The following is a 57,671-nucleotide window of genomic DNA, read 5'->3' as shown; positions in this document are numbered from 1 at the left end:
ACTGATGTTCTCTGTCTTTACCGGATTGTGTGCAGTGGCGCAGGGTTACTGGGATCTGCTGGCGTACCGTACGCTGGCGGGCATGGGACTGGGCGGTGAGTTTGGCATCGGCATGGCGCTGATTGCAGAAGCCTGGCCGGCAGAAAAGCGCAACCGCGCCTCGGCCTGGGTCGGCATCGGCTGGCAACTCGGCGTACTGCTGGCGGCATTTATCACCCCGCCTTTACTGAGTGTGATTGGCTGGCGCGGCATGTTCCTGGTGGGATTACTGCCCGCGCTGGTGTCATTTGTTATTCGCCGCAGCATGGGCGAACCCGAGAGCTTCACCCGTCAAATTAAACATGTTCCCTCGCTGTCCTTTCCCGCCCGACTGAAACTGCTGTTTAAAGACCGCGCCACCAGCAAAGCCAGCCTGGGGATCTTTATTCTCTGTTCCGTTCAGAACTTCGGTTATTACGGCCTGATGATCTGGATGCCCAGCTACTTGTCCTCTAACTTCGGTTTCAGTCTGACCAAATCCGGCGTCTGGACGGCAGTAACCGTGGTGGGCATGACCTTTGGCATCTGGCTGTTTGGCGTGCTGGCCGATCGCTTTGCGCGCTGGAAAATTTTCCTGCTTTACCAGTTCGGTGCGGTCGTGATGGTTGTGGTTTATGCGCAACTGCGCGATCCGACCGTGATGTTGTTTACCGGTGCGCTGATGGGCCTGTTCGTCAACGGTATGATTGGCGGCTATGGCGCATTGATCTCAGATACCTTTCCGCCGCAGGTTCGTGCGACCGCGCAGAACGTATTGTTTAATCTGGGGCGCGGCGTCGGTGGATTGGGTCCGTTGGTAATCGGGCTGCTGGCGGGTAAATTCTCCTTCGTGGCTGCTATCACGCTACTGGCCCTGATCTACCTGCTGGATATTGCAGCAACGCTGTTCCTGCTGCCGAAAAAGCAAAGTCAGGACGATGCGCTGGGGGCGATTGGTTAAGTAACCCGGCTGATGTCACTTAACCGGCTTTATAATGAAGCCGGTTTAAGTTGGCTGGGGATGCCCGGATCGTTTGCTGAACTGAATTCGTCCATTGCGCATGGTTACACTGGCTGTTTGCGTATTCATTCCAGGCCGATGTTGGTGGAAAGACGCAATGCGGAACTTCGCCGCGCGAAAACAGGCAATGATTTCATCGTATTCATCAGGGTTCGCACCATGCTGGCCAGTTTACTCGATTACTACAAAAGTCTTCCTTTGACAGAAGAAGCCTTAAGGTTTCAGTTGGAAAAATGGCTTAGCATGCAACGCTCATGGTGTTGCGATATGTCATTTGCCACACAGTTTCCGTGGAAGGAAACGGGACTCCCTGCGCATTATTTTCTTCAGCGTCAGGTCGATGTGGATGGCGGGCATTACCTGACGGGCCCACGTTACATGGCAGGCGATCTGGCCCGTCCTTTTGTCGATATCGTGGCATTTGATGCCCCCATTACTTCGCATGTCATAACGAAAATTTGCAGGGAATGGTCAGAAATTAAGCCTCAGCGTGTTCGCATTCTCGTGCCTGGCGACATTCCTGTATGCGGAGAAACGGATCAACTCATCTATGCCTCAGCCCTCACCAGCAAGGGAAACGAGGCTGAAGAACATCATTTGACACTAATTCGCGCTGACGCAAGAAGTTTGAGCTGGTGCATGCAAGGGTTGACTGACGCTTATCAACGGGCATGGGAAGCCATGCCTGCTTTGAAAGAAAGTTTACTGCCGACGAATGAAAGGACACTGATGGAAAAAATTTCTGATGGCAGTGTTTTTATTCTTTATGAAGAAGCACAACGTGTCGGGTTTATTGTTTGTGAGGAAGGTACGGTAGGGTTTCTTCAGGCATTCCAGATAACTGAGGAAGTGATATTGCCTGAATATCAAGGGAGATCGCTGGCATCCCTTGCTCAGCAGGTTTTAAGAAAACAGCTGTGTCTTTCGGGTAAACGAAATTCCCTGTTAGCGGGCACGATTGTTCCGGGGAATCGTCCCTCAATCCGCGTAGCCGAAAAAGCAGGCCGTCGATGCGTGCTCAGATATGAATTTCTTCCAGCAGGACAGCCTTGATCGGCGACGATGAAAACCCTGCGCAGCCAGAGGGCAACACCGTTGCCCTCTGGCTGAATTACAGATTCATCAGCGGCAGCAACTGCTGATACAACCGACTGAACGTCTCACGTCTCGGCTGATAATGTGCATGACGAGCCGGATCTGTCTCATGGCGCTGCACCTGCTTCAGGGCCGGAATGGTCAGGTTGTTATCCATTGCCATCTGCGCCAGTCGGGCGGCACCCAGCGCCGGGCCGACATCGCCACCTTCGCAGTAGTCCAGTGTTTGTCCGCTGATATCTGCCAGCATCTGCCGCCAGTAGCGACTTCGTGCTCCACCGCCAATCAGCATGATGCTTTCGGGTGTTACGCCGCAGTCGTGAACCACATCCATGCCATCCGCCAGCGCAAAACCGACGCCTTCCAGCACGGCGCGCGCCAGCTCGGGTCGCCCATGCTGGTGGGTAAACCCAAAGAAGCTGCCGCAGGCATGCGGATTATTATGCGGTGTGCGTTCACCGGAAAGATAAGGCAAAAACCACAAGGGGGGCGCATCGTCTTTTGCACGTTCCGCTTCGGCTAACAGGTGCGGGACATCATCGCAGCCCGTCAGTGACGCTGCCCAGTCCAGGCAGGAAGCGGCGCTCAGCATTACCGACATCAGGTGCCAGCGCTGCGGCAGCGCATGACAAAAGCTGTGTACCGCCTGCTCGGGATTGCTGAGATAGCCTTCGCTGACCACGAAGTACACGCCGGAGGTACCGAGTGACAACATCCCTTGCCCCGGCGCGACCATGCCGACGCCGACCGCGCCTGCCGCGTTATCGCCGCCGCCCGCCACGATCGGCACCTGCGGCAGCGACCAGCGCTGCGCGATCGCGGTTGATAAAGTACCGGTAATCTGGTTTCCTTCGAACAGGGCTGGCATCTGGCTGTGATCCAGCCCGCAGGCCGCGAGCATCTCCTCACTCCAGTCACGCTTTTCCACATCCAGCCACATGGTTCCGGCTGCATCAGACATGTCGCTGGCAAACTCGCCGCTCAGGCGCCAGCGCAGGTAATCTTTAGGCAGCAGCACCCTGGCAATCCGGGCAAAAATGTCTGGTTCGTGCTGTTGCACCCATAATAGTTTGGGCGCGGTAAAGCCTGGCATCATCAGGTTACCGGTGATGCGCCGAGAGTCAGGTACCCGCTGCTCCAGTTCACGGCACTGATCGCCGCTGCGCCCGTCGTTCCAGAGAATGGCGGGACGCAGCACCCGATGCTGCGCGTCCAGCAAGGTCGCGCCGTGCATCTGTCCTGTCAGGCCCACAGCTTTCACCGTGCTCAGGTCGTGCCGTTGTGCCAGTGCCTGCATTGCCTTATCCGTGGCCTGCCACCAGCTTTCGGGATCTTGCTCGCTCCATAACGGATGCGGGCGGGAAACCGTTAGTGGGGCCGTTTCCACCGCCGCCACCTGCCCTTGCACATCCAGCAACACGACTTTTACGCCGGATGTGCCGATATCGATCCCGATTACCATGTCGCGCTCCTTACGGATTAGAAGTCATAGAGGTAATGATTCACCAGGTTTTCCAGTTGTTCCTGGCGACCGCTGCGATGTTGCGGATTGAACTGCTGCTGGTGCGCATGGGCCGCGAGTGTTTCCAGTGAAAACTCACCTTTCAAAATCTGCTGACCAAACTCCCCGTTCCAGCCGCTGTAGCGCTGTGCCACGCGCTGATCAAGCTCACCGTCAGACAGCATACGCGCCGCCACTTTCAACGCCAGCGCCATCGTGTCCATGGCACCGATGTGTCCATAGAACAGATCGTACTTGTCGGTGCTCTGCCGACGTACTTTGGCATCAAAGTTTAAGCCGCCTGTGGTAAAGCCGCCTGCTTTGATAATTTCATACATCACCAGCGCGTTCTCTTCCACGCTGACCGGGAACTGATCGGTGTCCCAGCCGCACTGGGCATCACCCCGGTTGGCATCGACCGAACCAAATACACCCAGCGCAATTGCCGTCGCTATTTCGTGATGGAATGAGTGACCCGCCAGCGTGGCATGGTTGGCTTCCACGTTTACCTTAATCTCTTTTTCCAGGCCAAACTGCTTCAGGAAGCCATAAACCGTCGCGACGTCATAATCGTACTGATGTTTGGTCGGCTCTTGCGGTTTGGGTTCAATCAGGAGCGTGCCCTGGAAGCCGATTTTGTGCTTATGTTCAACGACCATCTGCATAAAGCGGCCAATCTGCTCGCGCTCCTGGCGCAGGTCGGTATTTAACAGCGTTTCATAGCCTTCGCGTCCGCCCCACAGTACGTAGTTTTCGCCCCCCAGCGTTTGGGTCGCTTTCATTGCACTGCACACCTGACTGGCGGCCCAGGAGAATACTTCCGGATCCGGATTGGTGGCGGCACCCGCACCGTAGCGCGGATGTGTAAAGCAGTTAGCGGTGCCCCAGAGTAGTTTTAAGCCCGTTTCCTGCTGTTTCGCCTGCAACGTATCGGTCATTACCGCCAGGTTTTCGCGATAGCTTTTTAAGGAGTCACCTTCAGGTGAGACGTCCACATCGTGGAAGCAGTAGTAAGGCACGTTCAGCTTGTGGAAAAACTCAAAGGCAACGTCCGCTTTCAGTTTGGCCAGCGCCAGCGCATCGCCCGCTTTTTGCCATGGACGATCAAAAGCGCCGACACCAAACATGTCCGCGCCATTCCAGCAGAAGGTGTGCCAGTAACAGGCGGCGAAGCGCAGATGCTCAGCCATGGTTTTCCCCAGGATGACTTCGTCAGGGTTGTAGTGGCGGAAGGCCAGAGGATTACTGGTTTTTGCGCCTTCGTAGCGAACGCGATCAAGCTGGTCAAAATAAGCGTGCATGGTTTGCTCCTTAACAGTGGTCCCGAATGGGTTACCCAGAAGCCATATTGTGCGTATCCGCTTTCTGACCACTCAATTACGATATTTCACACAGGCAGTAAGAGAATTATTTATTGTGCGCTTGCTCTCAAAAAAATATGACAATGAGATGACCTCATGCTGTGCAGTTTGCGGTAACGGCGAGTCTGAAAATGTTAAAATTTGGATCGCGCTCAAAAATTCAGAAATAAACCAAAAAACGTAATAGCCGGATAAAAATCAGTAATTGCTGGCAGGTAAAAATAAGGTGAACAATTCATCCGCCTGGTTCATAGCCTTACAACGACAATAACCGTTCCCTACAGGATGACCATGATGAAAATGAAACCCGTATTACTCGCTGCGCTTGCGGCGCTTACGCTGTTCAGTCAGGCCAGTCTGGCAAAAGAAGTCAAAATCGGCATGGCCATTGACGATTTACGTCTGGAACGCTGGCAAAAAGACCGCGATATCTTCGTTAAACAGGCGGAAGCAAAGGGCGCGAAAGTCTTCGTGCAGTCTGCCAATGGCAACGAAGAAACGCAAATGTCGCAAATCGAAAATATGATCAACCGCGGCGTGGATGTGCTGGTTATTATTCCCTACAACGGTCAGGTATTAAGTAACGTCGTGGCAGAAGCGAAACGCGAAGGCATTAAAGTTCTGGCCTATGATCGCATGATTAATAATGCCGATATCGATTTCTATATTTCGTTTGATAATGAAAAAGTCGGCGAAATGCAGGCCGAAAGCCTGGTGAAAAAAGTACCCAAAGGCAATTACTTCCTGATGGGCGGATCGCCTGTCGATAATAACGCCCGCCTGTTCCGCGAAGGGCAGATGAAGGTGTTAAAACCCTCTATTGATAATGGCAGCATAAAAGTTGTCGGTGACCAGTGGGTTGATGCCTGGCTGCCGGAAAATGCACTGAAAATCATGGAAAACGCCCTGACCGCCAATAAAAACCACATCGATGCCGTTGTGGCCTCAAACGATGCTACCGCGGGGGGAGCGATCCAGGCGCTCAGCGCGCAGGGGCTGGCCGGTAAGGTCGCCATCTCCGGGCAGGATGCCGATCTGGCCGCCATCAAACGCATCATGAATGGCACGCAAACCATGACGGTGTACAAACCGATCAAAGAACTGGCGACTGAAGCAGCTAATGTCGCCGTCGAGCTGGGCAACGGTCAGACGCCTGCCAGCAATGCCAAACTCAACAACGGCCTGAAAGATGTGCCGTCGCGCCTGCTGACGCCCATCGAGGTCAACAAAGACAATATCGACAGTACCGTGGTGAAAGACGGTTTCCACAAGAAGAGTGAACTCTGATCGCCATCCTGCGAAGGAGAAGACCGATGTTGCTGGAAATGAAAAATATCACCAAGCGTTTCGGCGCGGTGAAGGCGCTGGACAACGTCAGCCTGCAACTGGATGCCGGTGAAGTGCTGTCGTTGTGTGGTGAAAACGGCTCTGGCAAATCGACCCTGATGAAAATCCTGTGCGGACTGTATCCGCACGGGGAGTTTGAGGGGCAGATTCAGTTTTCCGGGGACCCGATCCAGGCACAGACTATTCGCGATACCGAACGCAAAGGGATTGTCATTATCCATCAGGAGCTGGCGCTGGTACGGCAACTGACCGTGATGGAGAACATCTTCCTGGGCGCAGAGCTGGGGCGCTTTGGCATGGTGGACGATGAAACCATGACGCTGCGCTGCCAGCAGTTGCTGGAACGGGTCAAACTTAACGTCTCGCCCGACACACGCGTGGGTGAGCTGGGCCTGGGGCAGCAGCAGCTGGTGGAGATTGCGCGGGCGCTCAACAAACAGGTGCGACTGCTTATCCTCGATGAGCCGACGTCCTCGCTGACCGAGCAGGAAACCACGGTACTGCTCAGTATCATCCACAACCTGCGCGAGCACGGTATCGCCTGTATTTATATCTCGCACAAACTGAACGAGGTGCGGGCGATTTCGGACACCATCTGCGTGATTCGCGATGGTCAGCATATTGCCACTCGTCCGGCGGCGGGCCTGAGTGAGGACGATATCATCACCATGATGGTCGGACGTGAACTTACGGCGCTCTATCCACATTCACCTCACGAGATTGGCGACACGGTGCTGCAGGTCAGCAACCTGACGGCCTGGCATCCGGTCAACCGCCACATCAAGCGCGTGAATAACCTGTCCTTTACCCTGCGTAAGGGAGAGATCCTTGGTATCGCCGGATTAGTCGGTGCTGGCCGAACGGAAACCGTTCAGTGTCTGTTTGGCGTCTGGCCTGGTCGCTGGCAGGGTGAGATCCGGATTAACGGCAACAAAGTGACTATCCGCGACTGTCAGGAGGCAATCGCGCACGGCATTGCCATGGTGCCGGAGGATCGTAAAAAAGACGGCATTGTGCCGCTGATGGGCGTGGGCAAAAACATCACTCTGGCGGCGCTGGATCAGTTCAGCCAGCGCCTGTCCACAATTGACGAAGCCAGCGAGCTGCACGCCATTAATGCCGCTATCGCCCGCTTGCGGGTCAAAACCTCGTCACCTGAACTGCCGATTGGCCGCCTCAGCGGCGGCAACCAGCAAAAAGCGATTCTGGCGAAATGCCTGCTGCTCAATCCAAAAATTCTGATTCTGGATGAGCCCACGCGCGGTATTGATGTGGGTGCGCGGCAGGAAATTTATGTGCTAATCAATGCGCTGGTACAGCAGGGCATCTCCGTCATTGTGATCTCGTCTGAGTTGCCCGAAGTGCTGGGCCTCAGCGACCGCATTCTGGTGATGCATGAAGGGCAAATCAAAGCCGATCTGATTAACGACAATCTGACTCAGGAGCAGGTGATGGAAGCCGCTCTGCGGAGTGAACATTATGCTTAACAGCGAAACCAAGCCCGCCGTATCGACGCCGGCCAACAAGCCCGTCTCCAGCAAACTCGGCCTGCGTAATTTGCAGGTGCTGGTCATGCTGGGGGCGATCGTGTTGATTGCCCTGTTTTTTACCTGGACTACTGACGGTGCCTGGCTCAGCCCGCGCAACGTCTCTAACCTGCTGCGCCAGACGGCGATAACCGGCATCCTGGCGGTGGGCATGGTGTTTGTCATTATCTCTGCTGAGATCGACCTCTCAGTTGGCTCTATGATGGGGCTGCTGGGCGGCGCGGCGGCGATCTTTGACGTCTGGCTGGGCTGGCCGCTGCCTCTGACCATTGTGGTCACGCTGGTGCTTGGCCTGCTGCTGGGCACCTGGAATGGCTGGTGGGTGGCCTACCGCAAGGTGCCTTCGTTTATCGTAACGCTGGCCGGTATGCTGGCGTTTCGCGGTATCCTGGTCGGTATCACCGACGGAACTACCGTTGCCCCGACCAGTCCGGCGATGTCCCAGATTGGGCAAAGCTATTTGCCAGGCGGCTTCGGTTTTGGTTTTGGCTTTATCGGCCTGGCACTGTTTATTCTGTGGCAGTGGCGCTTACGGCTGCGTCGTCAGCAGTTGGGGCTGGCTCAACCGGCGGCAACCGGCACCGTGGCACGCCAGGCGATCACCGCCGTGCTGGTGCTGGGGGCGATCTGGCTGCTGAATGATTACCGTGGCGTACCTACTCCGGTACTGCTGCTGGCATTGCTGCTGCTGGCGGGAATGTTTATGGCCACCCGCACGGCTTTTGGCCGCCGCATTTACGCCATCGGCGGCAATATTGATGCCGCCCGGCTTTCCGGTATCAATGTGGCGCGCACCAAGCTGGCGGTGTTTGCCATCAATGGCCTGATGGTGGCGATCGCGGGGCTGATCCTCAGCTCACGTCTGGGCGCGGGATCGCCTTCTGCCGGGAACATCGCCGAACTGGATGCGATTGCAGCCTGTGTTATCGGCGGCACCAGCCTGGCTGGCGGCGTCGGATCCGTCGCCGGGGCGGTGATGGGCGCGTTTATCATGGCCTCGCTGGATAACGGCATGAGCATGATGGATGTGCCGACCTTCTGGCAATATATCGTTAAAGGGGCGATTTTGCTGCTGGCGGTCTGGATGGACACCGCAACGCGCCGCCGTATGTAATCGTGTGAACGATCACACTGTGGCGCAAACCATTTCTGTGATGCATCCAGCTGTGCTATGCAATTCGCTGGGAGTTAACGGGACGCTGCCACTATGCATGAGAAACGATACCGCATTACCCTGCTGTTTAACGCCAACAAGGTTTACGATCGTCAGGTGGTTGAAGGCGTTGGCGAGTATTTACAGGCTTCACAGACAAACTGGGATATTTTCATTGAGGAGGATTTCCGCTGCCGCATTGATAATATCCATGAGTGGCTGGGCGACGGCGTGATTGCGGATTATGACGACAGCGCCATTCAGCGTTCGCTGGCAGACGTGGCGGTGCCGGTCGTCGGTGTGGGTGGCTCCTATCATCGTGAAGAGGATTACCCGCCGGTACACTACATTGCCACCGACAACAGCGCGCTGGTGGAAAGTGCCTTCCTGCACCTGAAAGCGCGCGGTATCAACCGTTTTGCATTTTACGGTTTGCCGGCTTCCAGTGGTAAACGCTGGGCGCAGGAGCGCGAACTGGCGTTTCGCCAACGCGTCATGCGTGAGCGCTATATGGGCGTGGTTTATCAGGGCATGGAAACCGCCTCTGAGAACTGGCAGCACGCGCAAAACCGCCTGGCCGACTGGCTGCAAACCCTTCCTCCGCATACCGGCATTATTGCTGTCACTGATGCATGTGCGCGTCATCTGCTGCAGGCCTGCGAGCACCTGAAGATTCCGGTGCCTGAGAAGCTGTGCGTAATTGGCATCGACAACGAAGAACTGACCCGTTATCTCTCTCGCGTCGCGCTTTCCTCGGTAGTTCAGGGTTCACGACAAATGGGTTATCAGGCCGCTAAGCTGTTACACCGCCTGCTGGATAAGCAGGTTCTGCCGCTCCAGCGCATTCTGGTACCGCCAGTGAAAGTGATTGCCCGCCGCTCAACCGATTTCCGCTCGCTGCACGATCCTGCAGTGATTCAGGCGATGCATTTTATCCGTTTTAACGCCTGTAAGGGCATTAAGGTGGAGCAGGTACTGGATGCCATTGGCCTGTCGCGTTCTAACCTGGAGAAGCGTTTCCGTGACGAAACCGGCGATACGATTCACGCCATGATCCATCGCGAAAAGCTGGAAAAGGCAAAGGAACTGCTGGCGGGCTCGTCACTCAGTATCAATGAGATCTCGCAGATGTGTGGTTATCCCTCATTGCAGTATTTCTATTCGGTGTTCAAGAAGAGCTATGCGACGACACCGAAAGAGTACAGGCAGGAAAATGGAGAAGTGGCGTAAGAAGGCGACGTTGGCATTTCTGTGAGTGCATGAATGAACCGATGACCTGTCGCCATCATCTATAAGGAAGCCGGTCCGAATGTCCTGGGCTGGCTTTCCACTTATATTTTCTCTGAAAGACAAGACGAGAATGTCAGAATGAATATATTCAACTGAGTAACACCGTAAGGCATATTAAGTAGATGTAAAAGAGTTAATTTGTTGATTTATATAATTAATTACTCAAAATTTTCTGAGGTTATGTTCTGTTAAACAGTGTGGCAGAGCTTGCTGTCACTCTGTTTAACAATCACCATGATCCATGGGCACCCTTTTATTGAGGAACTATGTAGTTCAGTGCTTTTCTGACAGACTGTCGAAAATATACTTCTTTATATTATGGTTTTCTTTGAGAAAGGGCTGGGCCGCTGCCTCGCTTAAGTAGGAATCGCAAAATTCCACAGCCATTCGTAATACCCTGGTTGAATGCGCCTGCGCTGTCATCGTTATTATGGTCATCAGCCACGATTTTACAGACTCCATCGCATTAAGATAGCTTCTGAGGGAGACAGCTGCTTTACTGATTGAGCAGGCTCCAACAAGCCGTCAGTCGCTGTTTTCGTATCCGCGATGTGTAGCGTCGTCATGGCATTACAGCGGCGAGTTATCTGGCCCATTGACTAAAAGGAACGTCAATGCTTAACGTTCGTAATGCCCTGCCGGATGATTACGCAGCCTGGCTGGGGCTCTGGAAAGATTACCTGCTGTTTTATGGTCATCACCTGGATGAGAGCGTCACGCTATCTACCTGGCAGAGAATCCATTCACCTGACTCCGCGCTCATATGTCGACTCGCCGAACACAACGGCAGCGTGATCGGTTTCGCGATATGCGTGATACACGAAGGGACCTGGGTCATCCAGCCCGTATGCTATCTGGAAGATCTTTTTGTTAAGGAAAACAAGCGCGGCGTAGGTGCGGGAAAAGCCCTAATCGTAGCAGTCTGCGATGAAGCCCGTGAACTGGGTTGGGCGAAAGTATATTGGGTGACAAATGAAAACAATCCTGCCCGCAGATTGTACGATAAGCTGGCACAGGTGGATGATATTGTCCGTTATAACATCAGGCTCTGAGCATCAATCCGCTGGGCTACAGGCCTGAAATCACGATGGGCACTGTCTCCAGAATCACCTTCAGCCTTTAAAAGGATGCAAGATGGCTAATCGGGAACATCATTACCATATTCACATTCGCTGGACCGGTAACCGTGGCAGCGGTACAGATTCCTACACCGCGTACGATCGCAATGGTGAGCTTGCCGCTGAGGGGAAAGCGACCATCGCACTGAGTGCCGATCCGGCCTTTCGGGGCGATGCCACGCGCTGGAATCCCGAAGAACTGTTGCTGGCCTCGGCGTCCGCCTGCCATAAATTATGGTATCTGCATCTGTGCGCTGATGCCGGTATCATCGTCGAGGCTTATGAGGATGCGGCGGAGGGCACAATGGTCGAGGGTGAGCGGGGGCATTTCACGCAAATCACGCTGAAGCCGTTGGTCACATTGCGCGATCCGGCGGACGCTGCGCGCGCAGAAGCGCTGCACCACGATGCTCACGATGCGTGTTTTATCGCCAATTCGCTGAATTTTCCGGTGAGTTTTGTGCCGCGGTTTGTTTGAAACTGCAATCATATATAGCAGTTGTTATTACCAAATCAGAATAACTTTCTGGGAATATTTAAATTTAAAGGCGAAACTATGTTTCGCCTTAATTATTAACGTCTAATTAGAAGCGATATTGCAATCCTGCTGTAACCGTATAATTGTGGTTTGCTATGCCTGCTGCGTCACCATCAATATTCCCGGACTGGCCACTTACGTTATCAAAAATTTGTGTGCCACCTTTACCTTCTTCGTATTTACTGTAAGTAAATTCAGCGAAGACTTTTGCGTTAGGTGTAACGTAATAACCGGCATCAACAGATGCACCGTAGTAGCGTGAACTGGATGTTTTTTCGCGAAAGGTTAACTGGCGCACATAGTGCTCGTCATTATCGTGAGCATTCACCCAGTCGCTGAATTTAAGTAAAGCACCAAATTCGAAATCATTGATGCGATAGCGTCCTGTCAATCCTACATATGGCATTGAAAAACGCTGACTGTAACCGATACCTGTTTGATCTCTGGGGAAATCTCCTACCAGCGTACCATTGTCGTAATTGAAAGAACCGCCAATTGCAGTCCAGCTGAATCGGGTTTCCTGATAGCCTGCTACAGCGCCTACTCGGTAGTTATCTCCCTGCAGGAACCAGCCTTTCAGATTGAGATCGTATTCATTTGCGTAGTTCATACGCGTATAAGGATGCGAGGAATGATCGGTCCAGTTACCTTGATTGCTATCCTGCCAGTCATAATCATCCAGATGGCCGGAACCACTGGCCAGAGAAGTCCACCCACGCGCGTTAAGCGTCAGAAATGGGTAGGCATCCCATGAAATGTCACCTTTCAGAATGGCAACGTTTTTTATCTTCCAGTCAAGCTGACTGATTTTCCGTCCAGTATCAGGGTCGTAAACAAGTTCTCCTGATTTACCGCCCAGCATACCTGTTGAAGCAGATACACTGAAACTATCAGCTGATAAATCGGGTGTATAAGATGTTTTCTCAGCATGAACACTTGCTGAAGCCCCTGCCATCATCATCATTACAAAAATGCTTTTTTTCATTTTTATCATCCTGTTTTTTGTTAAGGAACTCCTAAGAGCAGGGCCAGAATAAAATAGAGTGGCGTTGTTAAACAAGTTAAACAATTATGAAATTTAAAAATCCTAAAAAAATTGTAAGTATTACCCTGGAGGCTGGAGTATGTTGTTACGAATAAGTCGTGTATCGTGTGATTCTTCTGGATTAATAAATTTTTCCAATATTTAACTGGCACTAAAGTTTTAATACTCAGAGCCGATACTTTATGCGCCACTGGCGAAATCCGTCGCCAGTATTATGTGACCCCCGTTTGGGGCTCAGTCAACATAAGGAGCAACTGCATGGATATTCAGCAACTCACAACGCTGTCTGCAGGGTTAGATCAATGGCAGGCACGTGGTGAAGCCAATGCGACGCTGTTAAAGAAAACCCTGAACCAACAGGCAGATACCATCACTACACTGGTGGAAGGCGTTACTGCCCTTCCCGCGAACCCGGCTGTAGGGCGGAATATTAATACCACCGCCTGATTATTCTGCTCCAGGTTCCCCGGGCGGATCATGTCGTACCGCCCGCTTTATTCCCTTTCCCCGTCGGCTGACTTTCCCTTCATCCCTTCGCTGCAATTTTTTCCAATACCTGAGCTGAGTAAAAGAATGAAATAAGGTATCACTCACGTTCAGGCAGGGAACTCAATGATGCCGCTTCAGTTTACGCTTCGCTCTCCGGAATGGGCTCTTTTTACAGAATTTACAGGCACATATCAGGTGGCGCAGCGCGAGGTTCTTTCGTGCAGGAGTGCAATGCGATGATGTCCTTTTCAACGGGGTTTTTCTTAAGTCTGTCACTGTGTCTGGATATCGGCATTGCCAACATCGCTATGATTACGCTGGCAATGCAGCGGGGGTATTTTCAGGGATTTTCGCTGGGCATCGGCACCTGTATAGGCGATCTTTTTTATGCCGTGCTGGCGCTGGCGGGCATGGCGGTGTTACTGCAATTCGAGATAGTGCGATGGATAATCTGGGCGGGTGGAGGGCTTCTGCTGACAGGGTTCACCGTTAAAATGCTGATGGCTGCCTTCAGTACAGTTAACGATATCGACACATCACAGGTGACTGTCAGGCTGTCGCTGTTCCGTGAGTTCCGTCGCGGAATTGTACTGGCCCTGTCCTCACCCACCGCCATTCTGTGGTTTGCGACGGTGGGTGGCGCGCTCATTTCCCGTTTCGGGGAGCAAAACCTTACCGGAACCACGCTATTTCTGAGCGGTTTTTTTCTGGCCGGGGTGATATGGACGGGTGTGCTCTGTCTGGTTGGCAGCGTGGGCGGCAGGCTATTAGGACAAAAGTTGTTGAGATATTCCTACATGCTTTCTGCCCTTATCTTTGCCTGTTTTGCTTTTTACGTCATCGTTTCAGGTTATAAAGAATTTTTGCTTTCCTGAACCTACTTGTGAAGCATAGTGTTTGGGCGTGGTGCCCATTACTTTGCGAAACGCATTGATAAAATGGCTTTGATCGTAAAATCCCAGGCGATGCGCGGCGTCCAGAGGATGCTGATTCTGTCGCAGAAGCGCCCGCGCTGCACACAGGCGAAGCTGCATGTGATACTGCAAAGGTGGAAGCCCGGTATAAGCAGTAAAACGCCTCACCAGCGCGTATTTGCTTATTCCCGCTACCTGCACCAATGCATTCAGCGTAAGCTTCATGTTCACATGCTGGCGCATAAAAGCAATGATGCGGTCCAGGTCTTTATCGACCACGGCATCTCGCGTGACTTTCTCAGAGAACAGTTCTGCGCACAACAGCAAAAGTGCCTGCTCTTCCTCTTCGCTGTCATGGTGTTGTGTCAGTTGGGCATAGCGACATATAGCGTTAAATAACCCCTGATGCGTGAAAACGCCTTCAGCTAAAACGGGTGCCTCACGGTGACTGCTGAGATTTTGGCTGAGATTGAATGTTTTTAATAGCGTCTGCGGAATATGGATGCTGAGGAATTCAGCGCCGTGCTGATCGAAACGTGAAGACTGGATGCTGGCCGGATTATACAGAGTGATCTGGCCCGCATTGACCTGCAGTGTCTGGCCATTAAGTGTTATTTCCTCAATGCCCGACAGGTTGGCGCTAAGCACATATTCATCGTGCGTGTGTTTTGGAAAGGTTGCGTTATGCGCTTTAACGCGCGAGCACTCCATACCATTGCGACTAAACCAGTCCAGAGCGTACAGCGCCATTAAAGCTCTCCTCCACAAAATATCAGCGCGCAGATGGCGCTGATAAAGCCTCTCAGCAGACTATATCACCCCGATGAAAAGACGCACATAAACGCGTAATATTCCAGTCGCTTTTGCCACAGGAAAAAACAGGTAGTTAAAGAAAAGAGCGGAGGAGGGCGAAAAGGCATGATTTTTTAGGATTACTGGCAAATTTTAGTGCGCTTTGTTTACCTGGAAAGCCGAAAGCCGAAAGCCGAAAGCCGAAAGCCGAAAGCCGAAAGCCGAAAGCCGAAAGCCGAAAGCCGAAAGCCGAAAGCCGAAAGCCGAAAGCCGAAAGCCGAAAGCCGAAAGCCGAAAGCCGTGACAAACAAACCCATCCGCTCTCTGGAATCTAAGCCATGGGTCAACACGTAAGAAACCAACAGGGGAAAAGGGCGCGCTACGTACTAACGTGCGCAAGCAGCAATAAAGCATTATCCTGTTTGTCGTCTGGCAGCAGTCATCCAGATGTGTGTGCTTAAAAGCGCACAAGCTTCGCAGTTAACCACTCTTAGTGCGCAGATAAGATCTGCCAGACAGGTGAGATATCCTTAATCCCTGGCATAGCAAAACGTGAAATATAGCTGCAGATCGCGCTGATCCTCTGCTTTTCCTGCCTCAGTCACCCTTACCAAAAACGTTATATGTCAATTCCGCAACGTCGGCATGAGGTTTTAGCTATCAGCGTGATAGATAGCATGATCACAATTGCGGCACTTATTGTTAACTTTGTATTAATAACTATGGTTATCATTACTCCCATCGAAAGCACACTGTTTTCCCGCTTACATGATAAGGAACCGGATTATGAAAACCATGAAAACACTTTCCCTTGCTGCCGTTGCTGCGCTTTCACTGATGTCAGCCTCTGCTTTTGCGCAAACTGTCACCGCAACTGGTTCAACCCTTGATGGTACCGAAGCGAAAATTGCAGCCCAGGCTGAACAGCAGGGTGCGCAGTACAGAATCATCGAAGCCAACACGAACGACCGTGTCCACATGACCGCCGAGCTGTATAAATAACCGCGTCGTGTTGAAAGATGCGCAAAGAGCTGCCTGATGGCAGCTTTTTTTTAGTCGCTGCAGAGCGTGAAAAGGACGGTTTATGTCGACAGTGACGTAAACCTGGTGTGCAAATAATTTTCCACTTAATGTCAGGCATTACGTTTTAACGCGGCCAAAAATAAAGGGCGCTGTATTCATCCTTTAATTAACGTTATTAGCCCGGTCACAATCTGTTGCCTGTTTATTCTCCATTGTCTCAAGCCTGCTCTTTCTCCTGCCGATAAACTCTCCAGACCACTCAACATGGCAGTATAAAAATGACAATTCTAAAAAAATTATTTTCCCTTTTCTCAAAACACCAGCATAAACACGCCGCCGATTCGCTCAAAGCACTGAATGATGCCATTCCGATCATCGAGTTTACGCCAGAAGGCACGATTCTTCGGGCAAATGATCTTTTTCTCAACAAGATGGGCTATGAGATAAAAGAAATCGTGGGTCGTCATCACAGCATGTTTTGCTCGCCCTCGCTGGTCAACTCAGCCGAGTATCGCCAGTTCTGGCTACGGCTGGCCAGCGGCAAGAGCTTCAGCGGTAAATACCTGCGTTTAGGCAAAGATAATCATCCCGTCTGGCTGGAAGCCAGCTATGTGCCAGTAAAAGATCGGCAGGGTCGGGTCATTAAGGTCATCAAGCTGGCGGCTGATATTTCCGAGCGTATCAGCGAAGCGCAGCAGCAGGATGCCATGGTACAGGCGATCAGCCGCTCAATGGCCGTCATTGCATTTAATAAGGCCGGGGAAGTACTGGAGGTGAATGAAAACTTCCTGAAAGCGACCGGCTACAAAGCCGATGAGATCCTCGGGCGGCATCACCGTATGTTTTGCTCTGAGGAACTGCGTAACAGCCAGGAATATCAGCAGTTCTGGCAACGCCTGAACCAGGGCGAATTTTTTTCCGGCCAGTATCCGCGCCTTAACCGCCAGGGTAAAACCATCTGGCTGCGTGCAACCTATAACCCGGTTTTTGATACCGAAGGCCGGTTATATAAGATCGTGAAATTCGCGACGGATGTGACGGAGCAGGTGTTGCAAAACCAGCAGGAAAACGAAGCCGCTCAGCACGCATGGAAGATGGCGCAACAGACACGTGAAAGCTCGGTAACGGGTGCCGATGTCATCGAAGACAGCGTCAGAACGATGGCGGAAATCGCCAATGAGATGAACAGCGTTTCGGCGGATGTCTTTGGCCTGAACGGCCAGTCTGACCGGATTGCCGATATGGTGCATTCCATTCGCAATATCGCCGAGCAGACGCGCTTTATTGCGCTGAATGCAGCCATTGAGGCTGCCCGCGCCGGCACGTCGGGGCGCAGTTTTGCCATCGTAGCCGCCGAAGTACGCACGCTGGCGGCACGTATTAACGAAGCGACAGAAGAAATAGGACGTGTGGTGTCCAGTAATAATCAGCTGGCGAAAAAGGTGCTGGAAGACATCGAAAATAACCTGAAAAACACGGCGCGTGGAGTCAATCTGATGCGTCAGGCGGGTGAGGTAATCGCCAGTATTCAGAGCAATTCTGAGCGCGTCGAGGAAGCGGTCAGAAACGTTTCCCGTTCATCCACGCCACATCCTGTCTGAGTATTTTTTCCGGTCGCCTGCCTTTACGGGTGACCGGTTTCCCCGCTTAACACCCGCCGTTTCGCGCATATTTCACTTTGTTTGCTGTGAATCGATAAGGCACTATGGTTCCAGCCTTTTCAACATCACGGGAACGTCTGTCGCCATGCCGGTTAATTTCGATCTTAACGATCTGTACGCGTTTCGCGCCCTGGTCGAATATGGCAATTTCCGCATTGCAGCGGAGTCCATTTGCCTGTCCCAGTCGGCCCTGAGCCGCAGGATTGAAAAGCTGGAAACGGCACTGGGGATTAAGCTGTTCGACAGAACCACGCGCCGGGTTACGCTTACGCTTTATGGTCAGACATTTGCCGCACGTTCGGAGCAGCTGCTCGCTAATTTTGAAGAGGTTATGGCCGATATCAGTAAAGTCAGCCAGGATCGGACCGGACTGGTGACGGTGGCGACGGTGCCCTCTGCGGCCTACTATTTTATGCCGGATGTCATTCGCCGCTTTCAGGCCCGCTATCCTCGCGTACGCGTCAAAATCATTGATAGCAGCGCAGGCAACGTGATCGAGGCGGTAACCAGTGGTCAGGCAGATTTTGGCATTTGCTTCTCCGGCAATCCACCGCCTGGCACCGAATTTTTACCCCTGGTTGAGGATGTTTATGTTGTCGCCTGCCGACACGACCATCCGCTTGCCAGCCGTAAAGGGCTGACATGGCAGGAATTTTATCAGCAGGATTATGTGGGGCTGGATAAGACGTCGGGTAATCGCAACCTGCTGGACTCTGCCCTGGGTCATGTTGTTCCGGCGCGTCCCAGTATCTGTGAAACCCGACATGTGACCACGATGCTCGGTATGGTTGAAGCGGGAATCGGCATTGCTGCCGTGCCCGCCATGTCGATGCCGTCATCCGGTCATTCGGTGCTGGTGCAGTTACCCCTCACCGATCCAGTGGTGAAACGTACTGTAGGGCTGCTCAGACGCAGCGGACGTATTCAGTCGTATATTGCAGCAGAACTGGAAAAGCTCATTACTGAACAGTATCACGCTGCGTAACAGGCTGCTGCGTTTTCACCGAGTGCAAACCGGTTGCGTGAACGACCGCCTGCGCCTGAGCTGAGGCCAGGAAATCAAGTAGCGCTTTACCTGCTTCCGGATGCGCGGCTTTCGCCGGGACAGCGCCCGCGAAGCGGGTAATGTACTGGACATCGTCAGGCAACTCGCCAACAAAAGTCACGCCCTTGACGGGCAGCAGTTCGCTGACCTGCTGCAGTCCCAGTGCATAGTGGCCTTTTGCCACTTCCGAGGCGACAGGAATACGTTCGACCTGATGTGCTTTGTCTTTGACTTTGTCTTCAATGCCTAACTTCTTAAACAACTCGCTGCTGACATACTGACCGCTGGCGCTATCGGAATACGCAATAGACTTCGCGCTCAGTAAGGTTTGACGTAATTCGTCATCCGTCTTAATTGCGGGCTTAGCGTCGCCTTGCTTCACGACAATACCAATCGGCGAGTCAGCCAGCTCCACGCGTGAGCCGGGTTTTATCCACTTGTCTTTTTCCAGCTGAGTCAGCGCATTGCCTACCATAATGACCGCATCGGCCTTTTCACCACGTGCCAGGCGGTTAGGGATTGCCTGCGGGGTTTTACCCATTGAAGGGCCGGATACCAGGATAATTTTGTCACCGCTTTGAGCTTCAAACTGAGGCGTGAGTTTCTCCAGGGCGGCTTTAAAGCCACCAGAGATCATCACGGTCACGTCCTTTGCCAGTACCGTCGTGCTGACGGTTAAAAGCACGAGGGTGGCAAGGAGTGATCGGTAAAGTCGTTTCATAATGGAGTCCCTGACTTAATGTTTAACGGCGGGTTGTAAATTGACAGCGCTGCGGCGGTAAAGATACAGCGTCGCCAGTAGGGCACAGACGGCAGCAAAGCTCATCCAGTAACCGGGTGACGCTTTATCGCCGGTGTACTCTATCAATGCGGTTGAAATCACCGGGGTAAATCCGCCAAAGACAGCCGTTGCGAGGCTGTAAGCGAGTGAAAAGCCCGCCACCCGAACTTCGGTTGGCATAATCTCGGTCAGGGCAGGAATCATCGCACCGTTATACAGGCCGTAGATAAATGACAGCCACAGCAGTACGGTCAGCATCATCGTAAAACTCGGTGCTTCGGCCAGCAGCGTCAGGGCCGGATAAGCCGTTGCCAGGGCCAGCAACGTCATGGCAATCAGAACCGGCTTACGTCCAAAGCGGTCCGACAGGGCACCCCCGACCGGCAGCCAGAGGAAATTGGAAATGGCCACCAGCAGCGTAACCAGCAGGCTGTCAGACGCACTGAGCATCAGCACCTTCTTGCCGAAGGTGGGGGCATAAACGGTAATCAGATAGAACGCTGTTGTGGTCATCGCCACCATCAACATGCCCGCAACCACTACCTGCCAGTTAGCTAACAGGGTTTTAAAGACCTCGCGCATCGCCAGATGCTTACGGCGAGCATTAAATTCCTGCGTTTCTTCCAGCTTACGACGCAGAAAGAAAATGAAAGGCACAATCAGGCAGCCAAACAGGAACGGAATACGCCAGCCCCATTCACGAATCGCGCTCTCTTCCAGGGCGGCATTCAGGGCAAAGCCCATGGCAGCGGCAACCATAATGGCGACCTGCTGGCTGCCCGACTGCCAACTGGTATAGAAGCCTTTACGGCCTGGCGTAGCGATTTCGGCCAGGTAAACCGACACGCCGCCCAGTTCGGCACCGGCAGAGAAGCCCTGCAACAGGCGACCGATAAGCACCAGCATCGGGGCCCAAAGGCCAATGCTCTGATAAGACGGGATTAATACGATCAGAAAGGTGCCCGTAGCCATAATGGACAGGGTTACGATCAATCCTTTGCGTCTGCCGACTTTATCAATATAAGCGCCCAGCACCACGGCGCCGATCGGGCGCATCAGGAAACCTGCGCCGAAGACGGCAAAGGTCATCATCAGTGAGGCGAACTCACTGCTCGCCGGAAAGAAAGTATGCGCGATGTAGGTGGCATAAAAACCAAACAGAAAGAAGTCAAACTGTTCCAGAAAGTTGCCCGAGGTAACGCGCAAGATGGCGCCGATTCTGGCGCGAGTGGTCATAGGTGAAGTCGAGGAATGCATCGGTATCTCCAGTTTATCATTGACGCTTTTTGCTGCGCCTGTTGCTGAAGACTGGATCAGGAAAATAAAGTAAATAAGCGCAATAAACTCATCGACTGATGCGCTATGCGCATTAATGGCCGTTAACAATTACATTGGGCTATGTGCAACAAGGCTTTAACAAGTTTGCCGGGCGGGTAGACGTTTAACCAGCCCGAAAAACCGAATGCGCGTTTTGTGACAGGGTTCATATGGGTATTTAAAGGAAAAGGGGTAGCGTAAAGCCTTTGTCAGGTTCTATCAGGCGACGCGCGCGTTCGCCCCGTCGCGAGTGAAATCATTCCAGACAGGAGGCGGGTTAGCGGCCGGGCTGAAAAAGCTCGACGAGCATCTTCTCGTTATCATGAATGAAAGCGAAACGATCGCCATCGCCGTTGGGTACGGCACGGGGCGGGGAAACGAGCTCGACACCTTTTGCCTGCAGTTCCGCAACCGCCTCATCGAGATCGTCGACCTGAAGCGCGAAATGGTTGATACCGCCGATTTTCAGATTGGTTTCTGCGCGTTGCCGCTGTGGATCCATCGGGGTAGCCTGCGCATGTTGAAACAGCTCCAGTTTTACATTGCCCCGCGCAATAAAAACAACCTGTACGCCCGGCCAGCCATAATCATACAGACGCGTAAATCCCAGCATTTGGCTATACCAGGCTTCACTGGCTTCAATATCCTGAACCACAATACCGATGTGATGAAATGTATTACCGATTGCCGACATGGTGCTTTTCCTTATCAGGTCGCTGAGGTGAATGTCGCGTTGACACGGCAAGGCGGTGTAGCGCGCCCTTCGTACAGCTTACCACCCAATCGGGCATACGGCAGAAATGCCCGAGGGGCGAGGGTTGCTTATCGTTGCAGGTAAATCCGTACACCGCCTCACACTGGCCGTAGACGACCCGTGTTTCGTCTTAAAACCAGGCTTCCCACATCGCACCCAGATTGAAGTCGTCCAGAATATCGTTTTCCCGGCCATTTACGCGTGCGGTGCGCGCATCATCGACCTTGCCGCCCGTCACATAGAAGCGCAGCATGGGACGGAACTCCGGGCCCATCGCGATAGCGATATTTTGCGACAGCGTCAGCTTCCAGCCGTTGTTGCTACCGCCTTCATCATAGTTGACCCGTTGATAACCGGCTTCGAGCCAGGTGGAGTGCACGTCATTCCAGAAATACATCGGGCGCACAATGGCAGCGTAGTTTTTCCGGTTGTCGCTTTTCAGTCGACTGTTGTCATAATCGTGATAGGCCAGCAGATACTCCACCTGCGCCTGCTGAGTAAACAGGTGCTTACCTTCAAAGCTGGTGTAAAGCGTGCTGAGGCCATGGGTTTTGCTGTAAACGCTGTTATCCGCATTGTCTGAGTAGCGTGCAATCACTTTATTGACGCCATGATCGGTGGTGTGGCTTACGACAAACGCACCCTGCCAGGCGTTGAGGCGATCCTCGCTTTCCACGGCCTTAGAGTCGAAACCGTAATTGGCATACATCTCCAGATCCAGCGGCCCCAGTTTCATGCCGTGGATTTTAGATGTGGCGGCATAGTTTCCTTTATCGCCGGTGCCCGATCCGCCCGTACAGGTAATGCGTGACGGATTGGATTCATCGCTAAGCACTTCAGGATTACAGGATTCCACCGCCGCGACGGCAGCAAGGTCAAATTTTATCCCGCCTACGTCAAAGTCTTTTACGCCCGCGCCCTGACCATCGTGGTTCATCCAGAAATAGTCATTGATGTTCTGTTGCGGGCGCTGATGAAAGTCCCGTCCGGCCCAAAGATAGGCATTGGGATTCGAGGCCAGCACGTTGGTCACGCCAGCGTAAGCTTTTTTCAGGTTCACTTCATCGCCCCAGTGATCGATCATCACGTTCACGTCCCAGATGGCACCGTTCGTGCTTTTAAACGCTTTAGAGAGCTGGAATTCGCCGCCGTTACCTTCGTTCCCCAGGCGACCAATACCGGAGGCGCCGTTGTAAGAGCCATCAACATTGACATACTTTTGGTCACCACTTTGGTAATGCGCGCCATAACGGGCGTAGCCGCTAAACTTCACGCCAAAAGGAATGGCCATATCCGGTGACTGTGCAGGACTCTGCGGTTCTGTTATCACATCCGTTTTTTTCGCGACGGCGGCATCCATCTTAGCCTGACGCTCTGCTAAAGCTTTATCGACGGCTTTGGCGACGATAGCGTCGATTTGTTCCTGCGTGAATTCCTGTGCGAGGCCGGCAATCGGACACAGCGCGGCGCTCACCGCCAGAGGAAGTGAAAATGTTTTTATCATGTTCATGGTTATCTCGTTTACACCTCATCCTTCGGGTTAACACGAATTAACCCGAAAGACGCGTGCTGTTGTTTTCAGATAATAACCCGCCCGTTTCGGCTTATTGACTGTCACCAAAACAAGTTGATTTGTAGAGTATGTTTTCTTTCCAGAGGGATGTTTTTTGTCAGGCATTCTCCTGTATTAAGCGATCAAATTACCGTTGATAGAGATGAATTATTTCTTCTGATAATTCACGGGCTAATAGCGACGTCATTAAATGATCCTGAGCATGGACCATAATTAACGTCATCGGCTGTCGGGCCTCGCCAGCATCCTGTTCAATTAACCGGGTTTGCATCTGATGGGCCTTGCGGGAATAGTCGTCGGCCTCTTTGAGGCGCGCATGGGCCTCCTCAAACTCGCCTTGCCGCGCCGCCTGCAGGGCTTCAAAGCACAGGCTGCGGGCGTGTCCTGAATTGACGATAATCGTCATTACAGCGTCTTCAAGTTCAATCATTATTATCGCTCTCAGTCAAAACCGTTATTTTCGGCAACGTTAGCAAACCAATTCCCGCTCTTTTTTATCGTACGTTGTTGTGTTTCCAGATCGAGCTGCACTAAGCCATAGCGATTTTTATAGCCATTCAGCCAGGACCAGTTGTCGATAAAGGTCCACATATGATAACCCAGACAATGACAGCCCTCGCGAATGCCTTTATGCAGCCATTTAAGATGTTCGGAAACAAATTCGATACGGTAATCATCCTGAACTTTACCGTCTTGAATAAAACGCTGTTCATTTTCGACGCCCATTCCATTTTCAGAAATAAAGCAGCGAGGGTTGCCGTAATTATCGCGCAGGTTGATCAGAATATCGTAAATACCCGGCGCATAGATTTCCCATCCGCGGTATGGGTTCATTTGTCGGCCAGGCATGTCGTAATGATCGAATAATGCCTCCGGCATAAACGGTGCGTCAGGGTTGACGGCGCTGTCCCGGCACTTCACCCGGCGCGGTTGATAATAATTGACACCCAGCAGGTCGATGATGCCGTCGGCAAGCAAGGCGCTGTCGCCAGGCAGGCAGTGTGGCAACTGGTCATGCTGTTTTAATAAGCCCAGCAGCGCAGACGGATATTCGCCCTTGAGAACCGGATCGAGAAAGCTGCGGTTAAACAGCAGATCGGCATGCTGTGCTGCGTTGACATCTGCCGGATTCGTTGAGCGCGGATAGGACGGTGTGAGATTCAGTACCACGCCTATTTCGCCATCATAGCCGCCGTTACGCCAGGCACGTACCGCCAGGGAATGTGCCAGTACGGTATGAAAGGCCACGGTAGCGGCGCGTTTAAAATCCACCACGTTGGGATAATGAAAATCATACAGATAGCCGCCTTCAACCGGCACAATGGGCTCATTAAAAGTAAACCAGTGCTTCACTTTGTGACCGAACAGCGTGAAACAGCGCTGCGCGTAGCGGCCAAACGCCTGCACCACTTCGCGGTTTTCCCAGCCCCCTTTCTCCTGCAGGGCCAGCGGCATATCGAAATGAAACAGCGTGATAAACGGCGTAATCCCCTGCGCCAGTAATTCATCAATGACCCGGTGATAGAAATCGACGGCCTCGGGATTGATCTCATCCGCTCCGTCCGGCATGAGCCGCGCCCAGCTCAGCGAGGTGCGAAAGCTGTTGTGCTTTAACGCTTTTAGCAGCGTGATATCCTGCCGCCAGTGTTGATAAAAGCCGGAGGTATCGGCCGGGCCAATACCGTGATGGAAACGATGCGGCTGGTGTGCGAACCAGTGATCCCAGGTGGTGGCGCTTTTACCGCCCTGAAGGCTACAGCCTTCGGTTTGCAACGCCGAACTGGCGCTGCCCCACCAGAAATTGTCAGGAAAACGGTAGTGCATGTGACTGACTCCTTAAGCCTGGGGATGACCGTGCACGGTATTGCCTGCGGGCACGGTATCCTGAATTTTTTTCTCTTCTGCTTTGATCAGGCTGCGTTCGTAAGCGCGCAGAAAAGGTAAGTACATCAGTGCCGACATCACCATGCAGATCAGGCACATGACCAGTGGACTAAGCGCCCAGTTGGCCGCCCAGGAAGCACCAATCGGCGCGGGCGTCGTCCAGGGCGTCAGCGAAACGACCTGCGCAACCCAGCCCAGTTTTGTGGCGGTATAGGCCAGAACGGCATTAATCATCGGGACGCAGACGAAGGGAATAAACAGCAGGGGATTCATGATGATGGGCGCACCAAATAAGATCGGCTCATTGATATTAAAGAAGCTGGGAACCACGCCCATTTTGCCGATGGTACGCAGATGCAGCACCCGGCTGCGCAGCAGTAAAAAGGCCAGCGGCAAAGTGGAACCGACGCCGCCGATAAGCAGATAGTGATCCCAAAAGCCCTGCAGATAGACATGGGGCAGCGCCGCACCGGCTGCCAGAGCGGCCTGATTGGCGGAGAGATTAGCCATCCAGAAGGGATTCATGATGCCAGTGACGATGAGTGCGCCATGAATACCGGCGAACCAAAAAATCTGGCACAGCAGCACCGACAGCAAGATGGCTGGCAGGGAATCCGAGGCGGATACCAGCGGTTCCAGCAGATGCATAATCGCCTGAGGAATAATCATGCCCGTTTTGGCTTCAATAAACAGATTAAGCGGATGCAGGGTGCCAATGATCACCAATACCGGAATTAAAATCTCAAAAGAACGGGCGACGCCAGTGGGGACTTCTTTGGGCAGGCGAATCGTGACGTTATGCTGTTTGAGCCAGGCATAAACACGGGTGGCATAAATCGCGGTAATCAGGGCCGTAAAAATTCCCTGACCGGACAGGTACTGCGTAGAGATCTTTTCATCAGCATAGGGCGCTGCCACCAGTAAAAAGGCCATAAAAGCCAGTAAACCTGACATGATGGGATCAAGGTTGAACTGTCGGCCCAGACTGGCACCGATGCCGACTGAGATAAAGAAGGTCATGACGCCCATGCTGAGATTAAACGGCAGCATCAGTTGCTGGCGATAAGTGACCGAAAAGTCGAGCCAGGCCCGGGCAAAGCTGTTGGTGGTATCCGCTGAAAAGGGCGGGAAAATAAACACCAGCATGAACGAGCCAATAATCATAAACGGCAGGGCCGCCGTAAAACCATCACGAATAGCGATAACGTACTTTTGCTGACCCAATTTTCCGGCGAGGGGCGTAATAGCCTGTTCAATCACCGTCACCATTGACTGATATAACGAACCCATAAATGACACCTTTTAGTGTGTCGCTTCAATAAGCGACAGAGCGTAATCCAGCACGTTGTCACCGCGTTGCATACCGTAGTCCGTCATATCAATAGCCCGGACAGGAATACCGTGGGTGGCAGCTTTTTCTGAAAGCGTGTTTAACATGTACTTTACTTGCGGGCCGAGCAGCACAACCTGATACGTTGGAAACTGCGTATCAAACTCGGCAATGCCCCAGGCATCAATCTGCACAGCGAGGCCGCGTTGATCCGCCACCTCTACCATTTTGCGCACCAGCATGCTGGTGGACATACCTGCCGAACAGCACAACATAATCCTGATCATGAGAACGCTCCTTTACGTGTAAAACTTGTTACGGAGATGATTTGATACGATATGGAAACCGGTTTCCATTTGTCGCAAAAGGAAGTGTGACAGGCATCATGCTCTGGCTGATAACGGGTGTTTAATTACGATTCAGATCACTAAATTAAGCGGTAAAAATCATTATTGAGTAGAAACGGAAAATCGGTTTCCATGAAAAAACGAAAACGCTATACTGCCTGTGGCGAAAAATTAAGCCACCGTTTCGGTCAGTTTTCAGGGAGCCGTTTGGTTCTGTTAGGGGAAAATGATGTCTACTATCAACGATGTATCGCGACTGGCTGGCGTGTCTAAAGCCACCGTATCGCGCGTGTTGAGTGGGTCACGTGGGGTGAAAGAGGCCAGTCGGGCTGCGGTGTTAAAAGCGGTGGATGAACTGAATTATCGTCCAAATGTCATCGCCCAGTCACTACTGAGTCAGTCTACGGGCTGTATCGGTGTTATTTGTGCGCAGGAAAATATCAATCAGACGACGGGTTACCTTTATGCGCTGGAGAAACATTTCAGTCAGCATCAAAAACACCTGTTACTTCGTTTCGCCAACACGAAAGCGGACGTGATGACCTGCCTCAGTGAGTTGACCTGTGGGTTATGTGATGACGTCTTAATTATCGGCGCGCGCTTTCCGTTAAACCTGCGTCAGCCAAACGTGATGCTGGTGGATTGTCTGGAATCCGGCGAAGAAGTGAACAGTATCCAGCGTGATCATGCTTTTGCAGCGGAAACGGCCTGTAACTATCTTATCAGTCAAAATCGTCGTCAAATTGCTCTGATTCATCCCGAGGGCATGGGCTTTGCCGATCAGGTTCTGCTGGGCTATAAACATGCCCTGGAAAAAAATTTCCTGCCTTTTAACCGTAATCTGGTCTTTATGGACACGCCATCTTCTTCAGTGGCGTTGCAGGAACTTCTGAACAATGCCTCCACGCTCAATTTCAATGCATTGCTGGTGGCCGATGAACAGCAGGCACAAAAAGTGATACCTCAGTTGCAGGCGTTCAATAAGCAGGTGCCAAAAGACATTATGGTCTTTAGTCTGGCCGGCACGCTGGATCTGCCCGGTATCCCGACGATTCCGGCTATCTCATATTCAATGGATGCCATGGCCGCGCGTATTGTGAAGGCACTGAATCAACAGACGCAGAGCGTGTTACATTCCTCAGTAATGCGTGGCGATCTGGTTATTCCCGATTTTCGCCAGCGCTAAGCCACCGGGCCACGCTCAGTGGCCTGTTACTCGAGGCGCTGCTCCATCTGTTCGATAATGGCCAGCGCCAGCCCGGTTGCCGGGGCCAGATGCGATTGCAGAAAATGTACCTGCGTATGGGCCGCAATAAACGCCAGTTTGTTGGCCTGCGTCTGATTGAGCACGGCCTGGCAAAAGGTCGGGCTGATGCTCCAGGGACAGTCAATGATGATCGTGGCAGGATTCAGTAATAACATGATTTGGCTGAGCGCGATGCCCAGATAGTTGCCTGCCAGCTGCATCACTTCATTTACGACATTCGGTGCGCTGTCACGACTGTGCCAGGTTAATCCCGGCTGACGCTGGGCAAGCTGTTGGTTAATGGCAGGTTTGCTGATCATCGCCTCCAGACAACCCTGCCGATTACAGCTACAGCGAGGGCCATTTGGCTGGACGGTAAGATGTCCTGCTTCACCAGCGGTCCAGCTGTTACCGGTGAAAACCACGCCATGCTGCACCAGCGCGCCGCCAATGCCTTCCGCAATGCGCAAATAAAAATGCCCGCTTTCGGCGGGCAGATTGAGCTGTTGCACAGACAGCAGCGCAGCGGCCCTGACGTTATTCATAATCCGAATCGGCAAGGCGATCTGTTTGCGCAGATCGCTGGCCAGGTCAACATTCTGCCAGCCCAGGTGGGTCGATAAATGCATCCAGCCTCGCCGTGAATCGACGACACCGGGAAACCCCAGCCCAATTCCCAGCAGCCCTGGCCAGGCTTCCATCAGTTTTTCGCACAGGGCGCCGATTTCAGCCAGTATCGGGCCAGGTTTACTGGTGTCCGTCCGTATTGTCTGTTCGGCAAGCGGTTGTGAAAAGTAATCGCAGATCTGCCAGTGAATCAGGTTTTTTTCCACCATGATACCGGCACTGACCAGCTTTTCCGGGCGCAGGGTAATGTGAATTTTAGGACGGCCAGCCGAAGAAACGCTGGCTTTACCTAGTTCCTGAACCCAACCGTTTTCCAGCAAATCATCAATAATTTGCGAAACGGTGTTTTTGCTGAGTGCCAGTACCTGCGCCAGATCCTGGCGCGATGTGATGCGCAGCTGACGCAGTTGAGCCATTACGCGCTTTTGATTATTCAGCCGCATCAATGCAGGCCCTTTGCCAGTTGCTTTCATGACGGCTTACCCCAGAGGTGCACAGCGGCGAGGGAGCGCCCACCGCCAACGAAGTCTTATTAGTTTGATGTCTAATGAAAACTTAGCATTGGGCAGAGAGGGCTGCCAAATAGCAATGTCCTCTGAATAAGGGGATTACGTCAGAAATGGGGGCCAGGCCACACGATCATGCAACTGGGAAGTAACCCTACCGCCCGCTTCAGCGGGCAGCAACATCAGTATTCGTCACCCCGGACGCGGCTGCGATAGCTTTCCCAGTCGAAGCGCACCCACAGGCTGTTACCTAAACGCATACGATCCATCACGCGTTCACCTAACAGGGCGTTCATGCCGGTGGGATCGAGATTGGTGAGCATACCCGTCGGACGTTTAGATGACGAGCGGCGGTCAACAATCTGGTTAATAATCACTTTTTCGTAGCGCGATTCACTCTGCATACCAATCTCATCAATGACCAGCAAATCCACGCTGCTCAGATCCTGAATCAGTCGCTCTTCGGTGATATCACTGCTGCCGCTGAACGTTCCTTTCATGCTGGACATCAGATCCGCGACAGTCACGATAAGCACGCTCTTGCCACGCAAAATCAGATCGTTACCGATGGCGGCAGCCAGATGATTTTTCCCTGTGCCCGGCCGACCTGCAAAGACAAAACTGGCGATGTTTCCTTCAAAATTAGCAGCATACTGGCGCGCCTGCTCCAGGGCTTTGCGCTGACCTTCATTCTCGACACGGTAGTTGTCGAATGAGCAGTTAATATGCAGATCACGAATCCCAGAACGCCCCATGATACGCTGCATTTTCATCGCGCGGTTTTCTCGCACAATCGCTTCTGAACGCAACCGCCCCTGTTCCTGGTTCCAGGCCAGCAACTCTTCACCATTGGTGAATTTGGGACGGGTTCCTGCTGGCATCATTCTTTTCAGACGGTTAAACAGATCGTTGGGCGTTTTCATTACTCACCTCGGAAACCATCGGGAATATCGTAGTCAGTACTGCTGATCTGCGTAATATCGCGACGCGGCTGTCCGCCATTGGCGGCGCGGTTCATCTGCAGGCTACGCGCCAGCTTCTGTTGCCACTGTACATGATGAAAAAGGCGGCCTTCGGCCTGCCAGTAAGCCACAAAGGCGGCCAGCTCTGCCGCCGTCACCGGCTCGCTGAGCGCGACGCCCCAGATTGCTGCCTGGCGGGTAAAGTCGGCGTCAGGCTGCCAGCCGTCATACATGGCAAACTTGCCGACGGGTTTATGCAGCGTAGCAGAAACATCGTCATACAGACTGTCATCCAGCGCCACATCACTGGGTTGCTGAGCGGCGGCTTCAAGGGCTAATAACTGTGCAAGACGCGCGGGAGTGAGGGCATACATCACCGGCGTGTAATTATCCAGCACCGCCAGCATGCCGTCTTCAGCCTGCTGTAAGGCGCTCTGCGGGTCCTGACGGAAAGCCTCCAGACCGATTAGCGTTGACGTTAAGATTTTGACTGACATGAAAAGACCTGCGGTTAACTTACACCCAACACCGGATCACCTGTCGCGGTGCAGAAGGGCATATTGTACCTTTTTTAAGGCGCGGGATCGCTGAAAAAGCGTTGCCGGCGATCTCCCCGGCGAGCGCCTGTTATGCAACTGTGGGGCGGACAGAGACTTGCGCGTTCACGGCCGGGTTTGCCACAGATAGCGCAGACCGGCCAGCCAACACAGGCTGTATCCCAGCAGCTCTATCCCTTCTTCGGCCATGTTTTTTACCCCGCGGTTGTAATGATCGGGCATCAGGTGTTGCCAGAGGGTGTTCATGCCAAACAGACGTGAGAAAACCAGCACAATCATCAGTCCGGTCGCCATCACGGGCCAACGGTTATGGTGCAGCAGGTTCGTCAGCGTACGGAGCGTCTGCCGGGGAGTACGTATGGCGACGGCGAAACTCGCCAGTGCGGTCGCCAGTGCAAACCACACCCAACTGCCGTGACGAACAAGATCGAAGAAGAAATCCAGCTCGCGGATAAGCATACAGCTGTAAAAACCGGCTATTAGGGTTAATCCACCGCACTGGTCGGGACGGTGTCGTGCGGCAATATAAAATGCGCCGGCGAGACTGACTAACAACAGTTCCTGTGTGGTTTCAGTAAAAGAGGCTTCGTGCAGCGCGTTATCCATCCACACCACATCCATATAGAGGGGGACAAGCATGAAGGTGATAAACAGGGAGGCAAAAAGGAATACCGTGATTTCACGGCCGATAAGAATGACTTCGTTACGCATGGAATGACCTGAAAATGACTATCGTGATCATTGTATTCGCCTGGCGTGGGGCTGCCTTCGCTTTCAATGCTTTACGGATGTGGTGGTGACTATGGAAGCCGCCTCGCATTTTGTCATGTGGCGGGTTCAAATGGTGGCAGTTTCCCTCTACCATCGGTCAACAAACTGGCGCTTTATAAAGGAATACCATGATGCAACGATGCGGCTGGGTTACGCAGGATCCCCTCTATCTGGCTTACCATGACAATGAGTGGGGCCGTGCGCAGAGAGATAAACTGGCGCTGTTTGAAATGCTGTGTCTGGAAGGTCAACAGGCCGGGTTATCCTGGATTACGGTGCTGAAAAAACGCGAGAATTACCGCGCGGCCTTTCACCAGTTTGATCCGCAGGCGGTGGCATTGATGAACGATCAGGACGTTGTCCAACTTATGCAAAACAGCGGCATCATTCGTCACCCGGGTAAAATTGCGGCGATTATTGCCAACGCCAGAGCGATGCTGGCGATGGAGGCGGAAGGGGAAGATTTTGCCCATTTCGTCTGGCAGTTCGTCGATAACCGGCCAATTGTTCACCACTATGCGGATTACAAACAGAGCCCGACCACCTCTTCGCAGGCTATAGCACTCTCTAAAGCATTAAAGACGCGTGGTTTTAAATTCATCGGTCCGACAATTTGCTACTCCTTTATGCAAGCCTGCGGCCTGATTAACGATCACCAAACCAACTGCTTTTGCCATCCTGATAACATTTAACACCGCTCCTTTACAAAATAAGACATTGTCTCAGGATTTCCCTCACTTTTACGCGGCATAATCAGGGCCAGTAAGGGGCCGGGGCGCCCCGATTAGAGAAACCCAAGGGACACATAATGCAGAAAAAATTGATTGCCATCTCGTTATTAATCAGCGGTAGCCTGGTGATATCCGGTTGTACCACGAATCCCTATACCGGCGAGTCGCAGGCCGGAAAATCCGGCGTGGGGGCGGGTCTTGGTGCATTAGTCGGCGCCGGTGTGGGCGTGCTTTCATCCTCGAAGAAAGATCGGGGTAAAGGGGCACTCATCGGTGCCGCCAGCGGCGCAGCCTTAGGCGGCGGTGTGGGGTATTACATGGATGTTCAGGAAGCAAAACTGCGCGATAAAATGAAGGGTACGGGCGTCAGTGTGACGCGCCAGGGCGACAATATTGTGTTGAATATGCCAAACAATGTGACCTTCGATTCCAGCAGCAGCAGTCTGAAGCCAGCCGGTGCCAATACCCTGACCGGCGTCGCAATGGTACTAAAAGAGTATCCGAAAACGGCCGTAAACGTGGTGGGGCATACGGATAGTACGGGGTCGCGCGCATTGAATATGCGCCTGTCACAACAGCGCGCAGAAAGCGTGGCCAGCGCCTTGATCGTACAGGGCGTGGCGGCTGACCGTCTGCATACGCAGGGTGTCGGCCCCGACAGCCCCATTGCGACCAACAGCACTGAAGCAGGCAAAGCCCAAAACCGCCGGGTTGAAATTACGCTGAGCCCGTTAAATTGATCATTTCGCCCCCTGTCACTGGGGGCGAAAGACATGCTACTGTCAGTTATTCGACAATTTTTAGACAATAAACTCGGTAAGGTTTCCAGTTGGTGCCTGTACACAGTGCCAGTTAACGCTTTATGCCAGCATGGTTCAAATTGAACAATGGATAACGCATCATGTCACTTAAAGCCATTGCGTCAGTCCTGGGGCTCTCCGTAACCACCGTGAGTCGCGCCCTGAATGGGTATGAGGATGTAGCAAAACACACGCGTCAGCGCGTGGAAGAAGAAGCCCAGCGACGTGGCTACCGTCCTAATGTAGCTGCCCGGCGTTTAAAAACCGGACGCGCTAACGCGGTCGGCGTCGTCTACCCGATGAGCGCCCCGCCCCTCAGCGATATCCATTTCAATAAGATATTACTGGCGCTGGACCAGCGTCTTTCCCACTATGATATCGACCTGCTGTTGCTGACGGACAAACCCTGTGACGGACAGCGTTCACTGATGCGTATGCTACGCAGTCGCGTGGTCGATGCGCTAATCATCACGCACACCTTGCCGCAGGACGAACGCCTGCGCTGCTTACAGCAGAAGGGCTTTAATTTTCTCTCGCTGGGGCGCACTGATGCACAGCAAAATCATGCCTGGTTTGATGTCGATAACGCCGCAGGTTCCGCGCTGGCGGTAAAACACTGCCTGACCCAGGGCATGCAGCGCATCGCCTTTCTCGGGGGAAACGAACGCTGTACGTTTGTTCGCGATCGCCGTCAGGGCTACCTGAACGCCCTGGATTCCGTACCACCTTATGCCACTGCGGCGGTTGCTCCCTCGCGCCGCGCAGGGTATCAACAAGTCTCCGCCTGGCTGGCTGAAGGGCTACAACCTCAGGCCATTATTACCGATAGCAGTACGCTGGCCGAAGGCGCGTTAATGGCGCTTCAGCAGGCAGGACGACTGCAGGGTGAGGATGCCGTCACTTTGATAGCCTGGGATGGACTCCCGGTTGACGCCATCATTGATTTTCCGGTTATTGCGATTCGTCAGGCCAGTGAGCAGGAGAGAGGCGAACAGCTTGCGACCATGGTGATGCAGTTACTGGACGGCGCACCGCTGGCCCGGCTACAGGTCTTGTGGCAACCCAGTCTGCAACTGCCCGCACAGCGCTAACGTGTTTGTCATGCCGGACGCCTGTGGTAGTCTCGCGGCATGCGTAATTTGCGGAATATTCTATGAAAATCAGGCCTTCTCGCGCCACTATTAGCGATGTTGCCCGCGCGGCAAAAACCGGGAAAACCAGCGTCTCGCGTTATCTTAACGGCGAACAGCATCTGCTTTCTCCCGACTTAAAAGCGCGCATTGAACAGGCAATTAGCGATCTTAACTATCGGCCAAGCCAGATGGCGCGCGGGCTTAAACGGGGGCGAACCCGGCTAATCGGGTTAATCATTGCCGATATCACCAATCCCTATTCCGTGGACGTTATGTGCGGCATTGAAGCGGCCTGTCGTGCCTGCGGCTTTACATTGCTTATGTGTAACACCAACAATGAAGTCGATCTTGAACAGCATTATTTGCAGTTGCTGAGTAGCTATCAGGTTGAAGGCATTGTCGTTAACGCGGTAGGTATGCATGAAAAGGTACTGAGCCGGCTGCAGCAATCTTTGCTGCCGATGGTGCTGATTGACCGAAAAATCCCCGATTTTCCCTGTGATGTGGTGGGCCTGAATAATGCTGAAGCGGCAGAAACGGCCACCGATCACTTAATTGATAACGGTTATGAGGCGCTGCTGTTTTTGAGTGAACCCTTAGGCAGCGTGAATACCCGTCGTGAGCGCCTGCAGGCGTTTCGCCAGCGTCTGGCTGCGCATCCGGCCATCCTCCATGAAAATGCAGAAGTCTCGCTGCATCAGCCCGATGTGATGGATACCGTCTTGCATGACTTCTGTCAGCGTCATGCAGACAGGCGTTGCGCAGTTATGGTGGCAAACGGTGCGCTGACCTTACAGGTGGCCCGTTCCCTTCAGCGTCTAAATTTGCACTGGGGAAGCGACATGGGTTTATTGGGGTTTGATGAGCTGGAGTGGGCGGCGCTGGCAGGTGTCGGGATTACCACGCTTAAACAGCCCACCTGGCAGATTGGCTACCATGCGCTGGAGCGCCTGATTTCGCGTATCGAAGGCCACGATCATCCTCCCTGTGAGCAGGTTTTCTCGGGTGAGCTGATTGTCCGGGGATCAAGCCAGCGTCTCCGCTAATTTTCAGATTGTTCCCTTCACTTACGTGCTCGCTTCGTGAGCACGATCATAATTCCGCATTTTGCTACTTTGCTTTGGAACCGGTTCCATTTAACGTTTTTATAACGTTAATACCGATTTTCCCCTCAGGAGTCCGCAATGGAGCCCGAAATTATCGTCGTCACGGCGGCTTATGGACATCAACAGATTGCTGCGCTGGGCGGACAAAGGGCGCTCTTACCGATCATTCAGCAGGCTGGTGCGGACGGTGTGGAAATCCGTCGCGAATTGTTCGATGACACGACTTTCGATGACCTGCCCGCGCTGGCGCTGGCCATTGATCAGCACCGGCTGCGCGCCAGCTATTCTGTACCCGATACCTTGTTCAGTGAGGACGGTAAGCTGAACCCTTTGCTGACGCGTTATTTTACCGAAGCTCGTCAACTAAACGCGCAGAGACTAAAGGTGGCGCTGGGCAATTTTACGGGGGCTCTGTACAGCGAAACACTGCGCATGCTGATTGCGGAATATGGCGTGCCGCTGACCGTGGAAAATGACCAGACAGTGCACGGCAAACTGCAACCGATGCTGCGCTTTTTTAACGCTGCCCGTGAGGCGGCATTGCCGATTGGCATGACTTTCGATATGGGGAACTGGCACTGGACAGGCGAAAACCCGGAGCAGGCTGCAGTCCTGTTGACCGACCAGGTGGGTTACGTGCACGTCAAAGCAGCGGTGCCGCAGGGGAAAAGCTATCGCGCTATTGCGCTCGACGATGCCGGACCGGGCTGGCAAGACCTGTTGCATCGGCTACCGGCGAGAGCCCCTCGCGGTATTGAATTTCCGCTGAAAGGCGACAATCTGATTGCGGTTACGCGCCATTATGTGACGCTGCTGCGTAATGTCTGAGGAGTAAAAATGACGACTCATCCTAACGGTACGCTTGATGTCATCACGATCGGCGAAGCCATGGCCATGTTTGTCGCCCGCGAAACGGGTGATTTGGCTGCAGTAGAAACATTTATCAAACGCGCCGCAGGTGCAGAACTGAATGTCGCCATCGGTCTGGCACGCCTCGGGCTGAAAGTGGGCTGGGTGAGTCGTATTGGACAGGACGCGTTTGGTCGTTTTATTTGTCAGGTGCTGGATAAAGAAAATATCGACCATCGTCAGGTGACCGTCGATCCACGCTATCCCACGGGCTTTCAGCTTAAATCTAAAGTGGATGATGGTTCCGATCCGCTCGTGGAATATTTCCGCAAAGGCTCCGCTGCCAGTCATCTGTCACCCGAGGATTTTGACCACGATTATTTTGGCTCTGCACGCCATTTGCATCTGAGCGGCGTGGCGGCAGCAATATCAGACAGTTCGCTTGAGCTGACCAGGCATGCTGCGAAAGAGATGCGGGCACGGGGTAAAACAATTTCCTTTGATCCTAATCTGCGTCCGGTGCTGTGGCGCAGCGAAGAGGAAATGCGTAAGCAGCTCAATCTGTTAGCGGAATACGCAGACTGGGTACTGCCCGGTGAAAAAGAGGGTTACATCTTAACCGGCTATCGCCAACCGCAGGATATTGCCGATTTTTATCTCGATAAAGGGGTAAAAGCGGTGGTGATTAAAACCGGCGGCGAGGGCGCCTGGTATAAGACAGCCGGGGGTGAGCAGGGCCAGGTGGCGGCAATCAAAGTTGATCAGGTTGTGGACACGGTCGGGGCCGGAGATGGGTTTGCCGTGGGAGTCATAAGTGCATTGCTGGAAGGGAAACCACTGATAGAGGCGATTCGCCGGGGGAACAAAATTGGTTCACTGGCGATTCAGGTGAGTGGTGACAGCGAAGGTTTGCCGACGCGTCAGCAGTTAGGTGATGTGTAGCCCGGCCCGCAAACAGAAACAGAGGAGTTCCCGATGAAAACGCAGATTATCGCGCCTAAACGCTGGTGGTTCATTATGCCCATCGTGTTTATCACCTACAGTCTTGCCTATCTGGATCGGGCAAATTTTAGCTTCGCATCCGCCGCTGGCATCAATGACGATCTGGGCATTACCAAAGGAATGTCTTCCCTGCTGGGTGCGTTGTTCTTTCTGGGGTATTTCTTTTTTCAAATCCCTGGGGCGATCTATGCGGAGCGCCGCAGTGTAAAAAAACTGATCTTCTGGTGCCTGCTGTTGTGGGGCGGCTGTGCTTCACTCACCGGCGTTGTCAGCAACATCCCTGTGCTGGCGGCGATTCGCTTTGTGCTGGGGGTTGTCGAGGCTGCGGTAATGCCTGCTATGCTGATTTACATCAGTAACTGGTTTACAAAATCTGAGCGCTCGCGGGCAAACACCTTTTTAATTCTCGGTAATCCCGTCACGGTCCTGTGGATGTCCGTGGTTTCAGGGTATCTGATAGAAGCGTTTGGCTGGCGGGAAATGTTTATCTTCGAAGGCATTCCTGCGGTGATCTGGGCCATTGCCTGGTGGTTTATGGTACAGGATAAGCCTGCGCAAGCGCGCTGGATGAGCGATGCAGAAAAAGCCGCGCTACAGGCCGCGCTGCAAAAAGAGCAAGAAAGCATCAAAGCGGTGCGCAACTACGGCGAAGCCTTTCGCAATCGTAACGTGATCATTCTCTGTATGCAGTACTTTGCCTGGAGTATTGGCGTTTACGGTTTTGTCCTGTGGCTGCCTTCAATTTTGCGCAACGGTACACAAATGGGCATGGTGGAAGCGGGCTGGTTATCGGCTGTGCCTTATCTGGCAGCCACGATTGCGATGGTGGTGGTGTCCTGGGCATCGGACAAAACGCAAAACCGTAAACTGTTTGTCTGGCCACTGTTGCTGGTGGGTGCCTTCGCCTTCCTCGGTTCGTACATGGTAGGTTCGGGCAATTTTTGGCTGTCTTATACATTGTTAGTCGTCGCCGGTGCCGCGATGTACGCGCCTTATGGCCCGTTCTTTGCCATTATTCCGGAAATGCTGCCCCGCAATGTTTCCGGCGGCGCAATGGCGCTTATCAACAGTATGGGGGCGTTGGGCTCGTTTATCGGCTCCTGGATTGTGGGTTATCTGAACGGGGCAACCGGCAGTCCTTCGGCCTCCTATATTTTTATGGGTGGCGCACTACTGCTGTCCGTGGTCCTGACGCTTATCGTCAAACCCGCACAAAATAAGGCGCCTCCGCTACAAGGCGCGAAACCGGCCTGAAAGCGTAAGCGTTAGCATTTTCTCCGGGCGACCTTTGTGTTGCCCGTCATTTATTTACAGGAAGCTATCTGATGAAACCCGCCGTCATTCTTTATAAAAAATTGCCTGACGATCTCCGTGCGCGTCTCGCAGACTATGCCACGATCACCGAAATCAACGATTTATCACCCGAAAGCCAGCAGCAACATGCGCAGGCACTGCAACAGGCCGAAGGAATGCTGGGATCGGGCGGAAAAGTCAACGGCGAGTTGCTGGCCAAAATGCCCGCACTGCGCGCCTGTTCCAGCGTTTCTGTCGGCTATGACAACTTTGATGTGGATGCCCTGAATCAGCGAGGGGTCGTGCTGATGCACACGCCAACGGTACTGACGGAAACGGTGGCCGACACCATCATGGCGCTGGTTCTCAGTACGGCAAGACGTATACCGGAGCTGGATGCCTGGGTGAAAGCTGGCAACTGGCAAAAAAGTATTGGTCCGGACCGGTTTGGCATGGATGTGCACCATAAGACGATGGGAATTCTTGGTATGGGACGCATCGGTATGGCGCTGGCCCAGCGTGCGCACTTCGGATTCGGCATGAGCATTCTCTACAATGCGCGCCGTCAGCACGACCAGGCCGAATCGCAGTTTGCAGCCCGCCGGTGTGAGCTGGAAACGCTGCTCAAAGAAAGCGATTTCGTTTGCATCAGCCTGCCGCTTACCGAAGAAACGCATCATTTAATTGGCGCAGAACAGCTGGCGATGATGAAGCCCAGTGCGGTGCTGATCAACGCGGGCCGTGGGCCAGTGGTAGATGAAAATGCCCTGATTACCGCGCTACAAGAGGGCACGATCCACGCCGCCGGGCTGGATGTTTTCGAAAAAGAGCCGCTGCCGACTGACTCGCCGCTGCTGTCGTTACCGAATGTTGTTACGTTGCCGCACATTGGCTCTGCAACCCACGAAACCCGCTATGGGATGATGCAGGACGCGGTAGAAAATCTTATTGCCGCCCTGAGCGGCAAGGTTGAAAAGAACTGCGTGAATCCTCAGGTGCTGAAGTAATCCTGCGGCTGCCCATTGCGCCCGCCGGGAGCGGGCGTTATGGTGGTTATCCCATTCTTTATTACAAATTTTTAACCGCTATGGCTTTTTCTCAGTTCGGCGACAAGTTTACTCAACATTCCGGCATCTCACGTCTGATGGAAGACATGGGCGCAGGCCTGCGTACGCCCGGCACGATCATGCTTGGCGGCGGCAACCCCGCACAGATCCCGGCAATGAACGATTATTTTCAGCAGTTGCTGCAGCAGATGCACGACGAGGGCAAACTGAGTGAGGCCTTATGCAATTACGATGGTCCACGCGGTAAAGCCGTGCTGCTGGATGCCCTGGCGGCAATGCTACGTGAGCAGTGCGGTTGGTCTGTCACTGCGCAAAATATCGCGCTGACTAACGGCAGTCAGAGCGCATTTTTTTATCTCTTCAACCTGTTCGCGGGGCGGCGCAGTGACGGCAGTAAAAAACGGGTGCTGTTTCCTCTGGCTCCAGAGTACCTGGGGTACGCTGATGCGGGCCTGGATGAAGACCTCTTTATTTCTGCCAGGCCCAACATAGAGTTATTACCGGAAGGGCAGTTCAAGTATCACGTCGATTTTGAACATCTCCCCATGAATGACGATGTGGGGCTGATTTGCGTATCGCGCCCGACCAATCCAACCGGCAATGTCATTACAGATGACGAACTTCTGCAACTGGATGCGCTGGCGCAGCAGCATGAGGTGCCGTTACTTATCGACAACGCTTATGGTGTGCCATTTCCCGGCATTATTTTTAGTGATGTGCGGCCGCTGTGGAACCCCAATATCATTCTCTGCATGAGTTTATCCAAACTCGGTCTGCCAGGCGCACGTTGCGGGATTATCATCGCCGATGAGAGCACGATTACCGCGATCGGTAACATGAACGGCATCATCAGCCTGGCACCGGGCAGTATTGGCCCGGCCATTGCCAGCGAAATGATTCAACGTGGCGATCTGCTGCGCTTGTCTGAAGAAGTGATTAAACCTTTTTATCAGCACAAGGTGATGCAAACGATCACCCTTATTCGCCGCTACTTATCGGCGGAACGCTGTCTGATCCATAAACCGGAGGGGGCAATTTTTCTCTGGCTGTGGTTCCGGGATTTACCGATCAGTACGGAGTTGCTGTACCAGCGGCTTAAAGCTCGGGGCGTGCTGATGGTGCCGGGCCACTTTTTCTTTCCGGGTCTGGAGCATGACTGGCCGCACACGCACCAGTGCATGCGCATGAATTATGTACCGGATGCGGAAAACATTGAGCGCGCCATACAGACTCTGGCTGAAGAAGTGGAGATCGCCTGGCGCGACAGTTAAATCTACAGACCCGATCGGGCAACAAGGCGTCGTCTCTATCCGGCCGGCCTTGATGAAGCGCAACGCTGCCTTAACCCGATCGCAAAGGCATTTTGCATTATTAACAGACGTGATGCGTATATGGCCGTGCGGGCCAGCGCGGGCAAAAGGAGAGTGCGGTGTCGGGAAAAGACTGGCTGTTAGCCCTGTGTGTAGTGATTGCGTGGGGCGTGAACTTCGTTGTCATAAAACTGGGTCTGCATAACATGCCTCCCTTTTTGCTGGCGGGATTGCGTTTTGCACTGGTTGCCTTTCCTGCCCTTTTACTGGTGCGCCGTCCTGCTGTGCCAGTAAAGTGGCTTTTACTTTACGGCATGACCATCAGTTTTGGGCAGTTTGCGTTTCTGTTTTTGGCCATCAAACTGGGTATGCCTGCAGGCCTTGCTTCGCTGATATTACAGGCGCAGGCGTTCTTTACGCTGCTGCTTGGGGCGCTGTTTCTGGCCGAAAAGCTGCGCTGGAATCACATTGCGGGCATGCTGATTGCCACCTCAGGCATTTTTTTATTAGCCACCTCCGGCATGGCTGGCCAGAGCGCCGCCGGCATAACATTGACCACTATGATGCTTATGCTGGCGGCGGCGTTTTCCTGGGGACTGGGGAATATCACCAATAAAATCATCACCCGGCATTATCCCGTACCGGTTATGTCGCTGGTGGTCTGGAGCGCGCTGGTGCCCGTCGTTCCTTTCTTTGCCTGTTCGCTGCTGTTTGAAGGCCGGTCGGCAATCATTACCAGTCTGACGCACATTGATCTACAGACGGTGATGGCGCTGATTTACCTGGCCTTTGTGGCGACCATTATGGGTTACGGCATCTGGAGTACGTTGCTTGGCCGTTATGAAACCTGGCGTGTGGCACCGCTTTCCCTGCTGGTGCCTGTTGTTGGGATTGTTTCGGCAGCCCTGGTGCTGGGGGAAACCTTATCACGCCAGCAGATTGTGGGTGCTGTAATCATCATTGTCGGGCTGCTGGTCAATATGTTTGGTGGCGTGATTGGTCAGCGCTGGCTCAGGCAGCCGCAACATTAGCGCTTACCACTCGCCAAACTGACGTGCCCGACGTAACTACCCTTTCGTAAATGCCTGTGCATGCGCGCGTTTTCGGGCTGGCTTTGGCAGCCCGCTCGCAGAATAAAACCTCCGCTTGGACAGCAATGCGGATGCATGGAAGTATCCGCATTGCCAGGGCGGCCAGACATCTCTTTTCACTCATCACGACTTTCGCCCGTGTGCTTTATAACCGGGCCAGCAATGATGAAGAAGAAAAACGCAACGCCAACACCACATGATGCAACCTTTCGTCAGTTTCTCACCCAACCTGACATTGCCCGCGATTTCATGGAAATTCATCTTCCCGCCGATCTGCGCGCGATTTGCGACTTACGGACGTTAAAACTGGCGTCCGGTTCCTTTGTTGAAGCGGATCTCCGGCAGTATTTCAGTGATGTGCTGTATAGTCTCAAAACGACAGCGGGTGAGGGCTATATGTACGTCCTGATCGAACATCAGTCTTCACCTGACAGGCATATGGCGTTCAGGCTTCTTCGCTACGCGGTCGCGGCCATGCAGCGCCACCTGGATGCCGGCTATAAAACGCTGCCGCTGGTGATACCGGTGCTGTTTTATATGGGTAAACGCAGACCCTATCCTTATTCCACCTGCTGGCTGGATGGTTTTACGCATCCGGCACTGGCTCGCAGGCTCTACAGTACTTGCTTCCCTCTGGTTGATATTACGGTAATGCCTGACGATGAGATTGTGGAACATCGCAGCATGGCGGCACTGACGCTGCTGCAAAAGCACATCCATCAGCGCGATCTCGCAAATCTGATGGACAGACTTGTCCCTGTGCTGCTGTCCGGTTATCTTTCGTCATCACAGATTGTATCGTTGGTGCACTACATTGTGCAGGCGGGTGAAACCCCAGACGTCGAGGCTTTTATTCAGGAACTGGCCCTGCGGGTGCCGCAACACGGAGACACGCTTATGACCATTGCACAGCAGCTTGAACAAAAAGGTATGCAGAAGGGCTTTGAGAAGGGTATTCAGACCGGGCGGCATGAAGGCCGTAATGAAGGTAAACGCGAGGTTGCGCGCACTATGCTGCAGCATGGCCTGGACAGAACAACCGTAATGAAAATGACCGGGTTGAGTGAAGCAGATCTGGCACAGCTTCAGCATTGATCTGAACCTGCAAAAGAAGGCGCGGGACAGGTGAAGCCCTGCGTTTGTCAACGCGACCTGATGCTTTTCGTTTTCTTACCATCAGGCCATCACTGATCGCTTCGCCGCATCCGCATCAATCTGCTTGTCGCGGTCATAAAAAAACGGCCACAACCTGTATGCTGTGACCGTTCTCATGTTTACTCAGCCGTCACGGCCGCTTTATTTTAAAATTTCAATCCGGCGTGGTTTCGCTTCTTCAGGAATCAAACGCTCAAGATCGATGCTCAGCAGACCATTTTCCAGGCGCGCGTCGCGCACGACGATATGGTCAGCCAGCTGGAATTTACGCTCGAAATTACGCTCGGCGATGCCCTGATAGAGATATTTACGTTCTGTCTGCTCTTCCGGATGCGCACCACGCACGATGAGCACGTTGTCGTGGGCCGTAATATCCAGTTCACTCTGAGCAAAACCGGCTACCGCGATAGTGATGCGGTAATGATTCTCATCAACAAGTTCAACATTGTAAGGGGGATAACCACCGTTGCTCTGATTTTGATTGGACTCAAGCAGGTTGAACAGGCGATCAAATCCGATGGCAGAGCGATAAAGGGGAGACAGATCAAAGTTACGCATAAAAAGACTCCTGAATGTCAGCAAGTTTTGGCAACCTTCCACTATTGGACAGGTTGTGCAGGACCGCATTGCCCCTTTCGGCGGCAGCCTTAACGACCCTGTTTAGAAAATGGGTGCAGACGCCAGGCTTTCAAGACCCGATGCGTGATTTTTTTCGCCAAACTGGCGAAATGGCATACACTCAAGGGTAAATTGCCGGACCAGAACGGACTTCATGACTGAGAGGGTACGCTGGTGCGCTCACGCAATCAGGTGCCAGAATCGAAGGGACGACATATGAAAATGATGAAAAGGTTACCGTTGGCTGGCGTGATGTGTTGCGCAGTCGCTTCCGGTGGATGTTCCAGCGTCATGACGCATACCGGTGCAAGTCAGGGCTACTATCCGGGCACACGTGCCAGTGCCGACATTCTGACGGACAGTCAGGCCAGCTGGGCGCTAAAGCCCCTGGCGCTGGTTGATCTGCCTTTTTCTGCCGTCATGGATACGCTGTTACTGCCCTGGGATTACTATCGCAGCGACAAGGATAAAGCCCTGGATTCGCCGCGCGCCCGCGTGCTTCAGAGTGAAAAGCTGGCCCACACCGAGGAAAATCTGGCGCATGCTCAGCCCATGCCCGCTATGCAACCGTCACAGTAAACAGGTGCTGCCAGCCCTCTTTTTCCCGCATAAAAGCGATCTTTTTTCCATCCGGTGACCAGACCACCGCATCCCCGGACGGTGCCGACCCGGTGCGGGCGGTTAAGCGTTCGCACTCTCCCGTTTGCCAGTGACACAGCATCACGCTGTTGTCGCAAATAAAGGCAATGGTTTCACCACGAGGATGCCAGCTAAATGCAGACTGAATGCTGTGGTTCAGCCGCGTTATCTGGCGCGGTTCACCGCCGTTAGGCGATACCGACCATAATTGAATCACCTGCTGGCTGTCCGCCATCAAAAAGGCGATAGCGCTGCCATCGGGTGAGCTACGTAACCAGTGGCGAGGTTGCTGCGCCAGTCCCTTGCTATAGGTTAACCGTCGCTGTTGAACCCCCGCTGGTGGCGCGGGTAGATGGTGGCTGTCCCCTTCCAGCGGTGAGTGGCCGGGTTTGGCATAGGCTTCCAGTGCCTCTGGCAAATCGACGACAAATACCTCGGGATGCTTGTCTCCTGCCGCGGAAAGCGTGTCGCCAATAAAGGCGATGGCCCAGCGTTGACGGCTGCCGTCCGGATTTTCATAGCCCTGATGACCAATCCAGCACTCTTCATAGGCCCGATTGATTTGATCGCTGCCCGGCTGTGGGTGCGCTGTCGTTTCACTGACTACTACACAAAAATGGCTGCCATCATATTCGCGCGGATGCTGTTTTTCTGGTTTCACTGCTTTTAACGGGACGGCAATGCCGACATTGCGCAGATCAAGACTGATATCCAGCTCGTGCATCACGTGATCGTTATAGGTGAAGCTGAGGCGCGAGCCATCCGGACTAAAAACATGGACGTGAGAACCGCCGCGCAAAGCACCTGGCGTAAAGGGCGGCGTGATATCGCATGCATCCAGACTGGCGGCCTGACCCGCTTCAATGATCACGCCGCGGCGATGATGAAAGTCATAATGCCAGTTGTCGTCAGGATGCTCTGGCCCATGAATACAGACATAGCGCTCGGGTAAGGTGGGACAAACCGTCACCACGCCAACATGGGCGCCCGCCGTTGCCTCATACAGCACTTCCACTTCGCCGGTATTCACATTAACGCGTTCAATTGTCTTACCGGTGAACGACGCGCCGGAAGGCCGCACATCAAAGGCCAGCCACTGGCTGTCGGGCGTCCAGACGTTGATGTTGGTCAGTTGATGATGACGAGGAGCAAAAGTAATCTGTTTTTCAGGCATGAAAGCACTCGTGAGCAGGCGCGTTATTTGACAGTTGCAGTGATGTTATGGGTAAAACCGTGCAGATGACTGACCTGTCTGCGCGGTTTTACCCATAAAAGAAACCGATTAAAGCACCCATTTTTCAATGGCGTGCGCAACCCCATCTTCCATATTGGTTTTGGTCACAAACTGGGCTATTTTTTTCACAGAATCAATCGCATTGCCCATCGCGACGCCGGTCCCTGCGTATTCAATCATCGCCAGATCATTTTCCTGATCGCCTATCGCCATGACCTCTTCCGCTTGCAAACCCAGTTTCTCCGCCAGCATTTTTACGCCATAACCTTTGTTTACCCGACGGTCGAGAATTTCCAGATAGTAGGGCGCGCTTTTCAAAATGGTATACGTCTGGTGCGCATGCTCAGGCAGTCTGGCGATGGCCGCATCAAGCAGAGCGGGTTTATCAATCATCATGAGTTTTGGAAAACGCGTTGCCGGATCCATTTCTTCAACGGCCCGATAACGTACCGGGATGCCGGTCAGGCTGGCTTCATGAATCGTAAATTCGCTGATATCTTTATTTGGCGTATACAGGTGTGATTTATCAAACGCCTGAAAATGCACGCCCAGTTCTCTGGCCAGCTTCTCAACATACATGTAATCGTCAAAGCCCAGCGTCACATCGGCGACGACTTCACCATCTTCAGCCCGATGAACAAGCGCGCCATTATTACTGATGCAGTACTGACCTGGCGTATGGAGATCAAGTTCCATTAAATAACGCTCAATGCCAACATAAGGTCGGCCGGTCGCCAACACGATGGAAACCCCTTTTTCCCGGGCGCGGTTCAGTGCCGATTTTACGCCTGCGGTGATCTCGTGCTGCGGATTCAGCAGCGTGCCATCCATATCAATTGCGATCAGTTTAATAGCCATAGCATCCTCATTGTGTCGGGTTTGCAGCAATGCTAGCGCGATTCAGCTCACATTGACCAGTTTATCGGCGCTTTTCAGCACGCGTGAACCATAACGTGTCACGTTTGGGTCCACGATGATCTGGCAAAAAAAAACCCTTCACGAGGAAGGGTTTTATATCTTTTTGTGCGATTAGATATCGATGTTAGCGGCTTTCAGCGCATTCTCTTCGATGAAGGCGCGGCGTGGTTCAACGGCATCCCCCATCAGGGTTGTAAACAGCTGGTCGGCGGCGATCGCATCTTTAATGGTGACACGTAGCATGCGACGGCTGTCTGGGTCCATTGTCGTTTCCCACAACTGATCCGGGTTCATCTCACCCAGACCTTTATAGCGCTGTACAGACAGACCACGACGGGATTCTTTCACCAGCCACTCAATCGCCTGTTCGAAGCTGGATACCGGTTGACGGCGCTCACCGCGCTCGATGTAAGCATCCTCTTCCAGCAGGCCGCGCAGTTTGCCACCCAGGGCGCAAATTTTGCGATATTCCGGCCCCATAATAAACTCGCTGTCCAGAGGATAATCCGTGTCCACGCCATGGGTCCGTACGCGTAAAACAGGCTCAAACTGATTCAGCTCACGATTTTCACGTACGTGTGCCACATAGGTGCTGCCGTGCGCTTCACGTTCAGTCAGATAGCTCACCAGTCCGTTAATCCAGGCGTTAACGGCCGCTTCATTACTCAGATCGCTCAGCGTGTCGTGATAGACCAGCGCACGTAACATCGCCAGTGGAAAACGGCGCTCCATACGTTTGATCATCTTCTGCGTGCTGTTAAAGTCCGCGACCAGAGATTCAAGCGGCTCACCACCTAATGCCGGTGCGCTGGCATTGGTGTGCAGCGTCGTTCCGTCGAGGGCGATAGCGATCTGATACTGATCCATCGCCTCATCGTCTTTAATATACTGTTCCTGCTTGCCTTTTTTCACTTTATACAGCGGCGGCTGAGCAATGTAGACGTGACCACGCTCAATAATTTCTGGCATCTGACGATAGAAAAAGGTCAACAGCAGTGTACGAATGTGCGAGCCGTCGACGTCCGCATCGGTCATGATGATGATGCTGTGATAGCGCAGTTTATCCGGGTTATATTCGTCGCGGCCAATGCCGCAGCCCAGCGCGGTAATCAGCGTAGCCACTTCCTGAGACGCCAGCATCTTATCGAAACGCGCCTTCTCAACGTTAAGGATTTTCCCTTTCAGCGGCAGAATAGCCTGGTTTTTACGGTTACGGCCTTGCTTGGCAGAACCGCCCGCGGAGTCACCCTCCACCAGGTAGATTTCAGACAGAGCCGGATCGCGCTCCTGACAGTCCGCCAGCTTGCCCGGCAGGCCAGCCAGATCCAGCGCACCTTTGCGGCGTGTCATTTCACGGGCACGGCGCGCGGCTTCACGGGCGCGGGCGGCATCAATGATTTTGCCGACAACGATTTTTGCATCGCCCGGATTTTCCAGCAGATATTCCGCCAGCAGTTCATTCATCTGCTGCTCAACGGCCGATTTCACTTCAGAAGACACCAGCTTGTCTTTGGTCTGTGAAGAGAATTTTGGATCCGGCACTTTCACCGACACCACGGCAATCAGGCCCTCACGCGCGTCATCACCGGTGGCGCTGACTTTGGCCTTCTTGCTGTATCCCTCTTTATCCATGTAGGCATTCAGGGTACGCGTCATCGCGGCGCGGAAACCGGCAAGGTGCGTACCGCCGTCGCGCTGAGGAATGTTGTTAGTGAAGCAGTAGATGTTTTCCTGGAAGCCGTCGTTCCACTGCAGAGCTACTTCCACGCCAATGCCGTCTTTTTCGGTCGAGAAATAGAATACGGTCGGATGGATAGGCGTTTTGTTCTTGTTCAGGTACTCGACAAACGCTTTGATCCCGCCTTCGTAGTGGAAATGGTCGTTTTTGCCGTCACGTTTGTCTTCCAGACGAATGGAAACACCGGAGTTCAGGAAAGAGAGCTCACGCAGGCGCTTCGCCAGGATGTCGTATTCGAAGTCGGTCACGTTGGTGAACGTGTCATGGCTTGGCCAGAAACGGATACGGGTACCGGTCGCGTCGGTATCGCCTGTCACCGCCAGCGGCGCTTCGGGCACGCCATGCAGATAAATCTGCTGGTGTACTTTGCCTTCGCGACGAATGGTCAGCTCCAGCTTCTGTGACAGGGCGTTAACCACAGACACGCCCACGCCGTGCAGGCCGCCCGAGACTTTATACGAGTTATCGTCGAACTTACCGCCAGCGTGCAGCACGGTCATGATCACTTCTGCCGCGGACACGCCTTCTTCTTCGTGGATACCGGTTGGAATACCGCGTCCGTCATCCTGTACGGAAACCGAGTTGTCCGCATGGATGGTGACAACGATATCTTTACAGTGACCGGCGAGCGCTTCGTCGATTGCGTTATCCACGACCTCGAATACCATGTGATGCAGACCGGTTCCGTCATCGGTATCGCCGATGTACATGCCCGGGCGTTTGCGTACCGCATCAAGCCCTTTCAGAACTTTGATACTTGAAGAGTCATAAGAATTCGACATCAACGTTTCTCGCTCATTTAATCTTTAGGTTGAACCGCTATTTTACCCTGTTCCACGCGGAACATCTTGCCCTTTTCGTCAGTCATGTCGATTACATGCTCGGACGAGATGGCGCTGACAAAGACCTGAGCCTGAGTCGCCTTCAGTCGTTCCGCCAGCAGGCGGCGGCGACTGTCGTCCAGTTCAGAGGCAAAGTCATCAATGAGGTAAACACAACGGCGTCCGCTCTGGTTAGTCAGGAACTCGCCCTGCGCCAGACGCAATGCACACATCAGCAGTTTAAGCTGCCCGCGTGAGAGTAAATCTTCCACCGGCGTACCTTCGGCACGAATACGAAAGTCCGCTTTATGCGGGCCGCTGGCGGTGTAGGTTAAGGCCCGATCGCGTTCAAAGTTGCGTTCAAGCAGTTCGGCATAATCGCTCTCTTTGTCCCAGCCGCGCTGGAACGAAAAACGCAGATCAAATTCGGGTAAAAACTGCCCGCAGGTGGTTACGATCTCGGCTGAGATCGCGTCACTGTACTCGGCGCGCCACTGGCTAATCTGTTCGGCCAGCGGCACCAGTTCTTGATCCCAGGGACGAACCTGACTGTAGCGCGTGACCTGACGCAATGCCGCATTGCGCTGTTTGAGCAGGCGCCGCAGGTTGCTCCAGGCATTAAAAAAACCCGGCGTATTGTGAAAGCAGCCCCAGTCTACATAGGCTCTGCGATATTTAGGACCGCCATTAAGTAGGGTAAAACCCTCTGGCGTGATCAACTGCATCGGCAGTAACTGCGCCAGCTCGGCCACTTTATGTCCGTCGCTGCCGTCAATGCGGACTTTGCTCTCCCCGGCGCGATTTTTACTGAGCCCGACGGAGAACTCGCGCTCCTGGCCTTCCAGCCGGCCATGCAGCACAAAGGCGGCCTGATCGTGCCGAATTACCCGTCCCGCCTGCAAACTGCGAAACGCACGTCCGTGGCCCAGCGTATAGATCGCCTCAAGCACGCTGGTTTTGCCGCTACCGTTCGCGCCCACCAGAAAATTAAATCCCGGCGCTAACGCCAAGTCAGCCTGTTCAATATTGCGAAAATCTTTTATTAGCAGGCGGGTTAAAGCCATGAATCAATCCAGCGTGAAGGGCAAAAGTCAGGATGAAAGGGATTGTGCCTTTGAAAAACAAGCCGCTCGGGTCACGGACAATACCGTCCGAAACCCGAATGGCGAGCAGGCCAGCGTACGATGGCCTACAGGCGCATAGGCATGACGACATAGGCCGCCGCCGGGCTGACGACATCTTCAATCTGCACACTCGACACAGAATCCGTCAGCAGCAAACGGACGTTCTCGCACTTCAGCGCATTCAGCACGTCCAGCACGTAACTCACGTTGAACCCAATTTCCAGCTCGCTGCCGTTATAGCTGACATCCAGCATCTCTTCCGCTTCTTCCTGTTCAGGGTTATTCGCGGTAATTTTTAGCTGATTTTCGGTGATATGCAGACGAACGCCACGGAATTTCTCATTCGACAGAATCGCAGCACGGGCAAACGCCTGTTTCAGCAGATCGCAACCGGCTTCCAGCACCTTATCCGGATTCTTGGGCAACACACGACGATAATCCGGGAAGCGACCATCCACCAGCTTAGAGGTGAAGATATAGTCGCCCACATGTGCACGGATATTACTGCTGCCAATCTGTACCTGAAGCGGCGTATCGCCGCCATCCAGCAGACGCAACAGCTCGATAACCCCTTTACGCGGCACGATGACCGAATGGCTGGGCAGCGCCTGGCCAACGGGCATGGAACAGACGGCCAGACGGTGACCATCGGTGGCGACCGTACGCAGTTCTTCGCCTTCGGTCTCAAACATCATGCCATTCAGGTAGTAACGCACGTCCTGATGCGCCATGGAAAACTGCGTAGCTTCAATAAGCCGTTTTAACGTTGCCTGCGGCAGCGTGAATTCCACCTCGCTCTGCCAGTCATCCAGGTTGGGGAAGTCGCTGGCGGGCAAGGTCGAAAGCGAGAAACGGCTGCGGCCAGAGCGCACCAACATCCGTTCGCCTTCCAGTGTGACGTTGATCTCTGCGCCTTCCGGCAGGCCGCGGCAAATATCGAGAAATTTGCGTGCCGGCACGGTGGTTGCGCCAGGCTCGTGCGCCTGAGTAAGCGCCACTCGCGCCACCATTTCCATTTCCAAATCGGTGCCGGTCAGCAACAGCGATCCGTCATTCACCTGCATCAGCAGGTTGCCAAGGATCGGCAGCGTCGGACGACCACCAAGGGGACCGCTGACTTGTTGCAGCGGCTTTAGCAACTGTTCACGTTCAACAATAAATTTCATAGCGTCACGAAGATAATGTTCTGATGAGATTAGAGAAATCTTCTTTGATGTCGTGGCTTTCTTCACGCAACTGCTCAATCTTGCGGCAGGCATGAAGCACCGTGGTATGGTCGCGACCGCCAAAAGCATCGCCAATTTCCGGCAAACTGTGGTTGGTCAGCTCTTTCGCCATCGCCATCGCCATTTGACGCGGACGCGCGACTGAGCGCGAACGGCGCTTAGAGAGCAAATCCGCGACTTTAATTTTGTAGTACTCCGCAACGGTCTTCTGAATATTATCAATAGTGACCAGTTTTTCCTGCAGGGCCAGCAGATCCCGCAATGCTTCGCGAACGAAATCGATCGTAATCGCCCGACCGGTAAAGTTAGCGTTCGCAATCACCCGGTTCAGTGCCCCTTCCAGCTCACGCACGTTCGAACGTAAACGCTTGGCAATAAAGAAGGCCACTTCGCCCGGCAAACGAATGTCGTTTTCGTCCGCCTTTTTCATCAGGATCGCAACGCGGGTTTCCAGTTCAGGCGGTTCGATCGCCACGGTCAGGCCCCAGCCAAACCGTGACTTCAGTCGATCTTCAACCCCGTTGATCTCTTTGGGGTAACGATCCGACGTCAAAATGATCTGTTGATTGCCTTCCAGCAGGGCATTGAAGGTGTGAAAAAATTCTTCCTGCGAACGCTCTTTATTGGCAAAAAACTGAATGTCATCGATCAACAGCGCATCAACCGAGCGGTAGTAACGCTTAAACTCTTCAATCGCGTTATTTTGCAGCGCTTTTACCATGTCCTGCACAAAGCGCTCGGAATGCATGTAAACCACTTTCGCATTTGGCTTACGCGCAATGATGCCATTACCCACGGCGTGCAGCAGGTGAGTTTTGCCGAGGCCAGTACCGCCATAAAGGAACAACGGATTGTAGGCACCGCCAGGGTTATCGGCCACCTGGCGTGCCGCCGCGCGCGCCAGTTGGTTAGATTTACCTTCAACAAAGTTGTCGAAGTTATGGCGATTGTTAACATTGGACCGATAGGTCACATCCGCAGGAGCAGGCACGTTGTCCCAGCTCGGACGTAAAATCTGTGTCGGTGCCGGACGGCTTGGCACAGGCTCCGCCGGCGCACTGACGCTGGCCATCGCGGGCTGGCTGACCGCTGCGGCGTGTTGAACCGGACGCGTGCCCACCTCAAAACGCAACAGCGGGACATTGGCACCGCAGAATTCGTTCAGCAATGCGTTGATGCTGTTTAGGTATTTATCCCGAACCCAGTCGAGTACGAAGCGGTTAGGAGCATACAAGGCAAGCGTATTGTCGTTTAATTCAGCCTGCAGTGGACGGATCCACATGCTGAATTCGGTGGCAGGAAGCTCATCCTGCAAACGGGCAAGACACTGTTGCCAAAGCGTAAGTGACACGGCGGACTCCACTCGTACAAATTCGATAAGAAAAAGTAGGCACTAATCTAAGAAACGTTCATTTTTGACACAGACGAAAGAAAGCGCCTGCGACCGCTATCAGCGGTTTTCCACCCCGCAACCATCGGAGGATCGCCAGAGGAAGGGCGGATCATAGCGCAAAGCGCGACAGAGATCTTCCCTTTCTACACAGTTTTTCTCCTTTTTATCCACAGGGCATGAACGCGGGTAAAAGTCTACGCCTGCGGCAGAAAAAACCACCTAGGATCGTGCTGAATGATCCAAATTTTCGGACGGCTTCTCGTTTTTGACGTGTGGCAGGCGAATTTGATCGCAATAAGATCCTGCGCGATCCTTGCGCTTTAACGCAGACCCCGTATAATTCTCCCCCCGGCGTTGTCGCGTAAAGCTCAATGCCCGGACTCAGCGGGCTGTATCCGGGTTTTCTGGCGCCGCGACAAGCGAAGTAAATTGACTCGGGACTGTACAATTATTACAATCCCGCCTCTTTATTAAAGACACATTGAGGCGTCGGTCTGTTTGTTGGCCCGAAAACGCGTCACCCAGTGAAAATTTTCAAGTTTAGGTAGAAATCGCCATGAAACGCACTTTTCAACCGTCCGTACTGAAGCGCAACCGTTCACACGGCTTCCGTGCTCGTATGGCTACTAAAAATGGTCGTCAGGTTCTGGCACGTCGTCGTGCTAAAGGCCGCGCTCGTCTGACCGTTTCTAAGTAATAAAGCTAACCCTGATGGGTAAGCTCGCATTTCCCAGGGAGTTACGTTTGTTAACTCCCACTCATTTCACTTTCGTCTTTCAGCAGCCACAACGGGCTGGCACGCCGCAAATTACTATTCTCGGCCGCCTTAACGCGCTGGGGTATCCCCGCATCGGTCTTACCGTCGCGAAAAAACATGTGAAACGCGCTCACGAACGTAACCGGATCAAGCGATTGACCCGCGAAAGCTTTCGTCTGCGTCAACATGAATTGCCGTCGATGGACTTTGTGGTGGTCGCGAAAAAGGGTGTTGCCGATCTCGATAACCGTATGTTGGCGGAAGCGTTGGAGAAATTATGGCGTCGTCACTGTCGCCTGGCGCGCGGTTCCTGATCGTCCTGATACGCGTATATCAACGCGGTATCAGTCCATTGCTGGGGCCACACTGTCGGTTTCATCCGACCTGCTCTCAATACGGAATTGAGGCCTTACGCAGGTTTGGCGTGATAAAAGGCAGTTGGTTGACTTTAAAACGCGTATTAAAATGCCACCCTTTGAACCCGGGTGGTGACGATCCTGTGCCGCCAAAAACCTTTGATACCAGAGAACATTAACGATGGATTCGCAACGCAATCTCTTTCTCATCGCTTTTCTGTTCGTGTCTTTCATGATCTGGCAAGCCTGGCAGACGGACCACGCTCCGAAGCCATTGCAGACCCAGACCACGCAAAACACCAACAGCGCTGCCGGTGATGCTACCGGTGTTCCCGCCAGTGGCCAGGGTAAAACGATCACCGTTAAGACCGATGTCCTGTCATTAACCATCAACACTCGCGGTGGCGATGTTGATCAGGCGCTGCTGCTGACTTACCCGGATAAGCTGGGTTCTGACAAGCCGTTTGAGCTGCTTGAAACCACACCATCGTTTGTCTACCAGGCGCAGAGCGGTCTGACTGGCCGTAATGGTCCGGACAACCCGAACAACGGTGCGCGTCCGCTGTATACCACGGCACAGGATCACTTCGAACTGGCTGACGGTCAGAGCGAGCTGCGTGTTCCGATGACGTTCACGGCTGAAAACGGCGTTGTCTATACCAAAACGTTTGTGTTCAAGCGTGGCGACTATGCAGTTAACGTTGATTACAACATTAACAACACCAGTCAGCAGCCGCTGGAAGTGTCAATGTTTGGTCAGTTAAAACAGACCATCGATTTGCCTAAGCACCGCGATACCGGCAGCAATAACTTTGCGCTGCATACCTTCCGCGGTACGGCTTACTCCACCAGCGAATCGAAATACGAAAAGATTAAGTTCGATACTATCGCCGATAACGAAAACCTCAACACCACCACCACCAATGGCTGGGTGGCGATGTTGCAGCAGTATTTCGCTACCGCCTGGGTGCCGCGCACGCAGGGAACCAACACGCTTTACACCAGCAATCTGGGAAATGGCGTGGCGGCTATCGGCTATAAATCTGCGCCGGTCACCGTTGCACCGGGTGCACAGCAGACACTGGATGCCACACTGTGGGTAGGTCCGGAAATTCAGGATAAAATGGCCGCGATTGCGCCGCATCTTGACCTGACTGTGGACTATGGCTGGTTATGGTTCATCTCTCAGCCGCTGTTTAAACTGTTGAAGTTCATTCACAGCTTTATCGGTAACTGGGGCTTCTCCATCATCATCATCACGTTCATCGTGCGTGGCATCATGTACCCGCTGACGAAAGCGCAGTACACCTCGATGGCGAAAATGCGCATGCTGCAGCCGAAGATTCAGGCGATGCGTGAGCGTTTAGGGGATGATAAGCAGAAGCAGAGCCAGGAAATGATGGCGCTGTATAAGGCTGAAAAAGTGAATCCGCTGGGTGGCTGTCTGCCGCTGGTGATTCAGATGCCTATCTTCCTGGCCTTGTACTACATGCTGTCTGGCTCGGTTGAACTGCGTCATGCGCCGTTTATTTTATGGATTCATGACCTGTCAGCGCAGGATCCGTACTATATTCTGCCGATCCTGATGGGCATCACCATGTTCTTCATTCAGAAGATGTCACCGACGACGGTGACCGATCCGATGCAGCAGAAGATCATGACGTATATGCCTGTAATTTTCACCGTGTTCTTCCTGTGGTTCCCGTCAGGTCTGGTGTTGTACTACATCGTCAGTAACCTGGTGACCATTCTCCAGCAGCAGCTGATCTATCGCGGGCTGGAAAAACGTGGCTTACACAGCCGCGACAAGAAGAAAGCGTAAAACCGTCGCGGGAGGTCTCCCGCGATAAAACAGGTTATGCTCAGGCGGTCAAAGCGACCGCCTTTGTTTTTTGTAGTGAGAGAAAATGTATGAGCCATAGCGATACCATTGTTGCTCAGGCCACGCCGCCCGGACGCGGCGGCGTTGGCATTTTGCGTGTTTCCGGTCCGCAGGCCGCAGAGGTTGCCCGCCAGGTGCTGGGTAAACTCCCTAAACCACGTTATGCCGACTACTTATCGTTTAACGACAGTGATGGCAGCGTGCTGGATCAGGGCATCGCGCTATGGTTTCCTGGCCCTAACTCCTTTACCGGCGAGGATGTGCTGGAGCTGCAAGGTCACGGCGGCCCGGTGATTCTGGATCTGCTGCTGAAACGGATTGTGGCCCTGCCCGGATTACGTATCGCGCAGCCTGGGGAGTTTTCTGAACGCGCGTTTCTGAACGACAAACTCGATCTGGCCCAGGCGGAAGCCATTGCCGATCTGATTGACGCCAGCTCAGAACAGGCCGCGCGTTCGGCGGTAAATTCCCTGCAAGGCGCATTCTCTGTCCGTGTTAACCAGCTTGTGGAAGCCCTGACTCACCTGCGTATCTACGTGGAAGCGGCCATTGACTTTCCAGATGAAGAGATCGATTTCCTGTCTGACGGCAAAATCGAAGGGCAGCTTAATGCTGTCATTCGCGATCTCGATGCGGTGCGCGCGGAAGCCAGACAGGGCAGCCTGCTGCGCGAAGGGATGAAAGTCGTCATTGCCGGTCGGCCAAATGCCGGAAAATCGAGCCTGCTTAATGCACTTGCCGGGCGTGAAGCGGCTATCGTCACGGATATCGCCGGCACCACGCGCGATGTGCTGCGTGAACACATCCATATTGATGGTATGCCACTGCATATCATTGATACCGCCGGTTTACGCGAAGCCAGTGATGAGGTGGAACGTATCGGCATCGAGCGCGCCTGGCATGAAATAGAACAGGCGGACCGCGTGCTGTTTATGGTTGATGGCACCACCACGCAGGCGACCGAACCGGCGGAAATCTGGCCCGATTTTGTCGCTCGCCTGCCGTCTCAACTGCCGATCACCGTGGTGCGGAATAAAGCGGACATCACCGGTGAAACGCTCGGCCTGACGGACGTCAATGGTCATGCCCTGATCAGACTGTCTGCCCGCACCAGCGAAGGGATTGATACCTTACGTGATCACCTCAAACAGACCATGGGGTTTGCCGACAATATGGAAGGCGGCTTCCTGGCGCGCCGTCGTCATTTGCAGGCACTGGAATTAGCCGCAACCCACCTGGAGCAGGGAAAACATCAACTGCTGGGCGCATGGGCAGGGGAATTACTGGCAGAAGAGTTGCGTCTGGCGCAGCAGGCACTGAGTGAAATTACGGGTGAATTTACCTCGGACGATCTGTTAGGCCGGATTTTCTCCAGTTTCTGTATTGGTAAGTAGCTCAGCGGGCAGACGGCGGTGGAAATGTGCATCCAGAAACGCAATCCGCCGTACGTTGCGCATCGGTTGCCGTAACGCAAGGTATGATAACGAGGGATAAGATTGCTCACGTTTTGCGGCGTGCCAGGTCATTCACACTAAACCGGGCGAATAGGCATCCAAAAGCGTGAACGCAACGTACAGGTTAAATACTGGATGTTTTCCTGGAGAGTTATATGACGATACCGCTCGATGATGCCGCGCTGAATACGTTGTTTTACAGGGCCCGTACGCACAGTCACTGGCAGCCTGAACCGGTGCAGCAGTCGCTGCTGGAGAAGCTCTATCAGATGGTTGCCCTGGCACCGACCTCGGCCAACTGCTCACCCGGTCGCTTTGTTTTTGTCACCTCTGCGGAGGGAAAAGAAAAGCTGAAGCCGGC

The 57,671-nt window shown here is 53.3% G+C and carries 55 protein-coding genes (2 of these 55 cut by a window edge); 32 read left to right on the top strand and 23 right to left on the bottom strand.

Annotation, left to right across the window (positions count from 1 at the left end; genetic code table 11):
* Positions 1-979 carry the 3' portion of an MFS transporter gene (locus G5574_RS13710; protein ID WP_033737237.1) on the top strand. The gene continues 260 nt to the left of window position 1, outside the view, so the window shows 979 of its 1,239 coding nt (coding positions 261-1,239); the start codon falls outside the window, past its left edge; it ends in the stop codon at positions 977-979.
* Between the two features lie 12 nt (positions 980-991).
* A complete protein-coding gene (locus tag G5574_RS13705; RefSeq protein WP_052133176.1) occupies positions 992-2,092 on the top strand; it encodes a GNAT family N-acetyltransferase in 1,101 nt (366 codons plus the stop codon).
* A gap of 58 nt (positions 2,093-2,150) precedes the next feature.
* On the opposite strand, the gene xylB is transcribed toward G5574_RS13705, so the two are convergent.
* Entirely contained in the window at positions 2,151-3,596 is a 1,446-nt protein-coding gene (gene xylB / locus G5574_RS13700) for a xylulokinase (RefSeq protein ID WP_164482752.1), read from the bottom strand.
* A 17-nt stretch (positions 3,597-3,613) separates the two neighbouring features.
* On the bottom strand, positions 3,614-4,936 hold the full coding sequence (gene xylA / locus G5574_RS13695) for a xylose isomerase (RefSeq protein ID WP_033737241.1): 1,323 nt from the start codon (positions 4,934-4,936) through the stop codon (positions 3,614-3,616).
* Between the two features lie 354 nt (positions 4,937-5,290).
* On the opposite strand from xylA, the gene xylF reads away from it, so the two are divergent.
* From xylF to G5574_RS13665, 6 genes are all read left to right on the top strand, one after another.
* Positions 5,291-6,283: a D-xylose ABC transporter substrate-binding protein gene (gene xylF, locus G5574_RS13690; protein ID WP_058701546.1), complete on the top strand. Its 993-nt coding sequence runs from the start codon at positions 5,291-5,293 to the stop codon at positions 6,281-6,283.
* A gap of 26 nt (positions 6,284-6,309) precedes the next feature.
* Positions 6,310-7,830: a xylose ABC transporter ATP-binding protein gene (locus G5574_RS13685; protein WP_006121215.1), complete on the top strand. Its 1,521-nt coding sequence runs from the start codon at positions 6,310-6,312 to the stop codon at positions 7,828-7,830.
* Positions 7,823-9,004, top strand: coding sequence for a xylose ABC transporter permease XylH (gene xylH, locus G5574_RS13680; protein WP_110268680.1), 1,182 nt, complete (start codon positions 7,823-7,825; stop codon positions 9,002-9,004). Before G5574_RS13685 ends, xylH begins: the two co-directional genes overlap by 8 nt.
* Positions 9,005-9,097: 93 nt before the next feature.
* Positions 9,098-10,273: a D-xylose utilization transcriptional activator XylR gene (gene xylR, locus G5574_RS13675; protein WP_164482751.1), complete on the top strand. Its 1,176-nt coding sequence runs from the start codon at positions 9,098-9,100 to the stop codon at positions 10,271-10,273.
* 674 nt (positions 10,274-10,947) lie between these two features.
* Complete coding sequence (locus tag G5574_RS13670; protein WP_133745822.1) at positions 10,948-11,385, top strand: GNAT family N-acetyltransferase; 438 nt, start codon at positions 10,948-10,950, stop codon at positions 11,383-11,385.
* A gap of 82 nt (positions 11,386-11,467) precedes the next feature.
* On the top strand, positions 11,468-11,929 hold the full coding sequence (locus G5574_RS13665; protein ID WP_033737250.1) for an OsmC family protein: 462 nt from the start codon (positions 11,468-11,470) through the stop codon (positions 11,927-11,929).
* Between the two features lie 106 nt (positions 11,930-12,035).
* On the opposite strand, the gene G5574_RS13660 is transcribed toward G5574_RS13665, so the two are convergent.
* Complete coding sequence (locus G5574_RS13660) at positions 12,036-12,974, bottom strand: omptin family outer membrane protease (RefSeq protein ID WP_033737252.1); 939 nt, start codon at positions 12,972-12,974, stop codon at positions 12,036-12,038.
* Positions 12,975-13,292: 318 nt separating this feature from the next.
* On the opposite strand from G5574_RS13660, the gene G5574_RS13655 reads away from it, so the two are divergent.
* Entirely contained in the window at positions 13,293-13,481 is a 189-nt protein-coding gene (locus G5574_RS13655) for a YjfB family protein (RefSeq protein WP_006121221.1), read from the top strand.
* Between the two features lie 278 nt (positions 13,482-13,759).
* Positions 13,760-14,398, top strand: coding sequence for a LysE family transporter (locus G5574_RS13650; protein ID WP_033737253.1), 639 nt, complete (start codon positions 13,760-13,762; stop codon positions 14,396-14,398).
* Here the strand turns inward: G5574_RS13650 and G5574_RS13645 are convergent.
* Complete coding sequence (locus tag G5574_RS13645) at positions 14,369-15,187, bottom strand: AraC family transcriptional regulator (protein WP_033737254.1); 819 nt, start codon at positions 15,185-15,187, stop codon at positions 14,369-14,371. The two genes, G5574_RS13650 and G5574_RS13645, sit on opposite strands and share 30 nt — an antisense overlap.
* Before the next feature lie 828 nt (positions 15,188-16,015).
* Here G5574_RS13645 and G5574_RS13640 point away from each other — a divergent pair.
* The 3 genes from G5574_RS13640 to psrA all read left to right on the top strand — a co-directional run bounded on the left by G5574_RS13640 (position 16,016) and on the right by psrA (position 18,898).
* A complete protein-coding gene (locus tag G5574_RS13640) occupies positions 16,016-16,231 on the top strand; it encodes a YdgH/BhsA/McbA-like domain containing protein (protein ID WP_033737256.1) in 216 nt (71 codons plus the stop codon).
* 299 nt (positions 16,232-16,530) lie between these two features.
* Complete coding sequence (locus G5574_RS13635) at positions 16,531-17,853, top strand: methyl-accepting chemotaxis protein (RefSeq protein WP_033737258.1); 1,323 nt, start codon at positions 16,531-16,533, stop codon at positions 17,851-17,853.
* 145 nt (positions 17,854-17,998) lie between these two features.
* Entirely contained in the window at positions 17,999-18,898 is a 900-nt protein-coding gene (gene psrA, locus G5574_RS13630; RefSeq protein ID WP_033737398.1) for an L-proline-binding transcription factor PsrA, read from the top strand.
* On the opposite strand, the gene G5574_RS13625 is transcribed toward psrA, so the two are convergent.
* From G5574_RS13625 to G5574_RS13590, 8 genes are all read right to left on the bottom strand, one after another.
* Positions 18,873-19,679: a substrate-binding domain-containing protein gene (locus G5574_RS13625; RefSeq protein WP_164482750.1), complete on the bottom strand. Its 807-nt coding sequence runs from the start codon at positions 19,677-19,679 to the stop codon at positions 18,873-18,875. The genes psrA and G5574_RS13625 overlap by 26 nt on opposite strands.
* Positions 19,680-19,694: 15 nt before the next feature.
* The gene (gene tcuC / locus G5574_RS13620) at positions 19,695-20,996 is read right to left on the bottom strand and encodes an MFS transporter (protein WP_033737399.1); all 1,302 of its coding nucleotides are present in this window, start codon (positions 20,994-20,996) and stop codon (positions 19,695-19,697) included.
* 337 nt (positions 20,997-21,333) lie between these two features.
* Positions 21,334-21,750: a VOC family protein gene (locus G5574_RS13615; RefSeq protein ID WP_164482749.1), complete on the bottom strand. Its 417-nt coding sequence runs from the start codon at positions 21,748-21,750 to the stop codon at positions 21,334-21,336.
* Positions 21,751-21,940: 190 nt separating this feature from the next.
* On the bottom strand, positions 21,941-23,320 hold the full coding sequence (locus tag G5574_RS13610) for a carbohydrate porin (protein WP_033737263.1): 1,380 nt from the start codon (positions 23,318-23,320) through the stop codon (positions 21,941-21,943).
* Between the two features lie 190 nt (positions 23,321-23,510).
* Positions 23,511-23,813 (bottom strand): PTS lactose/cellobiose transporter subunit IIA, encoded by a 303-nt coding sequence (locus G5574_RS13605; protein ID WP_033737266.1) that lies wholly within the window; start codon positions 23,811-23,813, stop codon positions 23,511-23,513.
* An 11-nt stretch (positions 23,814-23,824) separates the two neighbouring features.
* Positions 23,825-25,207: a glycoside hydrolase family 1 protein gene (locus G5574_RS13600; protein ID WP_164482748.1), complete on the bottom strand. Its 1,383-nt coding sequence runs from the start codon at positions 25,205-25,207 to the stop codon at positions 23,825-23,827.
* A 12-nt stretch (positions 25,208-25,219) separates the two neighbouring features.
* A complete protein-coding gene (locus G5574_RS13595) occupies positions 25,220-26,557 on the bottom strand; it encodes a PTS sugar transporter subunit IIC (RefSeq protein WP_033737270.1) in 1,338 nt (445 codons plus the stop codon).
* A 12-nt stretch (positions 26,558-26,569) separates the two neighbouring features.
* Positions 26,570-26,884 carry a PTS sugar transporter subunit IIB gene (locus G5574_RS13590; protein WP_033737272.1) on the bottom strand — a complete coding sequence of 105 codons (315 nt, stop codon included), beginning with the start codon at positions 26,882-26,884 and terminating at the stop codon, positions 26,570-26,572.
* A 289-nt stretch (positions 26,885-27,173) separates the two neighbouring features.
* Between G5574_RS13590 and G5574_RS13585 the strand changes: the two genes are divergently transcribed.
* A complete protein-coding gene (locus tag G5574_RS13585) occupies positions 27,174-28,130 on the top strand; it encodes a LacI family DNA-binding transcriptional regulator (RefSeq protein ID WP_054688619.1) in 957 nt (318 codons plus the stop codon).
* Positions 28,131-28,156: 26 nt separating this feature from the next.
* Here G5574_RS13585 and G5574_RS13580 read toward each other — a convergent pair whose 3' ends face one another.
* The 4 genes from G5574_RS13580 to G5574_RS13565 form a co-directional block, all read right to left on the bottom strand.
* Complete coding sequence (locus tag G5574_RS13580; protein ID WP_164482747.1) at positions 28,157-29,290, bottom strand: ROK family transcriptional regulator; 1,134 nt, start codon at positions 29,288-29,290, stop codon at positions 28,157-28,159.
* Between the two features lie 215 nt (positions 29,291-29,505).
* Positions 29,506-30,246: a replicative helicase loader DnaC gene (gene dnaC, locus G5574_RS13575; RefSeq protein WP_006121359.1), complete on the bottom strand. Its 741-nt coding sequence runs from the start codon at positions 30,244-30,246 to the stop codon at positions 29,506-29,508.
* Positions 30,246-30,782 (bottom strand): primosomal protein DnaT, encoded by a 537-nt coding sequence (gene dnaT / locus G5574_RS13570; RefSeq protein ID WP_006121358.1) that lies wholly within the window; start codon positions 30,780-30,782, stop codon positions 30,246-30,248. Before dnaT ends, dnaC begins: the two co-directional genes overlap by 1 nt.
* A gap of 165 nt (positions 30,783-30,947) precedes the next feature.
* Positions 30,948-31,553 carry a hypothetical protein gene (locus G5574_RS13565; protein WP_164482746.1) on the bottom strand — a complete coding sequence of 202 codons (606 nt, stop codon included), beginning with the start codon at positions 31,551-31,553 and terminating at the stop codon, positions 30,948-30,950.
* A 191-nt stretch (positions 31,554-31,744) separates the two neighbouring features.
* Here G5574_RS13565 and G5574_RS13560 point away from each other — a divergent pair, with 191 nt between their 5' ends.
* The 11 genes from G5574_RS13560 to G5574_RS13510 all read left to right on the top strand — a co-directional run bounded on the left by G5574_RS13560 (position 31,745) and on the right by G5574_RS13510 (position 43,090).
* Entirely contained in the window at positions 31,745-32,305 is a 561-nt protein-coding gene (locus tag G5574_RS13560) for a DNA-3-methyladenine glycosylase I (RefSeq protein WP_164483237.1), read from the top strand.
* 116 nt (positions 32,306-32,421) lie between these two features.
* Entirely contained in the window at positions 32,422-33,084 is a 663-nt protein-coding gene (locus tag G5574_RS13555; protein WP_006121355.1) for an OmpA family lipoprotein, read from the top strand.
* 161 nt (positions 33,085-33,245) lie between these two features.
* Positions 33,246-34,235, top strand: coding sequence for a LacI family DNA-binding transcriptional regulator (locus G5574_RS13550; protein WP_033737280.1), 990 nt, complete (start codon positions 33,246-33,248; stop codon positions 34,233-34,235).
* A 62-nt stretch (positions 34,236-34,297) separates the two neighbouring features.
* The gene (locus tag G5574_RS13545) at positions 34,298-35,323 is read left to right on the top strand and encodes a LacI family DNA-binding transcriptional regulator (RefSeq protein ID WP_039339170.1); all 1,026 of its coding nucleotides are present in this window, start codon (positions 34,298-34,300) and stop codon (positions 35,321-35,323) included.
* 138 nt (positions 35,324-35,461) lie between these two features.
* Positions 35,462-36,211, top strand: coding sequence for a sugar phosphate isomerase/epimerase family protein (locus tag G5574_RS13540; RefSeq protein ID WP_164482745.1), 750 nt, complete (start codon positions 35,462-35,464; stop codon positions 36,209-36,211).
* Between the two features lie 9 nt (positions 36,212-36,220).
* A complete protein-coding gene (locus G5574_RS13535; RefSeq protein ID WP_039339171.1) occupies positions 36,221-37,174 on the top strand; it encodes a sugar kinase in 954 nt (317 codons plus the stop codon).
* Positions 37,175-37,207: 33 nt separating this feature from the next.
* Positions 37,208-38,488, top strand: a complete 1,281-nt coding sequence (locus G5574_RS13530) for an MFS transporter (protein ID WP_039339172.1) — start codon at positions 37,208-37,210, stop codon at positions 38,486-38,488.
* Positions 38,489-38,559: 71 nt separating this feature from the next.
* Positions 38,560-39,534: a glyoxylate/hydroxypyruvate reductase GhrB gene (ghrB, locus tag G5574_RS13525; RefSeq protein WP_039339173.1), complete on the top strand. Its 975-nt coding sequence runs from the start codon at positions 38,560-38,562 to the stop codon at positions 39,532-39,534.
* A gap of 80 nt (positions 39,535-39,614) precedes the next feature.
* Positions 39,615-40,865: a valine--pyruvate transaminase gene (locus tag G5574_RS13520; RefSeq protein WP_164482744.1), complete on the top strand. Its 1,251-nt coding sequence runs from the start codon at positions 39,615-39,617 to the stop codon at positions 40,863-40,865.
* A gap of 158 nt (positions 40,866-41,023) precedes the next feature.
* Positions 41,024-41,935 carry an EamA family transporter gene (locus G5574_RS13515; protein ID WP_164482743.1) on the top strand — a complete coding sequence of 304 codons (912 nt, stop codon included), beginning with the start codon at positions 41,024-41,026 and terminating at the stop codon, positions 41,933-41,935.
* Between the two features lie 225 nt (positions 41,936-42,160).
* Positions 42,161-43,090 carry an Rpn family recombination-promoting nuclease/putative transposase gene (locus tag G5574_RS13510; protein ID WP_164483236.1) on the top strand — a complete coding sequence of 310 codons (930 nt, stop codon included), beginning with the start codon at positions 42,161-42,163 and terminating at the stop codon, positions 43,088-43,090.
* A gap of 201 nt (positions 43,091-43,291) precedes the next feature.
* Here G5574_RS13510 and ibpA read toward each other — a convergent pair whose 3' ends face one another.
* Entirely contained in the window at positions 43,292-43,708 is a 417-nt protein-coding gene (gene ibpA, locus G5574_RS13505; protein WP_006121371.1) for a small heat shock chaperone IbpA, read from the bottom strand.
* Between the two features lie 276 nt (positions 43,709-43,984).
* Here ibpA and G5574_RS13500 point away from each other — a divergent pair, with 276 nt between their 5' ends.
* Positions 43,985-44,347: a YceK/YidQ family lipoprotein gene (locus tag G5574_RS13500; RefSeq protein ID WP_006121372.1), complete on the top strand. Its 363-nt coding sequence runs from the start codon at positions 43,985-43,987 to the stop codon at positions 44,345-44,347.
* Here G5574_RS13500 and G5574_RS13495 read toward each other — a convergent pair.
* From G5574_RS13495 to dnaA, 6 genes are all read right to left on the bottom strand, one after another.
* Complete coding sequence (locus G5574_RS13495) at positions 44,328-45,581, bottom strand: YidR family protein (RefSeq protein ID WP_164482742.1); 1,254 nt, start codon at positions 45,579-45,581, stop codon at positions 44,328-44,330. The two genes, G5574_RS13500 and G5574_RS13495, sit on opposite strands and share 20 nt — an antisense overlap.
* Positions 45,582-45,689: 108 nt before the next feature.
* On the bottom strand, positions 45,690-46,499 hold the full coding sequence (gene yidA / locus G5574_RS13490; protein WP_006121374.1) for a sugar-phosphatase: 810 nt from the start codon (positions 46,497-46,499) through the stop codon (positions 45,690-45,692).
* 171 nt (positions 46,500-46,670) lie between these two features.
* Positions 46,671-49,079 carry a DNA topoisomerase (ATP-hydrolyzing) subunit B gene (gyrB, locus tag G5574_RS13485; RefSeq protein WP_006121375.1) on the bottom strand — a complete coding sequence of 803 codons (2,409 nt, stop codon included), beginning with the start codon at positions 49,077-49,079 and terminating at the stop codon, positions 46,671-46,673.
* 17 nt (positions 49,080-49,096) lie between these two features.
* Positions 49,097-50,182 carry a DNA replication/repair protein RecF gene (gene recF, locus G5574_RS13480; RefSeq protein WP_006121376.1) on the bottom strand — a complete coding sequence of 362 codons (1,086 nt, stop codon included), beginning with the start codon at positions 50,180-50,182 and terminating at the stop codon, positions 49,097-49,099.
* A 125-nt stretch (positions 50,183-50,307) separates the two neighbouring features.
* The gene (dnaN, locus tag G5574_RS13475) at positions 50,308-51,408 is read right to left on the bottom strand and encodes a DNA polymerase III subunit beta (protein WP_006121377.1); all 1,101 of its coding nucleotides are present in this window, start codon (positions 51,406-51,408) and stop codon (positions 50,308-50,310) included.
* Between the two features lie 4 nt (positions 51,409-51,412).
* Positions 51,413-52,819: a chromosomal replication initiator protein DnaA gene (dnaA, locus tag G5574_RS13470; RefSeq protein ID WP_006121378.1), complete on the bottom strand. Its 1,407-nt coding sequence runs from the start codon at positions 52,817-52,819 to the stop codon at positions 51,413-51,415.
* Positions 52,820-53,417: 598 nt separating this feature from the next.
* On the opposite strand from dnaA, the gene rpmH reads away from it, so the two are divergent.
* The 6 genes from rpmH to G5574_RS13440 all read left to right on the top strand — a co-directional run.
* Positions 53,418-53,558 (top strand): 50S ribosomal protein L34, encoded by a 141-nt coding sequence (gene rpmH, locus G5574_RS13465; protein ID WP_000831330.1) that lies wholly within the window; start codon positions 53,418-53,420, stop codon positions 53,556-53,558.
* A gap of 14 nt (positions 53,559-53,572) precedes the next feature.
* The gene (gene rnpA, locus G5574_RS13460) at positions 53,573-53,932 is read left to right on the top strand and encodes a ribonuclease P protein component (protein ID WP_013023999.1); all 360 of its coding nucleotides are present in this window, start codon (positions 53,573-53,575) and stop codon (positions 53,930-53,932) included.
* Positions 53,896-54,153: a membrane protein insertion efficiency factor YidD gene (gene yidD, locus G5574_RS13455; protein ID WP_006121380.1), complete on the top strand. Its 258-nt coding sequence runs from the start codon at positions 53,896-53,898 to the stop codon at positions 54,151-54,153. Before rnpA ends, yidD begins: the two co-directional genes overlap by 37 nt.
* A gap of 2 nt (positions 54,154-54,155) precedes the next feature.
* Entirely contained in the window at positions 54,156-55,796 is a 1,641-nt protein-coding gene (gene yidC, locus G5574_RS13450) for a membrane protein insertase YidC (protein ID WP_006121381.1), read from the top strand.
* An 89-nt stretch (positions 55,797-55,885) separates the two neighbouring features.
* Positions 55,886-57,250 carry a tRNA uridine-5-carboxymethylaminomethyl(34) synthesis GTPase MnmE gene (gene mnmE / locus G5574_RS13445; protein WP_006121382.1) on the top strand — a complete coding sequence of 455 codons (1,365 nt, stop codon included), beginning with the start codon at positions 55,886-55,888 and terminating at the stop codon, positions 57,248-57,250.
* Between the two features lie 215 nt (positions 57,251-57,465).
* Positions 57,466-57,671 carry the beginning of a malonic semialdehyde reductase gene (locus G5574_RS13440; RefSeq protein WP_033737294.1) on the top strand. 385 nt of this gene lie beyond the right edge of the window, so 206 of the gene's 591 nt are visible here — the first part of the coding sequence; its start codon is at positions 57,466-57,468; its stop codon lies beyond the right edge, outside the window.

Origin of the sequence: Pantoea stewartii, from assembly GCF_011044475.1 — a bacterium.
Classification (GTDB): domain Bacteria; phylum Pseudomonadota; class Gammaproteobacteria; order Enterobacterales; family Enterobacteriaceae; genus Pantoea; species Pantoea stewartii.
This window is presented reverse-complemented; position numbering and strand designations above follow the sequence as displayed.

Bases quoted from the DNA above. Each gene is read 5' to 3' on its own strand.
- G5574_RS13705 (WP_052133176.1), top strand. From the start codon at position 992: ATGTCACTTAACCGGCTTTATAATGAAGCCGGTTTAAGTTGGCTGGGG.
- xylB (WP_164482752.1), bottom strand. From the start codon at position 3,596: ATGGTAATCGGGATCGATATCGGCACATCCGGCGTAAAAGTCGTGTTG.
- xylA (WP_033737241.1), bottom strand. From the start codon at position 4,936: ATGCACGCTTATTTTGACCAGCTTGATCGCGTTCGCTACGAAGGCGCA.
- xylF (WP_058701546.1), top strand. From the start codon at position 5,291: ATGAAAATGAAACCCGTATTACTCGCTGCGCTTGCGGCGCTTACGCTG.
- G5574_RS13685 (WP_006121215.1), top strand. From the start codon at position 6,310: ATGTTGCTGGAAATGAAAAATATCACCAAGCGTTTCGGCGCGGTGAAG.
- xylH (WP_110268680.1), top strand. From the start codon at position 7,823: ATGCTTAACAGCGAAACCAAGCCCGCCGTATCGACGCCGGCCAACAAG.
- xylR (WP_164482751.1), top strand. From the start codon at position 9,098: ATGCATGAGAAACGATACCGCATTACCCTGCTGTTTAACGCCAACAAG.
- G5574_RS13670 (WP_133745822.1), top strand. From the start codon at position 10,948: ATGCTTAACGTTCGTAATGCCCTGCCGGATGATTACGCAGCCTGGCTG.
- G5574_RS13665 (WP_033737250.1), top strand. From the start codon at position 11,468: ATGGCTAATCGGGAACATCATTACCATATTCACATTCGCTGGACCGGT.
- G5574_RS13660 (WP_033737252.1), bottom strand. From the start codon at position 12,974: ATGAAAAAAAGCATTTTTGTAATGATGATGATGGCAGGGGCTTCAGCA.
- G5574_RS13655 (WP_006121221.1), top strand. From the start codon at position 13,293: ATGGATATTCAGCAACTCACAACGCTGTCTGCAGGGTTAGATCAATGG.
- G5574_RS13650 (WP_033737253.1), top strand. From the start codon at position 13,760: ATGATGTCCTTTTCAACGGGGTTTTTCTTAAGTCTGTCACTGTGTCTG.
- G5574_RS13645 (WP_033737254.1), bottom strand. From the start codon at position 15,187: ATGGCGCTGTACGCTCTGGACTGGTTTAGTCGCAATGGTATGGAGTGC.
- G5574_RS13640 (WP_033737256.1), top strand. From the start codon at position 16,016: ATGAAAACCATGAAAACACTTTCCCTTGCTGCCGTTGCTGCGCTTTCA.
- G5574_RS13635 (WP_033737258.1), top strand. From the start codon at position 16,531: ATGACAATTCTAAAAAAATTATTTTCCCTTTTCTCAAAACACCAGCAT.
- psrA (WP_033737398.1), top strand. From the start codon at position 17,999: ATGCCGGTTAATTTCGATCTTAACGATCTGTACGCGTTTCGCGCCCTG.
- G5574_RS13625 (WP_164482750.1), bottom strand. From the start codon at position 19,679: ATGAAACGACTTTACCGATCACTCCTTGCCACCCTCGTGCTTTTAACC.
- tcuC (WP_033737399.1), bottom strand. From the start codon at position 20,996: ATGCATTCCTCGACTTCACCTATGACCACTCGCGCCAGAATCGGCGCC.
- G5574_RS13615 (WP_164482749.1), bottom strand. From the start codon at position 21,750: ATGTCGGCAATCGGTAATACATTTCATCACATCGGTATTGTGGTTCAG.
- G5574_RS13610 (WP_033737263.1), bottom strand. From the start codon at position 23,320: ATGAACATGATAAAAACATTTTCACTTCCTCTGGCGGTGAGCGCCGCG.
- G5574_RS13605 (WP_033737266.1), bottom strand. From the start codon at position 23,813: ATGATTGAACTTGAAGACGCTGTAATGACGATTATCGTCAATTCAGGA.
- G5574_RS13600 (WP_164482748.1), bottom strand. From the start codon at position 25,207: ATGCACTACCGTTTTCCTGACAATTTCTGGTGGGGCAGCGCCAGTTCG.
- G5574_RS13595 (WP_033737270.1), bottom strand. From the start codon at position 26,557: ATGGGTTCGTTATATCAGTCAATGGTGACGGTGATTGAACAGGCTATT.
- G5574_RS13590 (WP_033737272.1), bottom strand. From the start codon at position 26,884: ATGATCAGGATTATGTTGTGCTGTTCGGCAGGTATGTCCACCAGCATG.
- G5574_RS13585 (WP_054688619.1), top strand. From the start codon at position 27,174: ATGTCTACTATCAACGATGTATCGCGACTGGCTGGCGTGTCTAAAGCC.
- G5574_RS13580 (WP_164482747.1), bottom strand. From the start codon at position 29,290: ATGAAAGCAACTGGCAAAGGGCCTGCATTGATGCGGCTGAATAATCAA.
- dnaC (WP_006121359.1), bottom strand. From the start codon at position 30,246: ATGAAAACGCCCAACGATCTGTTTAACCGTCTGAAAAGAATGATGCCA.
- dnaT (WP_006121358.1), bottom strand. From the start codon at position 30,782: ATGTCAGTCAAAATCTTAACGTCAACGCTAATCGGTCTGGAGGCTTTC.
- G5574_RS13565 (WP_164482746.1), bottom strand. From the start codon at position 31,553: ATGCGTAACGAAGTCATTCTTATCGGCCGTGAAATCACGGTATTCCTT.
- G5574_RS13560 (WP_164483237.1), top strand. From the start codon at position 31,745: ATGCAACGATGCGGCTGGGTTACGCAGGATCCCCTCTATCTGGCTTAC.
- G5574_RS13555 (WP_006121355.1), top strand. From the start codon at position 32,422: ATGCAGAAAAAATTGATTGCCATCTCGTTATTAATCAGCGGTAGCCTG.
- G5574_RS13550 (WP_033737280.1), top strand. From the start codon at position 33,246: ATGTCACTTAAAGCCATTGCGTCAGTCCTGGGGCTCTCCGTAACCACC.
- G5574_RS13545 (WP_039339170.1), top strand. From the start codon at position 34,298: ATGAAAATCAGGCCTTCTCGCGCCACTATTAGCGATGTTGCCCGCGCG.
- G5574_RS13540 (WP_164482745.1), top strand. From the start codon at position 35,462: ATGGAGCCCGAAATTATCGTCGTCACGGCGGCTTATGGACATCAACAG.
- G5574_RS13535 (WP_039339171.1), top strand. From the start codon at position 36,221: ATGACGACTCATCCTAACGGTACGCTTGATGTCATCACGATCGGCGAA.
- G5574_RS13530 (WP_039339172.1), top strand. From the start codon at position 37,208: ATGAAAACGCAGATTATCGCGCCTAAACGCTGGTGGTTCATTATGCCC.
- ghrB (WP_039339173.1), top strand. From the start codon at position 38,560: ATGAAACCCGCCGTCATTCTTTATAAAAAATTGCCTGACGATCTCCGT.
- G5574_RS13520 (WP_164482744.1), top strand. From the start codon at position 39,615: ATGGCTTTTTCTCAGTTCGGCGACAAGTTTACTCAACATTCCGGCATC.
- G5574_RS13510 (WP_164483236.1), top strand. From the start codon at position 42,161: ATGAAGAAGAAAAACGCAACGCCAACACCACATGATGCAACCTTTCGT.
- ibpA (WP_006121371.1), bottom strand. From the start codon at position 43,708: ATGCGTAACTTTGATCTGTCTCCCCTTTATCGCTCTGCCATCGGATTT.
- G5574_RS13500 (WP_006121372.1), top strand. From the start codon at position 43,985: ATGAAAATGATGAAAAGGTTACCGTTGGCTGGCGTGATGTGTTGCGCA.
- G5574_RS13495 (WP_164482742.1), bottom strand. From the start codon at position 45,581: ATGCCTGAAAAACAGATTACTTTTGCTCCTCGTCATCATCAACTGACC.
- yidA (WP_006121374.1), bottom strand. From the start codon at position 46,499: ATGGCTATTAAACTGATCGCAATTGATATGGATGGCACGCTGCTGAAT.
- gyrB (WP_006121375.1), bottom strand. From the start codon at position 49,079: ATGTCGAATTCTTATGACTCTTCAAGTATCAAAGTTCTGAAAGGGCTT.
- recF (WP_006121376.1), bottom strand. From the start codon at position 50,182: ATGGCTTTAACCCGCCTGCTAATAAAAGATTTTCGCAATATTGAACAG.
- dnaN (WP_006121377.1), bottom strand. From the start codon at position 51,408: ATGAAATTTATTGTTGAACGTGAACAGTTGCTAAAGCCGCTGCAACAA.
- rpmH (WP_000831330.1), top strand. From the start codon at position 53,418: ATGAAACGCACTTTTCAACCGTCCGTACTGAAGCGCAACCGTTCACAC.
- rnpA (WP_013023999.1), top strand. From the start codon at position 53,573: ATGGGTAAGCTCGCATTTCCCAGGGAGTTACGTTTGTTAACTCCCACT.
- yidD (WP_006121380.1), top strand. From the start codon at position 53,896: ATGGCGTCGTCACTGTCGCCTGGCGCGCGGTTCCTGATCGTCCTGATA.
- yidC (WP_006121381.1), top strand. From the start codon at position 54,156: ATGGATTCGCAACGCAATCTCTTTCTCATCGCTTTTCTGTTCGTGTCT.
- mnmE (WP_006121382.1), top strand. From the start codon at position 55,886: ATGAGCCATAGCGATACCATTGTTGCTCAGGCCACGCCGCCCGGACGC.